We start from the raw sequence: 57,671 nt of genomic DNA, 5'->3' as shown, positions 1-57,671 counted from the left end.
CCACCTGGTTATTGCCTATGTTGCAGTCGGCCCCTCCCAGAGAACTGCACTGCAACATCACCTTGAAACGCGATGAAGCGGACAGGAAAAACGGCTGATTACGGAAGATGTCGGTCGGCCTGCGGCCGCTGTCGATCCACTGTTGCCAGCCGCCTGCCGGCTCCAGCGCAATTTTGTTTCCGCCAGGAGGCAGTTCGACTTTCAGCGTGTGCTGTACGTCCAACACGAAATCCAGAGTCAGATCGCTATCGTCCGGCACCATCGTCGTGCCCATCTGAAAATCACCATCGGGGCCCATGGTGTAGGACAACGACCCGGTGTAGAGCCCGGATGACATACCCAACGGATTGGGCGTTCTCAATTCATAGGCAAAATCGAGGGTGTCGAATGACATCGACGGAATCGTGTACGCGGCGACCTTGGTACAGGCAGCCTCTTCCGGTGCCTTCCAGAAAAACCTGTAGGTTGCCGATGTATATAACCCTACACCGCTGTATTGACACGGAGCCGGAACATAGACCCAACTTCTACTGGTCCAGAGTTGCTGATGTCCCTCCAGGGGGGTCGCCGCGCCTGTCAGTTCGGCCGCCGGATGGCTCAGGACATAGGTGGACCCGATGCCGATGATTCGCACTTCAACGGTTTCGGTTTCCTGCGTATCCCGATTGGTGACGGTCAACCGCCGCCAATTGGCCGGAACCCTCACTCCCAGACTGTCGCCAGGGGCGAAGGGCCGCGTGGACGTGAACCGCACCGGCGTTTGAATACTGAACATATTGTGCGCCGAGCACTGACCCGGATAACTCGCGCAATAGCCACTGTTGGGCGTCTTGTTGACAAAAATGTTCTTGTTTGGCTGCGAGGGGTCTGGCTGGAACAACGCCTTTATTTCATGAGTGGCTGCCTCGGCCGAAAGGCTCAACGCCGTTAGTAAACCCAGCCAGTACTTTGTCGCTTTCATGGCATCAACCCGCCTTCTGTTCGATGGATGCGAGATCGGCGAGAGTGTCGGGCGTGCAGCGCAGGTCACCGATCATCAACACATTGTTTTCGCTGCGGTGATCCTTCTCGTTGAGACGGAACTGGCACAGCAGGTTGTTATCCCGGCGCACTTCCAGCGTCGGGGAGCCAGCATTCATTTCCATCGAGAAGAACCCGTCGACTTCGGTCACTCCGCGACTGGCGTGGTTGATCACGTGATGGCCCCTGAGCGGACGCCCCTGCGCATCCACCAGACGACCGAGGACAGTGAGGGTTTTCATCACCCGGATCTGCCGGTAATCCACGCCGCCCTTGTTCAGGTGATAGCGGGTCCGGGCCGGAGCGATGGTCGCGGCGGGCACATGGTTGCCCTCGAAGTCGAAGCTCACGGAGCTGTTCTGGTACGCCGTCAGCGGAATGAAATTGCGCCCCGGCTTCAATGAAGCACCGCCGCCACTCAGGTCGTCGGCCCGCAGGACAATCCCGTCAATGTCCGATTCCACATCGACGATCATGCCGGCGCCGCGCATCTCGTATTCGCTGGTCATCAGCATTTTCTGCCCGCCCACCACCAGCGTGCTGTCGAGGTTCAGGCCGCCGGTGAACTTGTTGTTATAGGACGAACGCTGAACGAAACCGTCGCCATTGACCGTGTCGGTGCGGAAGTTGGCCAGGCTCGACAGGCCCATGCCGTAGGTATCGCTCAGCGCGGTGACCGATACGTTCTGCAGCACGTGATCCTTGAAGTCCTTGCGCCAGCCCAGAGAGGCATTGTTGTCGCGACCGCCATCACGATCGGTGCGTGAACCGATGCTGCCGGTCAACTGCTGGCCCGGCGCGCCGATGGCGAGGTTCAGGCTGAGATCGACACCCCGGCTGCGATCATTGCCGCTGCTGAAACTGCCGGGACGATCAAACAGCGACAGGCGCCAATTGGCATCGTTGCCGAACAGCACGGCACGGCGGTTCCAGCCCAGATCCACGCCGAAGCCTTCGACGTTGCCTTCACTGTGCGAAACCCGGGCGTTGAGGGAGTTGCGCTGATCGACGCGATGATTGATCGCCAGCGAAGAATTGCTGGTCTGGCCGACGAACACGTTGCGTTGGCGCACACGGGTGCCATCGGGCAGGGTTTCGTAAAGATCGGTGGTGTCCAGCCAACTGCGGGTGTGGCTGAAGATCAGGCTGCCGGAGCCATAGTTGTACAGGCTCTGCAGGTCCAGTCCGGTGCCGTAGTCCCGGGTCTGGTAGACGTTGGCATACAGGCTGAGATGGTTGGCCAGCGTCCAGTCGATGGACGTGCCGTACTGCAGTGTTTCCCGGATCTGGCGTGCCGACAGCCCGAGAATCACCCGCGGGTGCGCCAGGTAATTGATCGAAGCGCCGGCCGTGGGACTGCCGCTGGCCTGTTGATCCCAGTTGCTGAGCAGCTTGCTCTCTTCGCCGGCGAACAGGTTGTAGCGCCAGCGCTCGTCAAGGTTGCGCCAGTTGTTCGGCTTGTAGACCAGCTCCTGGGTGGTGGAGGTGATCTGACCGTCTTCGATCAGCCGCACTTCCACTTCATAGATGCCGCCGGGAAGCGGTCGGGTATCGAGGGTCTGCAATCCGGCCGGCACCGACTGCGTGTTGATCAGCAGGCCGTCGCGGTAAATCTCCACCGAGCCCTGACGGTTGGCGGTGACATAAATCGGATAAACGCTGGGCATCGCGTTGTTGATGGCCAGACTGTCGGAGCTGCCGTACATCACACCGACCGCCGTGTCGGGGCTGGTGCCGAATGTACGCGGCTGACGGGTCAGGCCTTCGGAATTGGGGGTGAAATAACCCAGACGAAAGAAGCTGCCTTGCAGCTCGCGTTGGGTGTAAAGCTCGTGCACGGCGTGGTACAGCTTGTCGTCGGGACCGCCCATGCGCGCCATTTGCATGTTGAACGTCTGGCTCCAGTTACCCAGGCTGCCACTGGCCTCCAGACCATAGCGCCCACCCAGGTCCTGATCCTGGCCACCATTGAGGTTGAGCTGATTGCGCACCATCAGGCCGCTGCTGCCTTCGAGGGGTTGATCGTGAAAACGCTTGGCCTCGAGATCGCGCTCGGCATTGCGGGTGAGGATCGAGACCAGGGAACTTTCGAGGTTGTAATGCACGGCCAGCACATCATTCGGGCACGCACCGGAGCAATCGCCCAATGGCACGCCGGGCTTGAGATAGGCCGCCCACTTTTCCCGTTCAGCCGGGCCGTAGCGGTTTTCGCTGGTATCGGTGAATTCGAGCAAGGTGATGCGGTCATCGCGTGACAGCACGACCAGAGCTTCTCCCAAAGGCTGCTGGTCAAGCTCGACCCGCACGGCCAAGGGCACGTCAAAGAAATGCTCCTCGAAATCCGCTGGCAAACCTTTGGCTTGCGCCAGCAGACTGCGGGGTGTCGAACCCGCGGAAACAGGTGCCGCCGTCGCACCGGCACAAAACAACAGTGCAAGCGCGACCGCGATGGGTGTCATCGGGAACATGAACTCTTACTCTGATTTCGAACAAGTTGAAGTCCGGCGGGACATTGGGGAATGGGTGTCCCGCCGGGAAACGCTACCGAGCGGTCAGCGCAGCTGCCCGATCAGAGCGCAGCGATCGGCGGTACAGCGTCGAAGGTCAGCGCGACAGTACCGGTGTAATCACCCGAGGGGAAAGAGCTGCCTGTGGCGCGGATTTTGATCGGTGCGCGATAGTTCACGTCGGACTCGGACTCACCCACGACCATTTGTGGAGTCAGGGTCAGTACTTTGTTGTTGAACGAAACTTCCAGCGGGATGGTTTCGCTTCCATAGATCAATTGCGGAACACTTTCCAGGCTGGCGTGAACCGAACCGTTGTTGTTGCGCACATCGAAGAAACCATTGATCTCACGCATTTTGCCGGTGCTTGGCTGATAGCTCATGTCCTGGTCTTTGTTGACCAGATCCGCATCAGTTGGCACCACGTAGAAACCATTGGTCGGCACATGGGCGATGAGGCTGATGGAGTGGCGCGCTTCACCGGCAGCAAAGGTCACGGAAGAGCTGAGGGCGAGGGCAGCGAGAGAAGCGGTGATTGCGATTTTCTTGAACATCGATCAGTACCTGTTTTCTTTTTAAGGAATCGAAACATTGAAGTTCAGCTCACAACGGCCGATAAGGCCCGAGACACTGAAGTTCAACTCCGCGGCATGATCAACGCTTGTAGATTAAATGTAAGCAGGCAACTTCCCACGCACTTGTAGTTCAACACCCTTACAACTCGAAAGAAAAAACATCCAAAATCACAAATTCAATAAAGTGACTGTAAGCAATTCCCTACCTACAGTTTCAAGTAAAAAGCATTACAGCACTTTCAACACGACCCAGTCGTACTTTCCTCAAGTTTTAGAATATAAGATCAACGATTAATAGAGTCATAGCTTTAACTTCATGGTTATTTCTGCGTGACCGGTCTTTTTGGCAAAAAAATCATTTGAAACCCTGCTCACGCGCTTCGACCGCTCGTCAGCGGCCATTCCCTTTCGAAGAAAAAGGCCTTGCCCGGCCTGAAAGATATATCTTAAGTTGTATCTAAATACGACGAGAGACGACTGAAATGAGAGACCATCATTCCCCCCACCGCGACCACGGCGACAGCCGTGACGGCTTCGAAAAACGCCACGGCCGCGAGCGCGGCGGTCGCGGCCCGCGGGTTTTCGCTCCCGGTGATCTGAAATTGCTGCTACTGGCACTGATCGCCGAACAGCCGTGCCACGGCTACGACCTGATCCGCCAGATCGAAACCATGTTCGACGGCGCCTACAGCCCCAGCCCCGGCGTGATCTACCCGACCCTGACATTCCTTGAAGAGAGCGAAATGATCACCGGCGACGCCGAGGGCGGCAAAAAGCGCTACGCCGTGACCGATGCCGGCCGGCAATCCCTCAGCGAACAAGCGGTGGCGCTGGACGGCGTGCGCATGCGCATCGACGTCAGCAAGCGCTCGCTACGCGGTCACGACCGGCCGCCGGAAATCCATGAAGCGGTACACAACCTGCGTCATGCCTTGCAGATGCACCACGGGCGCTGGAGCCCGGAAGAAATCCTGCGGGTGCGCGACCTGCTCAACGACACCGCCAAAGCCATCGTCGACGGCCCTGCCGTTCAATCTGCCCCGGAGAAAGCCGAATGACTGAAGTCCAGACCCAAGGCATCCACCGTGTGATGCATGAAATCAAACGCCGCCGGCTCGAGGTTCTGCGGGCGGTCGACCTGACCCCGCGCATGCGCCGCATCACCCTCGGCGGGCCGGAACTGGCCGGGTTCATCAGCCTGGGCACCGACGATCACGTCAAACTGTTGTTCCCGCAGAACGCCGAACAGGCCGCCGCGCTGGAAACCCTGGTGCTCGGCGCCGGCAAGAACGACGTGCCGATGCCACCGATGCGCGACTACACCCCGCGCCGCTACGACCTCGACAAGCTTGAGCTGGACATCGATTTCGTCCTGCACGGCGACGGCCCTGCCTCGACCTGGGCCGAACAGGCCAAACCGGGGCAGTTCCTGCACATTGGCGGCCCGCGTGGCTCGATGATCGTGCCGGACATCTTCGACAGCTACCTGCTGATCGGCGACGAAACCGCCCTGCCCGCCATCGCCCGCCGCCTCGAAGGCCTGGCGGCCAATCGCAAGGCGCTGGTGGTGATCGAAGTGGAGAACGGCAAGGAGCAGCAAACCCTGGAAAGCGCGGCGCAGGTCAATGTGATCTGGGTGTTGCGTGAGGGCGGCAAAGACAATCTGCTGGCCACCATCAAACAATTGCAGGTGCCCAAGGGCAATCTGTATGCGTGGGTGGCGACGGAAACAAAAGTCTCGCGGCAGATCCGCCGGGTACTGCTCGATGAGCACGGGCTGGATGAGCAGTTCGTCAAAGCCGTCGGCTACTGGCGTGCCGAAGGCTCGGAAGAAGAGTGAATACGCGCGGCGGCGCGGTTAAAGGCGCCGCCCTTGCCAGCGATCAAGCCCGATCACCAGCAACGCCATCAGCACAAAGCCCAGCAGAATCCCCCCGGCATTGACGAACACCTGTGGATAACCCAGCAGCGCCACGTCAATGAACGGATAGGCGTAAGCCCCCAGCAAATGCCCGCGCAACAGCGCATAGGCGAAGTACACCAGCGGATAGATCAGCCACAGCGGCAGGTGCTTCAGACGCAGGGTGCCCTTCGGCACACACAACCACCAATAAGCCAGAAACAGCAGCGGCATCACGTCGTGCAGCAATTCGTCAGCGATAAACTGCCAGCCCTGCGGATGCCACAGATGTCTCAGCAGAATGCTGTAGGCCAGGCCCACCACCGCAATGCTGACGGCAATCCCGCTGCTGACCCGGGGTTGCACAAACCACTGGCGCGCAGCGGATTCGCGATGGGTCACCGCGCAGGTCAGCACCACCGCCACCAGGGTGTTGGTGATCACGGTGAAGTAGCTGAAGAAACTCACCAGCCCGCCCAACAGGCTGGCGCCGACACTCAGCCGTGCGAAGAAAATCAGGTACAGCTGAATCCCCAGCCCGGCCCAGCCCAGCACCGCGGCCGAAGTGATCAGGCGTCGCCGCCATAGGGCGTTCATCTCAGAGCGGTCGCTTGGTGCGCATCAGCTTCACGTACAGACGCTCAACCTTTTCCCGCGCCCATGGCGTCTTGCGCAAAAAGGTCAGGCTCGACTTGATGGTCGGATCGCTCTTGAAGCAGCGGATGTCGATGCGCTCGGCCAGGCCCGACCATTCGTAGTGGGTTACCAGTGCATTGAGGATTTGTTCGAGGGTCACGCCGTGCAGCGGATCGGGATTGTGGTCGTTCATGCCGGGCCTTTGGGCGAAGTGAAAATGCAGAAGCCGCGCACCTTAGCCGAGGGGCAGAGCCGGTGGAAGGCCTTCCTTCAAATGTAGGTGAACCGCACAAGATCGCAGGCTCCATCATCCCGGGCAATGTGATCGATTGCCGCACTGTTACCGAATCCGAAAGGGTTCATGTCTGCAAAAGCACTTTGTGTTTTTGTAACAGGACATTATCCTGCCGCCCTTCTGCTGAATCGCTTCACTGCCTGCGTCAAATCGTAGCGGCCAGCCTATCCCCCAAAAAGATCAAGAAAGACCTATTCAATGCCCGATTTTCCGCTCTCCAGAGACAGCGCTATCTCAACCCTGCGCCTGATCGGCGGCTGCACCGCCCTTGGCCTCGCCACCTGCACCCAGGCCGCCTCGGCCTTCGACAGTGAATCACCGTGGATGCTCGGTGACTGGAACGGCACCCGCAGCGAACTCTCGGCAAAAGGCATCGACTTCAAGCTCGACTACACCGGTGAAATGGGCAGCAACCTGCACGGCGGCTACGACCACGACCGCACCGCGCGCTACAGCGACCAATGGGGCCTCGGCACTCATCTGGACCTGCAAAAACTGCTGGGCTGGGATGACGCAGAATTCCAGCTGACCGTGACCAAACGCAGCGGCAACAACATCAGCAACGACCGCATCAACGACCCGCGCGTCGGTGGCTTCACCTCGGCCCAGGAAGTCTGGGGCCGTGGCCAGACCACCCGCCTGACGCAGATGTGGTACCAGCAGAAATTCTTCGACCAGAAACTCGACATCAAGGTCGGCCGCTTCGGCGAAGGCGAAGACTTCAACAGCTTCCCGTGCGACTTCCAGAACCTGGCGTTCTGCGGCTCGCAGGTCGGCAACTGGGTCGGCGGCATCTGGTACAACTGGCCGGTCAGCCAATGGGCAATGCGCGTCAAATATCACCTGACGCCGGAGCTGTACGCGCAAGTCGGCGCCTATGAGCAGAACCCGTCGAACCTCGATCGCGGCAACGGCTTCAAACTCAGCGGCAGCGGCACCCAGGGCGCGATCCTGCCGATCGAACTGGTATGGAAACCAAAGCTCAACGGCCTGCCGGGCGAATACCGCGCCGGTTACTACTACAGCAACGCCAAGGCCACCGACGCCTATAAAGACAGCAACGGCCAGCCGGCGGCCCTGAGCGGCGAAGCCTATCGCAGCGCTTCAAGCAAACACGGTGTGTGGCTCGGCGTGCAGCAGCAGATCACCAGCGTCGCCAGCGACAACTCTCGCGGCTTAAGCGTGTTCGCCAACGGCACGATGCACGACAAGAAGACCAACGCCATCGACAACTACGTCCAGGCCGGCGTGGTCTACAAAGGCCTGTTCGACGCCCGCGCCAGGGACGACATCGGTTTCGCTCTGGCTCGGGTTCACGTCAATCCGGCCTATCGCAAGAACGCCGAAGCGACCAACCAGGCCCGCGCCGTCTACGACTACGACGATCCGTCCTACCTGCCGCCGCAGGACACCGAATACAGCGCCGAACTCTATTACGGCGTGCACGTGACGAACTGGCTGACCGTGCGCCCGAACCTGCAATACATCCGCCATCCGGGCGGCGTGGACAAGGTCGATGACGCGCTGATCGGCGGGATCAAGATCCAGTCGTCGTTCTGATCGACACCGCCTTGCACGAAATTTAGCTAGCTACACAAGTTTTACTTGAACCATGCCCACGCCAAATCGTCATCTACAGTGACTACAGCGCGGGACTACATAAACGTCACGGAGAATCACACTATGAGCACTGAAGGTGCTTCGAGTCGAAGCCGTCTTCTGCCGAACCTGCTCGGCATTCTGCTTCTACTGATGGGCCTGGCCATGCTGGCCGGGGGAATCAAGCTGAGCACGCTCGGCGGCTCGCTGTACTACCTGCTGGCCGGCATCGGCATCACGCTGACCGGCATTCTGATGTTGATGCGCCGTCGCGCAGCACTGGGCCTGTACGCCATCGTGCTGTTCGCCAGCACCGTCTGGGCGCTGTGGGAAGTCGGCCTGGACTGGTGGCAACTGGTGCCGCGCCTGGCGCTGTGGTTTGTCCTCGGCTTCGTGATGCTGCTGCCGTGGTTCCGTCGTCCGCTGTTGCTCGCAGGCCCTGCGCCGATGGGCACCGGTGGTTTGACCGTGGCCGTGATTCTGGCCGGCGTCACCGCTCTGGCCAGTCTGTTCACCCACCCGGGCGAAACCTTCGGCGAACTGGGTCGCGACACCGCCGGTACCACCAGCACCGCGCCAGCCATGCCCGACGGCGACTGGCAGGCCTATGGCCGCACCGAGTTCGGTGATCGCTACTCGCCTCTGAAGCAGATCACCCCGGCCAACGTCGGCAAGCTGCAAGAAGCCTGGCGCATCCAGACCGGCGACCTGCCGAGCGCTGATGACCCGGTCGAGCTGACCAACGAAAACACCCCGCTGAAAGCCAACGGCATGCTCTACGCCTGCACCGCCCACAGCAAAGTGCTGGCGCTGGACCCGGACACCGGCAAGGAACTGTGGCGCTTCGACCCGCAGATCAAGAGCCCGGTCGGCTTCAAGGGCTTCGCCCACATGACCTGCCGTGGCGTGTCGTACTACGACGAAGCCGCGTACGCCAAGTCGCAAAACGCTGCGTCCGCCGTCATCTCCGAGGCCGGCAAAGCCGTCGCCCAGGCCTGCCCGCGTCGCCTGTACCTGCCGACCGCCGATGCCCGCCTGATCGCACTGAACGCCGACACCGGCAAGATCTGCGAAGGCTTCGGCACCAACGGTGTGGTTGACCTGACCCAAGGCATCGGCCCGTTCACCGCCGGTGGTTACTACTCCACCTCGCCAGCCGCCATCACCCGTGATCTGGTGATCATGGGCGGCCATGTCACCGACAACGAATCGACCAACGAGCCATCGGGCGTGATCCGCGCCTTCGACGTGCGCGACGGTCACCTGGTGTGGAACTGGGACAGCGACAAGCCTGACGCCACCGAGCCTTTGGCCCCGGGCGAGACCTACAGCCGCAACTCGGCCAACATGTGGTCGCTGGCCAGCGTCGATGAAAAACTCGGCATGGTTTACCTGCCACTGGGCAACCAGACGCCAGACCAGTGGGGCGCCGACCGCACCGCGGGCGCCGAGAAATTCAGCGCCGGCGTCGTCGCCCTGGACCTGGCCACCGGCAAAGTGCGCTGGAACTACCAGTTCACCCACCACGACCTGTGGGACATGGACGTCGGCAGCCAGCCAACCCTGCTGGACATGAAAACCGCCGACGGCATCAAGCCTGCACTGATCGCCCCGACCAAACAGGGCAGCCTGTACGTCCTCGACCGTCGTGACGGCACGCCGATCATCCCGATCCGCGAGATCCCGGTTCCGCAAGGCGCCGTGAAAGGCGACCACACCGCCCCGACCCAGGCCCGTTCGGACCTGAACCTGCTGGCCCCGGAACTGACCGAAAAAGCCATGTGGGGCGCCAGCCCGTTCGACCAGATGCTGTGCCGCATCCAGTTCAAGGAACTGCGCTATGAAGGCCAATACACGCCTCCGTCGGAACAGGGCAGCCTGATTTATCCGGGTAACGTCGGCGTGTTCAACTGGGGCGGCGTATCGGTCGACCCGGTTCGCCAGATGCTGTTCACCAGCCCGAACTACATGGCCTTCGTCTCGAAAATGGTGCCGCGCGAAAAAGTCGCCGCCGGCAGCAAGCGCGAGAGCGAAACCGCTGGCGTGCAACCGAACACCGGCGCGCCATATGCGGTGATCATGCACCCGTTCATGTCGCCACTCGGCGTACCGTGCCAGGCCCCGGCCTGGGGCTACGTCGCCGGTATCGACCTGACCACCGGCAAAGTCGTCTGGAAACGCAAAAACGGTACCAGCCGCGACAGCTCGCCAATCCCGATCGGCTTCACCCTGGGCGTGCCAAGCATGGGCGGCTCGATCGTCACTGCCGGCGGCGTCGGCTTCCTCAGCGGCACCCTCGACCAGTACCTGCGCGCCTATGACGTGAACACCGGTAAGGAACTGTGGAAATCGCGTCTGCCGGCCGGCGGCCAGGCGACCCCGATGACCTACACCGGCAAGGACGGCAAGCAATACGTTCTGCTCGTTGTCGGCGGTCACGGTTCGCTGGGCACCAAGATGGGTGACTATGTGATTGCGTACAAACTGCCGGAATAAGTTTTAGCGGCGGTAAAAGCAAAGGCGACGCCCTGCCAAGGGTGTCGCCTTTTTTGTGGGCGCCAATCGCCAATCGATATAAAAGACTGTCAACTCTGACAGGCGCGGTTCTGCTCATTTGCTCCGATCATCAACCCTGAGAAGCGGTTGAATCATGGAGCCAGCGATGCCCGCCCCCCACCACTTTGGCAACCACTGGATCGAGTCTCTGGTCAACGGACAGACCCGGCTCCATCAGTTGCCCGCACACCTTGCGCCCGATGAAGCCAACCTGATACGACGCGAGGCCCTGCAACGAATCAACGGGTCGTCCCTGCAGGCGATCGGCGAATATCAGCACGACGCGCGACCGGTTCATTGCGAGAACCGCATCGGCTCCATACAGATTCCGCTGGGCGTAGCCGGACCGCTGCTTGTCAAAGGCCAGGCCATTACGGCTCAGGAACCGGTCTATGTGCCCATGGCCACCACCGAAGGCGCGCTGATCGCCAGCACCTCGCGCGGTTGCCGCGCCTTGCATGCCGCCGGCGGCGCCGTAGTGCGGGTCGAGGACGTGGGCATTACCCGCGCGCCTGTGTTTCGCACCAGCGGCATTGAACAGGCCCAAACCTTTCTCGCCTGGATCCGCGACCACTACCCGCAGATCAAGCAATGTTGCGAGCAGGACAGCCACTATCTGCAATTGCAGGAAATCGTGCCGGCAGTGGTCGGCAGAACGATTTACCTGCGTTTTCGCTTCCACAGCGCCGATGCCATGGGCATGAACATGGCAACCCTTGCCTGCGACCGAGCGATTATCCAGTTGATCAGCCCGGAAACAGGCGTGCCCTGCATCAGCATCTCGGGCAACTATTGCACCGATAAAAAAGCGGCAATGGTCAATTTCCTCAACGGACGCGGCCAGCGCATTCATGCCGAAGCCCACCTGAGCGCCGACATCCTGCGCGATATTCTCAAAACCAACTCCACCGACCTGTGCGAACTGCAATACCGCAAGAACCTGCTCGGTTCCGCCATGGCCGGCGCCATCGGCCACAACGCCCATCACGCCAATATCCTCGCCGCGTTTTTCATCGCCACCGGTCAGGATGTCGCTCAAGTGGCTGAAAGTGCGGTAGGCATTACGTGTATCGAAGCCTGTGAACACGGAGCCATTTACGCCTCGGTCCTGTTGCCGGACACGCCGTTGGGAACAGTCGGCGGCGGTACCGGGTTGTCCACCCAGCGCGAAGCCCTGGCCTTGATGGGGATCGTCCCGGGCAGTAAAAAGCCAGGCGTCGATACCCGGCGGCTGGCGGAAATTCTCGGTGCGCTGGTACTCGCGGGGGAACTGTCGATCATGGCCGCCCAAGCCTCGCATCAGCTGGTTTCAGCCCATCAGCGATTGGGGCGCTGAGCATGCCCGTGATCCATGCCAGAGCGCCCGGCAAAATCATCCTGATGGGGGAACATGCCGCGCTGCATGGATGTCCGGCCATTGCCTGTGCCGTGGGGCTTTACTGCAACGTGTGGATATCCCCGCACGAGAGCCGGCAGATCGACGTGCAACTGCCCGACCTTGCGTTCCAGCACCGCTATGACCCCGAGCAATTGGCCGACTACATCCGCCATGTTCGTCTGGCCTGGGCGCATTATCGGCGCGGCCCGAGTACCTCCAGTTTTGCGCGACTCAACGTCAGCGCCCCCGACCACCTGATCAAATGCGCCATGGGTGAAATCCTGCTGCGACTCGCGCCCGCCAACTGGCAGGGCTTTGTCCTGCGGGTGCAATCACAGATTCCGACCGGCGCCGGCTTCGGCAGCTCCGGCGCACTGGCCGTCACGCTCATGGCTGCACTGTCGCAGCTGTTCCGGCTGACAGAAGCCGATTGTCCGCTCGAACAGTTGGCCCTGGCGCTTGAACGCTATCAGCACGGCGAACCTTCGGGCATCGACCACAACACCAGCCTGCTGGGCTCGGTTGTCATAGGCCGGCATGACGCGCAGGGCCCGTTCAATCTGCTCACGCTACCCGACAGCCCTGTGCTCCTGCCGCCCGGCACGTTGCGAGTGTTCAACACCGGAACCGCCCGCGAGAGCACCGGCCAAGTCATCGCCGCCACCCGATACCGGCTCGAAGGCGCCAACAATCCATTACTGGCCAGCATGCAACGCAATACCGAGCGTTTCTGTTCGCTGCTGCAACAATCGCGACCGATGCCGGAAACGCTTCGTGCGGTGATACGCGATTACCAGGCGGATCTGGAAAAGCTGGGCGTCGTCCCCGCCGCCGTCGCCCGCTTGATTCGCTCGATAGAAAACGCAGGAGGAGCAGCCAAAATCTGCGGCGCGGGAGCCCTGACCGGTCACCAGGCCGGGGCACTGCTGGTGATGGGCGCAGAAGAGGTGCCGCAGCTTTCGCGGTATCAGCGAATCGACGCACCGCTCGCGGTGGCGGGACTCGAGATCATCCGTTCATGAATCGCACCAGCGTCTCGTCCCCGGCCAACATTGCACTGATCAAGTATTGGGGCATGCGCGACGCTCACAACACCTTGCCCAATAACGCCTCGCTTTCGATGACCCTGAGCCGCTGCGTCAGTATCTGCACGCTGGCGCCATTGCCCGGTGGCTCGGCCGATGAATTTCTGTGGAAAAACAGGCAAGGCACACTGGTACCGGCCGACCCCACCCTGCGCGCCGGGATCGAACATCACCTGCACGCCTTGCGCGAACATTTCGATCACTGGCAACCGCTACGCATCGCAACCACCAACAGTTTCCCGACCGGCGCCGGCATCGCCTCGTCGGCAGCGGGTTTCAGCGCACTTGCAGCGGCATTTGCCGTGTATCGCGGACACTCGCTGACGCATCCCACCCTCAGCGATCTGGCGCGCCTGTCCGGCTCCGGCTCGGCGGCGCGCTCGGTCTGTGGTGGTTTTGTGCAGTGGCCCGGCAATGCGCAGCTGCTTTCGGGGCCGGCCCTGCAAATCGCTCCCGCACGCCACTGGCCACTGCATGATCTGATCGCCGTGGTCGATGCCCGACACAAAACCGTCAGCTCCCGCCAGGGTCATCTGCTGGCCACCAGCAGCGAGTTTTATCCGACCCGTTTGAAGCTGCTGCCGGAGCGTCTGGAACAAGTGCACCGCGCCATTCTCGAACGCGACTTCACCCGACTGGCCGATGCCGTGGAGCGCGAAGCCATCGAACTGCACCTGATCGCCATGACTTCGCAGCCACCGGTTTTCTATTGGCATCCGGCGACACTGGCCGTGCTGGAACAGGTCCGCCAACTGCGTCGCGAAGGCCTGGACGTCTGCGCCACCCTCGACGCCGGCCCCAACGTACATGTGCTGTGCACGCCGCAACATTCCCCCCGCGTGTTTGCTGCACTGCGCAAACTGCCTGACATCCAGCGCTGGATACTCGATAGAGCGGGCGACGGGCCCCGGCGGCTGGAGCAGCATCTGTTTTGAAACTTGCGTCCTACAGACGGGGTGTTTTTTGGGGATGATTCCGACAAGTCGCGTCGGTTGTCCCTAGGAAACGGGGTGGATAGGCTTTCAGGGTCGCTGAAACATTCAGCGATGGGGCGTCGCGGCCCGATAACTGATGCATAATCGCCAACCTCACGGCACCCCGGTGCCTGTTGTTTGTGTCATGGCGGCTGTGCGCGGGATACCTTCTCTGGAGGTATGCCGATTCCTCAGTTATCGGTCCGCGAACCCGCGTACAGCTGCCACCTCAGATTGCGTCGCGGCAATCGAAGGCAGCTCCAACTTCACCAACTGAGTATTCACCATGAAAAAACCAACACCCAATCCCCCCGAATCAAACGACGCATCGCCCTACGAATCGCCAGATTCCAAAAAACTCCACGAAGCCGCCGAGCGCGCCCTCGACCATTACCTGAAACCCAACGCCACCACCCTGCGCTTCCATAAACCCAGCACCATGTTCCAGGTCGCCCCCGATCAGGACAGCGAAAGCCTGCTGGTGCACGCCTGCGAATCACTGGCACAGGCCAGCCTCATGACCAGCGACATCGCCGCACACATCGACCTCCCGCAGCGGCGGACGATTCTGGCCATTCAGCAAATCATCATGCTGGCTGAACTGGCGGTGAATCGGGTGCTGGATAATGTTGAGGTCGATCGGTATCCAACCTGATTATTGAAAATACCGCTGCGCGAAGAAGGGCTTGTGGTGCGTTCTGCCTGAGGCACCACGAGCCCTTCCGACCGTCAAATCCGTTGTTTTTTGACAATGTCCGGAGCCAGCCGGTTTTTAACTCACCTTGATCATTTGCAGATCGTGCTCAAGCATACCGATCAAGCTCTGCAGGTATTTGAATCCCTTATCTTTTTTCCCCCAGCGATCAATGAACAGCAAGCCGTGATCGTTGACCTGGATCGGTGTCTCGACGATTTCACCGGTCCTGGATTTATGCACCAGACGGAGCGCACCCGTGTCTGAACTGTCGATCATGAACATCCCGGCACCGGTCAGTTTGCTGCGGCTGACAGACTGCACCGGGACTGGTTTTTTCCCTCCGGCGACGGCCACCTCCATCAAGAAATCGCTGCGCAGGGCGCGGGTAGTGGTTCCCATCCTGCCGGCCACAACTTCCCACCCCCCGCGATGGATACCTTTGGCCAGTTCCGGAGCGGTGTCGCGCACATGGAGACTGACTGCCGAGAGGGTATCCGCCAGCCCCGGTACACCCAGGTTGTAATTGGTGTGGGCACTGCCGATCAGGGCCACCCATTTATGCGGTCCGTGTGCCAGTTGGTCGGCTTTGATCACCTGAGTGGCGAAATAGCTGAACATCTCGTTGCGAGAAATATCGGTGTCACGCAAGCCCTTGACGTGGTACGACGCCGTGCAATCGAGTGCCCTGATACGGATGTTGTACTTGGCCGCCGCCTGACAGACCTCTGTGTACGTATCGTTACCGGCATGGGTGGGCATCTGGCCACGGTCCTGAACGCGCAGATAAGCCTTCAGTCGGTCCGGCATGCGCTGTGTCCGGTAAAAAACATCCAGGTCAGCCTGATGCAGATCGGTGAACAGATGCTCCATGTACAGCGTGTCATACCCGGCTTGCTTGAGCGCCTTCATGTGTTTTTTCAGCAGCACTTTGCTCGATACGTCGCTATGGGCCTCGCCGATCAGCAGGTTCAAGCGTCCGTCAGCCAACTGCCGCAAAAAACCTTCGAATGAGGTGTCTGAGGTGATTGTCGGGAGCCTGGCAGCTGCGGGGGGAGTGTACTGAGCAAAAGTGTCCCGGGCTTTTTTCCCGAGACGCTCGCGGTTGGTGATGAACGCATCATGCGCCGGTCTTTCTTTAGGTGCGGACGGGGAATAACGTGAATCCAAGGCATGGCGTTGGTGCAACATGTTCGCGATATCGTCACGCAGGGAGGCCGGGATATCGTAGTCGCTGAAATGCTCGACAACAGAAGCAATCGGAGCGGGCCTGGAGACGGGCTGGGGAGCCTTATACGCCGTCGGCCATTGCACACGATAATCGCCCTTGGCAGCCGCATCCCCCGCGTTTGTCCCGGCCGAATCGAGGCTGATACGTGCTGACTGATCCAGGGCAACGTCTTCTACACGCACGGCGACAGCAGCATGCAGGTCAGCCAGGCCAGGGGTTTTGTCGGAGGTGCACATGCGTGATTGTTCAGTGAGAACCACCCAGCGCTCCTCGGGCGCATCGGCGATATCGGCGGCCAGCGTCTTGTGTGAATAGAAATTTCTGATGAGGTTGCTTCGAGGGGTTAATGGCGAGACATCGGCCAGGACCAGAGCCCCGTCCAGGTTGTAGCTGGTCGAAGCATCCAGCGCATGGATTTTCAGACCTTTTTCGCGAGCCGCACGCACCAGTGCCAGATACGAGTGTGGTGCGTCTTTCTCATGTCCCAGTGCACGGTCGACGGCTTCAAGATGAGTTTTGATGTGCTTCCAGGTTCCACCCTTGTTCATTTTTGCCAGCTTGACATTGAAGACATCACCCGCCAGGTATTCCACGTAAAGCCGCTTGTAGCCGTGACTGACGAGTGCGTCCAGATTATCGATCAGCAGTTGTTTGCTGGCGATCGAATCGGGCCGGGCGCCGATCACCAGATTTTTCCCTTTGACAGTATCGCTGCCGATCAACCGGGCAAATGACAGGTCGCCGGCGACTGCCGGGACTTCGGCGCGGGCTGCCAGCGGGGCAAGTCCGGCGAAATGAGCAGTGGCGTCTGCGCTGAGCTTTTCGACCTGCTTGAGGTATGCGGTGCGTGTCGAGGCAAGCTCATGGGCGGCGCCTTCCATGACGACGGCGGGCGTGATGGCTATATCGTCCTGACTGCGCAGGAGGATGTTCTGCCGGGTTTGCGGATTCATCACCGTTTCGATGCGTTCCCGGTACTTGGGCTCTACGCCATAGTCCTTATACGGTCCGGGGGGCTCTGGTACAGGCTCATACTTGGGCGCTCCACCGACCATGCCACTACGTACCAGAACGCCATCGGAATTGCGCACGGTCAGAATGCCGGTAGAAACGAGTTCGCTGGAATCCGGCTTGAACCGATAGAGCAAATAACGACCGAGTTCGTCAGGACTGTTCCTGGTATAGAACAGTTGGTTTCTGAAAGACACCACATGCATGTCTTTCAAATGAGGTTGGGGTGCCACGTCATCAATCACGGCCATGACATGTTCCAGTTGATTTCTGGCGCTGGCACTGGAGAGGCGTGGCAGCAAAAGACTGCGTGTGGGTTTGAGCGGTTTCAACATCGGACGCAGGTCGGTCAGTACCGCCCCGGCACTGTTGAACAGATAGCCGAGCCAATGCTCAAAAGCTTCACCGTGGTCACCCTGGCGATAGGCGTGCAGGGCGAGCATGCCGTCCTTGAAAGCCAACAACAGACCGCTACTCAGGCTCAGCAGCGGGAACGGCGCAGTGGCAATGGCGGTGAACAGTTCGACAGTGATCCATACCAGACCGGCGATCATTCCGGCACGGCTGGTGGTGGTCGCGTTAACGTCGTCGATCCGACGTTGCAGCTTCATGTTGTAAAGGGCAAAGCGCAGATCACTGACTGCCGCGACCGCGTGGGTCGAGTCGTAACGCGCAGGGCTGGGTGTCGTTTTATTGAGGCCTGCGGGCAGCTCCTTCCTGATATTTTCAAGGTACTTGCTTACACGGGGCCGGGCGCTGACGCTGACTCGCGAGACCAGGTATTCGAGCATGCCGGACAGCTGTTTAAGCAGGTAGTTGAACAGCCGCGCCTCGCGAAAAACCACGCCGTCGGGCGCATCGGGTGTGTAGAGCAGGACCGGGTTGTCGCCGTGGCTGAACAGCCACGTATCGATCACCCACTCGCCGTCGATCATCAGACGGTGAAGCGCATAATTGGTGCGCGTGGCACCTGAAGTCTCACCCATACTGTCAATACTGCGCTCCAGCCATTGCAGGTCATGACTGGCAATATGGCCTTGCAGCTGGCACTCCAGCGCGGCGTTTTTCATCTGGAGCCGGGTAATCGCCAGGGTCGCATTACGCCTGAAGTCATAGCCTTCGCTTGTCGAACTTTGCAGCTCGGCCTTGACTTTGTCGATGTAGCGTTGGCCGATCCATACACCGGTGACCGAACGCGCGACATTCTCTGCGGTCAGGTTGCTGATATCGATCCCCTGCGGACCTCTGAAGCGCGCCGAGCGGGAAAATTTTTCATCGAGAAAACCGACGCCGTCGGCGTAACCGTCGCGATAAAGCTCCGTGTACGTCAAAGGTGTCGGTGTCCACGAGGGCATGATGGAGGTCGGCGAGAATGCCCAGACGGTATCCGGGTCGACATCGTTGGCCGTGCGTTTGAGCAAGCGATTCAAGCTTATTTTTGCTTGCTCGTGCACATAGTCATCAAAGGTCGGAAAGCGACTGCCCGACAAGGCGTGGCTAATGAACGCACGCAAGACTCCGTCGGCGCCTTCGCCATGGGTCGTCAGTTTCCGGCGGTTGACGGAGGTGGTCGAGCGATACCACAACGGTGTACTGAAATCGTAGTCGTCGGTCCGTGTAGCGAGCATGTGCCTGGCCATCGCACCAAGGCAATCAAGATGACTGCCGTGAGCGAACGTGACCTTGTGATGCTCGTGCGCCTCTGGCTTGAAACTCAGTCCGGACAACACCTGGCGCACCTTCTGGCGAAAACGCATGGGCGCGCGACGGATCAGATAGCCGGCCATGCTGTCGGCGACACTTTGCCGGGCCCAGCCAAGCAAGTGAGTCTGGCATTCGAGCTCACTGTCGAAAGCCTGGAATTGCTGCTCTCGCGGCGCCTCTGGCGTACACAGCAACAACCGTTTGATCGCGCCGCCGTCATCGTTCTGGCACAGCACCCACAAGTCCTGTAACTGTGCGCCGTGCAGCGACACGGTGGCGGCGCGCAGGCGGGAATCGCGGCCGTCACGCAGGCGCTGGATCAGTTGCAGGTCACTGTCGAGCAGATGCCCTTGCAGCACTGCCGTGTGAGCGAGGGCGACGATACGGTGATCGAGCATCTGCTCGATGGCGGACTTGATCGCAGGCCTGGCCTGTAGCGCTTTTTGCAAGTCATAGAAATCAGTTCGAGGCTGCAGTTCCAGGGCTTGCTTGATCAGCCACGCTGGTGTCACGTCAGCGTAGGCTGGTGGCAAAGGCTCGTCATTGTAAGTGAGGGTGGTGTGCTTCAAAAACGCCGAGTCCGGTAATTCATCGCCGGTGTGCGGGCCGCGCAAGGTCAGCTCAAGCAAACTGCTTTGTTGCACATAATTACCGTATCCCGGTACTTGACGAACGGTGGATAGGCTTAATTTTTCGGGCTCGATATCGTCGATTTCCAGATCTTCGCTCAGGCGCTCCAGCCATTGCTGGCGGGCCAGGGCCGTCAGGCTGCCTGCCGGTCCCATCAGGTCGAGCAGGTGTTGCCGCCTCTGCTGGTAGTTGCGCAGGTGCTGCGTCAGTGCGTTTTTTTGCGCAGTGCTGGCGCTCCGATACCAGTGCGGTGCGCTATCGCGCAGATGGCGTTCGAACAAGGATTGCGCGCGCAATTCCATACGCGACGTGAGATCCGGCAATGCGGCGGCAATTGCGCGCTCCAGGGCCGCGAGCAATAGCGTGGGGTCTTGCAGCGGGTTATCGGAGAAGCTCAAGGCGCGCTCGATATCCTGCGTACGTTTTTCGATCAGCGCATCGTAGATGTGTTCGAACAAGGGCTTGCTGTCGATCGGTACGAGCGACAGCGGCCAGATACCTGCTGCGCCCACAGCGTGATAGCGCGTCGGCAGCATGTGCATGAATTCTTGGCTTGCACTGGCCTGGTTCAGTGACGCGCGCAACTGGTTGTCGAGATCAGCCAGGGAATTGAAGAATTCGATGCCCCTTGCGGGGGTGAACAGCAACGCGTAACCCATGCCTTGGTCTGTCTGCAGATCCTTGACCTGGCGGGTGTTTTTTTCCGTGACGAGGAAGGCGCCGGCCAGCTCGACGATGGTGTCCTGGTAGCTGAACTGCAGCGCGTAAGTGGCTGGACGCAGCATAGGTACCCTATTGAGTTTTTGGAGAAGCTCGCCGGCTTGCGGGTGCAGCAGGCGGTCGCTGACGGCTTGCCTTGCTTCGTTGCCGATGGCGGTGAAGCCCGCGTCATATACGAGGAAGCTTTTTGCCGGTTTGCCGTCGATGCGGTCGCGCATGTCCATGCCGGCCAGTTGGCTAGCCAGTCCGTTTTTCAGCGTTGCGATCAACTTTTTGCCGTCGGCGCTTTTCAGATCGCTGTTTTCCACCACCTGATACAGCGCGCGACTGCGTTGCAGGTAGCTTGTACGGTAGGTTTTCAGTTGCTCATCGAGGCGTTTCAGGAAGGCCTGTTCGCTGGTCGGTTTCTGTTCGGGAAGCAATGGGGTTTGGGTATTGAACAAATAATGGGCGATCACGTTGAGATCGTTTTTGATCTCTTCGGGGGTGGTGATACTCATTGGCACACGTCCATGTTGAGAATGAGGGCGCAGCATGGCGAAGGGCAGTCCTGACAAGGTGGTACACATACACTTCCAGACGAGGTCCTAAACCTGTCAAAGCCCTGAACACACAACCAGAAACACCCACCCCATTGAAACCACCAAAACCCTGCCCCATCTAACAGCCATACCCCATTGCGCAGGTGCCCCATGAGCGACCAGCAAGAATTCCCCGAGAACCCCGACGACATCACCGAAACCGACGCCGAACACATCGAACACCACGTCCCTGGCAAAGGTCTGGCCCTGCCCGGCCAGAACCTGCCGGACAAGGTGTATATCATGCCGATCCACAACCGCCCGTTCTTCCCGGCTCAGGTCCTGCCGGTCATCGTCAACGAAGAACCCTGGGCTGAAACCCTCGAACTGGTCAGCAAATCCGAACACCACTCCCTGGCCCTGTTCTTCATGGACACGCCCCAGGAAGACCCGCGCCACTTCGACACCAAGGCACTGCCGCAATACGGCACCCTGGTCAAGGTGCACCACGCCAGCCGCGAAAACGGCAAACTGCAATTCGTCGCCCAGGGCCTGAGCCGCGTCCGCATCAAGACCTGGCTCAAACACCACCGCCCGCCGTATCTGGTGGAAGTCGAATACCCGCACCAGCCCACCGAGCCGACCGACGAGGTCAAGGCCTACGGCATGGCGCTGATCAACGCGATCAAGGAACTGCTGCCGCTCAACCCGCTGTACAGCGAAGAGCTGAAGAACTACCTCAACCGCTTCAGCCCCAACGATCCGTCGCCGCTGACCGACTTCGCCGCCGCCCTTACCTCGGCGACCGGCAATGAGCTGCAGCAAGTGCTCGACTGCGTGCCGATGCTCAAGCGCATGGAAAAAGTCCTGCCGATGCTGCGCAAGGAAGTCGAAGTTGCGCGCCTGCAGAAAGAAATCTCCGCCGAAGTGAACCGCAAGATCGGCGAGCATCAGCGCGAGTTCTTCCTCAAGGAACAGCTCAAGGTCATCCAGCAGGAACTCGGCCTGACCAAGGACGACCGCAGCGCCGACCTCGAACAGTTCGAGCAGCGCCTGGAAGGCAAAGTCCTGCCGACCCAGGTGCAGAAGCGTCTCGAAGAAGAGATGAACAAGCTGTCGATCCTCGAAACCGGATCGCCGGAATACGCGGTCACCCGCAACTACCTCGACTGGGCGACCTCGGTGCCGTGGGGCGTGTACGGCGAGGACAAGATCGACCTCAAGCACGCGCGCAAGGTGCTGGACAAACACCACGCCGGCCTCGACGACATCAAGGACCGGATCCTCGAATTCCTCGCGGTCGGTGCCTACAAAGGTGAAATCAGCGGCTCCATCGTGCTGCTGGTCGGCCCGCCGGGCGTGGGTAAAACCAGTGTCGGCAAATCGATCGCCGAATCGCTCGGCCGGCCGTTCTACCGTTTCAGCGTCGGCGGCATGCGTGACGAGGCCGAAATCAAGGGCCACCGCCGCACTTACATTGGTGCGCAGCCGGGCAAACTGGTGCAGGCGTTGAAAGACGTCGAAGTGATGAACCCGGTGATCATGCTCGACGAGATCGACAAGATGGGCCAGAGCTACCAGGGCGATCCAGCCTCGGCGCTGCTGGAAACCCTCGATCCGGAACAGAACGTCGAATTCCTCGACCACTATCTGGACCTGCGGATGGACCTGTCGAAAGTCCTGTTCGTCTGCACCGCCAACACTCTGGATTCGATTCCCGGCCCGTTGCTGGACCGGATGGAAGTGATTCGCCTGTCGGGTTATATCACCGAAGAAAAAGTCGCCATCGCCAAGCGTCACCTGTGGCCGAAACTGCTGGAAAAGGCCGGCGTGTCCAAGGGCAGCCTGAGCATCAGCGACACGGCGCTCAAGGCCTTGATCGACGGTTACGCCCGTGAAGCCGGCGTGCGTCAGCTGGAAAAACAGATGGGCAAACTGGTGCGCAAAGCGGTGATGAAGCTGATCGACGACCCGAAAGCGGTGATCAAGATCGGCCCGAAAGATCTCGAAGCGTCCCTCGGCCATCCGGTGTTCCGCAACGAACAGGTGCTGTCCGGCACCGGCGTGATCACCGGCCTGGCGTGGACCAGCATGGGCGGCGCGACTCTGCCGATCGAAGCCACGCGCATTCACACGTTAAATCGTGGTTTCAAACTCACCGGGCAACTGGGCGATGTGATGAAGGAATCGGCCGAGATCGCCTACAGCTACGTCAGCTCGCACCTCAAATCCTTCGGTGGCGATACGAAATTCTTCGATGAAGCTTTCGTCCACCTGCACGTGCCGGAAGGTGCAACACCGAAAGACGGCCCGAGCGCCGGCGTGACCATGGCCAGTGCCTTGCTCTCCCTCGCTCGTAACCAGCCGCCGAAAAAAGGCGTGGCGATGACCGGTGAATTGACACTGACCGGGCATGTACTGCCGATTGGCGGGGTGCGCGAGAAGGTGATTGCGGCGCGGCGGCAGAAGATTTTCGAGTTGATTCTGCCGGAGGCGAATCGCGGCAACTTCGAGGAACTGCCGGATTACCTGAAAGAAGGCATCACCGTGCATTTCGCCAAGAAGTTTGCGGATGTGGCGAAGGTGCTTTTCTAACCCTCCCCTGCTGATCATTCCCACGCTCCGCGTGGGAATGCATCCTTTGACGCTCTGCGTCACGCTTGCAAAGGACGCAGAGCGTCCCGGGCGGCATTCCCACGCGGACGGTTCGACGCCTCGACGTGGGAACGATCACGCCAAGCCTGGCGTTGTCACACTTTGTCTCATCTTCAGTTATGCTCGCCGTTCGTCGCCAACGCCGGAGCCTCTGAATCCATGTCCCCCCTTCGCCTGTTTGTCCCCCTGTCTCTCGCCCTGCTGGCCGCCTGCGCCACGCAACCGAAAACCAACGTGACCGTGGAAAAACAGAGCGAATGCCCGGTGCAACTCACCAATGGGCAAAACCTGATCGTCATGCTCCCGAGCAACCCCACCACCGGCTACCGCTGGGCTATCCAGGATTCCGCCGGCGGGGTATTGCGCGCCCTCAGCCCCGAGGTCTATAGCAATCCGGAAGATGCTGGCGTGGTCGGCGCGGCCGGTCTCTCGACCTGGCGCTTCCAGGCTTTCGCCACCGGCACCGGTCGTCTGCGTCTGACTTCACAGCAACCATGGGCACCGGAAGTGTTGCCGGTGGAAACCTTTGACTGCGCCATTTCGGTGAACTGATCGTGGGCTGGCTGATCCTCGCGCTGATGGGCGCCGTGACTTTTCTCTACGGCGTCAGTACCCACGCGGCGTTGCTTTGCCTGCTGGTCAAACCGCTGCCGGTGCTGGCATTGCTCGGCTGGTTGCACGATGCGCCGCCGAGCGAATATCGCCGCTGGATCAGCCTCGGACTGATTTTCTCGTTGATCGGCGATGTGCTGCTGGCGTGGCCGGGGGATTTGTTCGTCTTCGGCCTGGGTGCGTTTCTGGTCGCGCATCTTGCGTATCTCAAGGCTTATCTCAGTGATTGCCGGCGCCTGGCATTGCTGCCGCTGATCCTGGCGCTCAGCGTCGGCGCCGTGCTGTTGGGCATTCTGATTTCCAGTGGACTGGGTCCGTTGACCGTGCCGGTGATCGTTTACGGCACCGCCATCAGCGCCATGCTCTGGCGCGCCCTGGCCCGGCTCGGCAGCGGCGTGCCGCAGCGCTCGGCATTGCTGGCGGCGGGTGGTGCAGTGGCGTTCGTGTTTTCTGACAGCGTGATCGGCATCGATCGTTTTGTCGCACCGTTCCACGCTGCTCCGTATGTGATCATCCTCAGTTACTGGCTGGGGCAGTGGGGCATCGCCGCCTCGGCATTTTCCCAGAGCAAACGTCCGGCCCTTTGACCCGGCGGTTTATCAGACAACCCGCGCATCTGCGCGCCAGTTTGGCTAAAATGCCGGCCTTTTCATCGACACCGCCGGAACCGCCGTGAGCAAAGAACCCGATCGCATTTTCGCCCAGCCGATGGCCCAGGTGCCTGACTTCGCCTTCAACGAAGACGTGGTGCGGGTGTTCCCGGACATGATCAAGCGTTCGGTGCCGGGTTACCCGACCATCGTCGAAAACCTCGGCGTGCTCGCCGCGCAGTTCGCCCGGCCGAACAGCGTGCTCTACGACCTCGGCGCCTCCCTCGGTGCGGTAACCCAGGCCCTGCGCCGGCACGTGCGCACCGACGGTTGCCGGGTGATCGCGGTGGATAACTCGGCGGCGATGGTCGAGCGCTGCCGCGAATACCTCAACGGTCAGGATTCGATGTTTCAGGAGTTGCTGCCAGTGGAGGTGATCGAAGGCGACATCCTCGCCCTCGATTTCAAACCGGCCTCGGTGGTGGCGCTGAACTTCACTCTGCAATTCATCGCCCCGGATCAGCGCACCGCGTTGCTGTCGCGCATTCGCCAATCGTTGCTGCCGGGTGGCGCGCTGATTCTGTCGGAGAAGCTGCGCTTCAACGATGCCGAAGAACACGCGCTGCTCACCGATCTGCACGTCGCATTCAAACGCGCCAACGGCTACAGCGAACTGGAAATCGCCCAGAAGCGCAGCGCCATCGAAAACGTCATGAAGCCCGACAGCCTCGAAGAACACCGCGAGCGCCTGCTGGCGGCCGGGTTCTCGAAAGTCGTGCCGTGGTTCCAGTGTCTTAACTTTGCCTCGTTGATTGCCTTGCCATGATTGATCTGTCTCCCCTCGCCCGCCGTCTGGCCGGTACGCCGCTGGCCGAATGGGCCAACACCCTGCAAGTGCAGCTCGACAAGAAAATGGAGAAAGGCCACGGCGATCTGGAACGCTGGCAAAGTGCGCTGGACGCTTTGCCGAAGCTCCAGCCGACCGAAGTCGACCTGCTCGACGGCCTGAAGCTGGACACCGATTGCGACGACGCAACCCGCGCACAGATGCGCACCGCACTGATGGGCCTGTCGCCGTGGCGCAAGGGGCCGTTCGATCTGTTCGGCGTGCATGTCGACACCGAATGGCGCTCGGACTGGAAGTGGTCGCGGGTTTCTCCGCATCTGGACCTGAAGGGCAAGCGCATCCTCGATGTCGGTTGCGGCAACGGCTACTACATGTGGCGCATGCTCGGCGCCGGTGCCGACAGCGTGATCGGCGTCGATCCGAACTGGCTGTTCTTCTGCCAGTTCCAGGCGGTGCAACGTTATCTGTCAGAGCCGAATGCCTGGCACCTGCCGTTCCCGTTCGAAGACCTGCCGCCGAACCTGGAAGGCTTCGACACGGTGTTTTCCATGGGCGTGTTCTACCACCGTCGTTCGCCGATCGAGCATTTGCTGGCGCTGAAGGATTGCCTGGTGAAGGGTGGCGAACTGGTGCTGGAGACATTGGTGGTCGAAGGCGACAAGCATCAAGTGCTGGTGCCGGAAGACCGTTATGCGCAGATGCGCAATGTGTGGTTTTTGCCATCGGTGCCGGCGCTGGAACTGTGGCTGCGGCGCGCGGGTTTCACCGATGTGAAATGTGTGGATGTGAGCACCACCACCGTCGAAGAGCAGCGCGGGACCGAGTGGATGAAGTATCAGTCGTTGAGCGACTTCCTCGATCCGCAAGATCACAGCAAGACGATCGAAGGGCTGCCGGCGCCGATGCGCGCCGTCATCGTCGCGAAGAAGTAACGACCCCTTCCAGACACTGCAAAAAATTGTGGGAGCTGGCTGGCCAGCTCCCACAGGGTTTGATGTTGTGCTTCAGTCTGCGGGTTTCGCCCGCCGCGCCCTGAAGAACTCGGTCAACACCGCCCCGCACTCCTGCGCCAACACCCCACCTTCATACAGCACTCGATGGTTGAGAAAGCCCTGAGTGAAGAACTGCGCCTGACTCTGCACAATCCCGGCCTTGGGCTCCAGCGCGCCGTACACCACCCGCGCAATCCGCGAATGCACGATCAGCCCGGCGCACATGCTGCACGGTTCCAGCGTCACGTAGAGCGTACTGCCCGGCAGGCGATAGTTGCTCACAGCCTGAGCAGCGGCGCGGATCGCGACCATTTCCGCATGAGCACTCGGGTCACTGGCGCTGATCGGGCAATTGAAGCCGCGACCGATAATCTCGCCATCCTGCACCAGCACCGCGCCCACCGGCACTTCGCCGAGGGCTGCGCCTTGGGCCGCCAACGCCAGGGCTTCGCGCATGAAGTCGCGGTCACGGCTGCGGTCGATGATCGCCGCGGGGCGAATCTGGCGCATCACTTCACCTCGATGGCGGCCATCAGGCCGGTTTCCATGTGGTCGATCACGTGGCAGTGGAACATCCACACGCCAGGGTTATCCGCCACCAACGCCACTTGCGCGCGCTCGTTTTTGCCCAGCAGATAAGTGTCGGTGAAGTACGGCACGATCTTGTGCCGGTTCGACGCAATCACCTTGAAGCTCATGCCGTGCAGGTGGATCGGGTGCTGGTACTGGGTCATGTTCTTCAGTTCGAAAATATAGCTCTGACCCAGTTTCAGGCTGGCGATCGGCCGGTCGGCGCAGGTCTTGTCCGTGATGTCCCAGGCCTTGCCGTTGATCTGCCACAGGCTCGGCGGCTTGCCGTTATCAACATTCACCGACACAGAACCGACCCATTCGAAATTGAAGTTGAGTTTCTCGGCATTGGCCAGGTCCGGCTCGGCCACCGGGTTGGCCGGCAGTGCGTTCGGCCAGTCGGTCGGCGCGTCATTGTTGGCTACCGAACGCAGAGTGCCCAGGCGAACCGGGCCATTGCGCAGCGACAGTTCTTCACCGGCCGGCGGCGCCTTGATCGCCAGACAGATGCGCATGCCCGGGCCGAGCCAGTATTCCTTGCCCAGCGGGCGCGGCTCGACCGGGTTGCCGTCCAGCGCATAAATCTGCGCTTCGACGCCGGGAATATTGATGCGATAGGTCAGGGTATTGTCGAGGTTGAGCAGGCGCACGCGGGTGATCTGCCCCGCCGGCAACTCGATCACCGGCGAAGGCACGCCGTTGATGGTCGACAGCCTTCCTGCCGTACCGCCACGGGCTGCTTCGCGCGGAATGCTGAACTCGACGAAGTTGCCCTCGTCGTCGATGTGCCAGTTCTTCAGGCTCAGGGTCTTTTCGTACTTGAACCCGGTCGGCTCGCGCTCCTCGACAATCAACGGCCCGACCAGCCCGCGACCGAGTTCTTCGCTGCTGCTGACGTGCGGGTGATACCAATAGCTGCCGGCGTCCGGCACACGGAATTTGTAATCGAAGTATTCGCCCGGCAGCACCGGCAATTGCGACACATACGGCACACCGTCCATTTCCAGCGGCAGGCGGATGCCGTGCCAGTGAATGGTGGTCGCGACCGGCAGATGATTGATGAAGCGAACCCGCAACCACTCGCCCTGACGCACGCGCAATTCGGTGCCCGGCGCCGACGGACCGAACGCCCACGCCTCGGTCTTGTGCCCCGGCACCAACTCGACATCCAGTGGCGCGGCGATCAGCTCGTAGTCATGCCCCGCATCGGCATCGGCCATCTTGCCCAGCCAGTAACGCGACGCGCCCCCCGCTCCCACGCCAACGACAACAAGACCGGCCAGGCCACCGAGGATTTGGCGACGGGTAAAGGACATGAACTCAACTACCTCACGTATCTGCGGCGGGCCCGCAGGCCCGTAAAGGGCGAATACGATACACCTGCAATTGAGAAAGAAACAGCAACGCGGCCGTGACCACAGGCCGCAGGGGCATGAATCCAGTGGACGACACAAATGCAACAAGCCGTGTGAACTCACGTTCACACGGCTTTTTCATCCAGCATTCAAACCATTACGGCCTGCGTGGGATCACTCCCACTCAATGGTCGCCGGCGGCTTGCTCGACACGTCGTAAGTCACGCGCGAAATACCTTCGATTTCATTGATGATGCGGCCGCTGACAGTTTCCAGCAGTTCGTAAGGCAGGTGTGCCCAACGCGCGGTCATGAAGTCGATGGTTTCCACGGCACGCAGGGCCACGACCCAGGCGTAACGACGGCCATCGCCGACCACGCCAACCGATTTCACCGGCTGGAACACGACGAAGGCCTGGCTGACCTTGTGGTACCAGTCGGCCTTGCGCAGTTCTTCGATGAAGATGTGGTCGGCGCGACGCAGCAGGTCGGCGTATTCCTTCTTCACTTCACCGAGGATCCGCACGCCCAGGCCCGGGCCCGGGAACGGGTGGCGGTAGACCATGTCGTACGGCAGGCCCAGTTCCAGGCCCAGACGACGGACTTCGTCCTTGAACAGTTCGCGCAGTGGCTCGACCAGTTTCAGGTTCATTTCTTCCGGCAGGCCGCCCACGTTGTGGTGCGACTTGATCACGTGGGCCTTGCCGCTTTTCGCGCCAGCCGACTCGATCACGTCCGGGTAGATGGTGCCCTGGGCCAGGTACTTGATGTTTTCCAGCTTGCAGGATTCGGCATCGAACACGTCGATGAAGGTGCGGCCGATGATCTTGCGCTTCTTCTCCGGATCGGCTTCGCCGGCCAGGTTGTTCAGGAACTGCTCTTCAGCGTTGGCGCGGATCACCTTGACGCCCATGTTCTCGGCGAACATGGCCATCACTTGCTCGCCTTCGTGCAGACGCAGCAGGCCGTTATCGACGAAGACGCAGGTCAGTTGATCGCCGATGGCCTTGTGCAGCAGCGCCGCAACTACCGAGGAATCCACACCGCCGGACAGGCCCAGCAGCACGTTGTCGGTACCGACCTGTGCGCGGATGTTGGCGATGGCGTCTTCGGCGATCTTCGACGGAGTCCACAGGGCTTCACAGCCGCAGATGTCGAGAACGAAACGCGACAGGATGCGACCGCCCTGCTTGGTGTGGGTCACTTCCGGGTGGAATTGCACGCCATAGTAAGCACGCTCGTCGTTGAACATGCCGGCGATCGGGCAGCTCGGGGTGCTGGCCAGAATGTGGAAATCGCCTGGCATTTTGGTGACCTTGTCACCGTGGCTCATCCACACGTCGAGGCCGAACAGGCCGTCGGCGTCGATGTGGTCTTCGATGCCGTCGAGCAGGCGGCTCTTGCCGACCACGTCAACGCGGGCATAACCGAACTCACGCAGTTCGGAGCCTTCAACCTTGCCGCCCAGCTGCTCGGCCATGGTCTGCATGCCGTAGCAGATACCGAAAACCGGTACGCCCAGATCGAACACCGCTTGCGGGCAGCGCGGGCTGTTGGCTTCGTGCACGGACTCGGGACCGCCGGCGAGGATCACGCCTTTTGGCGCGAATTCGCGGATCGCATCCTCGTCCATGTCGAACGGGTGCAGTTCGCAGTACACACCGATCTCGCGCACGCGGCGTGCGATCAGTTGGGTGTATTGCGAACCGAAGTCGAGGATCAGGATGCGGTGAGCGTGAATGTCGAGGGCCATGATTCAGTCTCGTCTAAGTAATTCAGAAACAGTCTTGATTCAGAAACAACTCGGGGCTGAATAAAACAGCCCCGGTCATTTGACGTTTTGCTTGAAGCCTCAACCTACGCGGTAGTTTGGCGCTTCCTTGGTGATCTGCACGTCGTGGACGTGGGATTCGGCCATACCTGCACCGGTGATCCGCACGAACTCAGGCTTGGTGCGCATCTCTTCGATGTTGGCGCTGCCGGTGTAACCCATCGAGGAACGCAGACCGCCCATCAACTGGTGAATGATCGCGCTCAGGGTGCCCTTGTAAGGAACACGGCCTTCGATGCCTTCCGGAACGAGTTTCTCGGCGCCTGCCGAGGAGTCCTGGAAGTAACGGTCGGAGGAGCCTTGAGCCTGGGACATGGCGCCCAGCGAACCCATGCCGCGATAAGCCTTGTAAGAACGGCCCTGGAACAGTTCGATCTCGCCCGGCGCTTCTTCGGTACCGGCGAACATCGAGCCCATCATCACGCAGGACGCACCGGCCACGATGGCCTTGGACAGGTCACCGGAGAAACGGATGCCGCCGTCGGCGATCAACGGAACGCCAGTGCCTTCAAGGGCTGCGGCGACGTTGGCGATGGCACTGATTTGCGGAACGCCGACACCGGCGACGATACGGGTGGTGCAGATCGAGCCAGGGCCGATACCGACCTTGACCGCGTCGGCGCCAGCTTCGGCCAGAGCCTTGGCGGCTGCGCCGGTGGCGATGTTGCCGCCGATCACCTGCACTTCAGGGAAGTTCTCCTTGACCCAGCGAACGCGGTCGATCACGCCTTTGGAGTGACCGTGAGCGGTGTCGACCACCACCACGTCCACACCGGCATTGACCAGGGCAGCAACGCGGTCACCGGTGTCTTTACCGGTACCGACCGCAGCGCCGACGCGCAGACGACCCTGGTCGTCCTTGCTGGCCAGTGGGTAAGCCTTGGCTTTTTCGATGTCTTTGACGGTCATCATGCCTTTGAGGGCAAACTTGTCGTCGACGATCAGGACTTTTTCCAGACGGTGCTTGTGCAGCAGCTCGCGGACTTCGTTCTTGTCGGCGCCTTCGCGAACAGTGACCAGACGCTCTTTGGGCGTCATCACTTCGCGAACGGTGGCGTCCAGACGGGTTTCGAAACGCACGTCACGGGAAGTGACGATGCCGACCAGGTCGCCATCGTGCAGAACCGGAACGCCGGAAATGTTGTGCATGCGGGTCAGTTCGAACAGATCACGAACCGTGGCGTCAGCCTCGATGGTGATTGGGTCCTTGACCACACCGGCTTCGAACTTCTTGACCTTGCGAACTTCGGCAGCTTGCTGCTCGATGGTCATGTTCTTGTGGATAATGCCGATGCCACCTTCCTGAGCCATGGCGATTGCCAGACGGGCTTCGGTAACGGTGTCCATGGCGGCAGAAACCAGAGGAATGTTCAGCTCGATGCCACGGGTAAGGCGGGTCTTCAGACTGACTTCGTTAGGAAGCACCTCGGAATAACCGGGCACTAGGAGAATGTCATCGAAGGTCAGAGCTTCTTGGCTGATACGCAGCATCGCGGGGGCTCCCGAGCGGGAAAATGGAAGCGCGCCATTATAGTCAGACACCCCCTCGGGTTCAATGTAAAACTTGTCTTATATCAATGTTGCTGATGTACGGAAAAAGCGGCCTCTAAAGCTCGACCTTGACCCAGCTCACCGGCTGATCCAGCCAGTCGGCGAATTCGTCTATGAAGCTCTGCTTGAACCCCGCCTCCAGCCAGTTGTTGAAGATGAACCCGAGGTTGGAAAAACCGCACTCCTGCAAATACAGAAAGCCGTTGATGTCGTCTTCATGCCCGCACTCAGGGCAGGTGAAGTTGTCAGTGCGGCCCGGCATCCAGTCTTCCAGGCTTTCGAACAATGCTTCGCCGATTTCCTGACGGCACTCGGCACAACCAGCCTCCTCGAGAAAACCCTTGGCTGGCGTGTAGATACAGCGCTTGGTGATGACTTCCAGCCCATTGATCGGCTCACCGAACGGCAGCGCCTCGGGGTATAGCACCACCGCGCGGGCGCCATCGGCGATGGCGTAGGCCATGCGATTGCCGGTGCGTCCACAGGTGCTCAGCTCTTCCTTGACGATGTTCTTGCGCACCAGCCAGCGCAGGATCGCCCGGGCCCGGGGCTCGTGCACCGGCAGGTTGGAGATTTTCGGGACGATGATGCTTTGGGAATTCATGGTGCAAGCCTGCTGCGTCAAAGGATGTTCTGCGACGAACGCGGCCGGCAGCTTAATCCCTGACAAAATCCGGTCAAGTGCTTAAATAGCGGCCGATCAGCGCAATCCCGCTTGCCAGCACCAGCCAGGTCACCAGCCGCACGAAGGCCTCGCGGGACAGACGCATGGTCAAGCGCCGCCCGCCCCACAAGCCCAGCGCCATGGCTGGCAACAGGCACAGCGCAAGCATCAACAAGGGTAGCTCGGCATACACACCGGCAATGGCGAACAGGCTCAAACGCACCACCGTGCTGCAACTGATCAGCGCACTTTGCGTGGCCCGGGCTGCGTCCTTGGGCAGTCGGCTGTTGAGGTAGATCGCATAAAGAAAGCCACCACTGCCGAACAAAGCCCCGAACAGCCCGCCCACCGTGCCCATCGGCAATGCCCACCCGGCGGACAACTGCGTCGGCCGTGCCTTGATCCACAAGCTGTAGATCGCATAGGCACTGATGAACAGCCCCATCAACAGCAGCAAAAGATCGGATTTGAGGTTCAGCAGAAAAATCACCCCCAGCGTGCAACCCACCGCCATGCACGGCAGCAGCCGCAGCAATTCCGGTTTCGCCACATCCCGCCGCGAAGGCAGCAAATTGCCGAACGCCGCGACGAAATCCAGCAACACCAGCAACGGCACGATTTTCGACAGCGGCATGAACAGAATCAGAATTGGCCCCGCCACCAGCGCCGTACCGAAACCGGCAATCCCGAAGACGATGTAGGCCAGCGCGATGGCCAGTCCGATCACCACCCAGCCCTGCGCGCCCCACGACCATTCGCTCAACAAACCCGCCACGCTCATCCATTCGCTTCCTTTATAGACCTGCGATGACTTTAGCCAGCGCCGAGGGTTGCGACTAATATCATCGAATTCGCCAAGCCATCTCGAAAAGGCATGCCTCGTGCTTTCAACCCGTCAATTGCGCTACTTCGTGGAAATCGCCGAAAGCGGCAGCTTCAGCGCCGCAGCCGAACGGCTGTTCATCGCTCAATCGGCGTTGAGCCGGCAGATCAAGGACATGGAAACCCGCCTGCAAACACCGCTGTTCGAACGCACCGCGCGTCAGCCCCGGCTCACCGCTGCTGGCGAAGCGTTCCTGCCCCGGGCGAGAAACCTGCTCAATGAACTGAACAAGGCCAGCACCCTGGCCACGGAGATCGGCCAGGGCCAACGCGGCACTTTGCGCGTGTGTCACTCCAGCACCGTCCCGATCAGTGGCCGGCTGCTGAGCGACATGAGCGCATATCTTGAGCAACAACCCGGCGTTTCGCTGGACATCGGCACGCTCTCCTCGGAAACACAACTTGAAGAACTGGCCGAGGGCCGGCTCGACATCGGCCTTCTGCGTCTGCCAGTACTGCGCCAGCGTGAAGGCGTTCAGGTTGTGCCGCTCTATACCGAGCGCCTGCTGCTTGCCGTGCCGACGAATCATCGACTGGCGTTGGTGGAGGCAGTCGACTTGGCGCAATTGAGGGACGAAGCGTTTATCTCCATCCCGCATCCGCAGCGCGGCGGGCTGAGTTATTTGTGCGCCGACCTGTGCATGCGTCACGGTTTCTTCCCTCAGGCTGCGCGGGTGATGTCGCGCAAGACCACGCAACTGCAGTTGATCCAGGCCGGATTCGGCATCGCGCTACTGCCGGAATCGATGCAGGATATCGCGCCCGCCGGTGTGAGATTTGTCCCGCTGACCGGCGATTGCCAGAGCACCGTCGCCCTCGCCTCTCGGCAAAATCCCACAGCTCTGGTGCAACACTTCCTCCAGACATTCACCGGCGAATGCCTTTAAACTGCGCCCCATGATTAAAGATCCCTTTGCAAGACTCGGCCTGGACCGCGAAGTCCTGACCGTCAGCCAGCTCAACGGCCGCGCGCGGGTGTTGCTTGAAGACGTGTTCAGCAACATCTGGGTTGAAGGCGAAATCTCCAACCTCGCCCGCCCGGCGTCCGGCCACGTGTATTTCACGCTCAAGGACAGCGGCGCGCAGGTGCGTTGCGCACTGTTCCGCCAGAATGCCGCGCGGGTGCGTCAGGCGCTGAAGGATGGCCTGGCGGTCAAGGTGCGCGGCAAGGTCTCGCTGTTCGAAGGGCGTGGCGACTATCAGCTGATCCTCGACACCGTGGAGCCTGCCGGTGACGGCGCCCTGCGCCTGGCCTTCGATGCGCTGAAGGAAAAGCTCAGCGCCGAGGGCCTGTTCAGTGCCGAACGCAAGGTGCCGCTTCCGGCGCATCCGCAACGCATCGGCATCATCAGTTCACCGACCGGCGCGGTGATTCGCGACATCATCAGCGTGTTTCGCCGTCGCGCGCCGCAAGTGCAACTGACGCTGATCCCGACTGCCGTTCAGGGCCGTGAAGCCACCGCGCAGATCGTCCGCGCTTTGAAAATGGCGGATGCCCGTGGCTTCGACGCGCTGATCCTGGCCCGTGGCGGCGGCTCGCTGGAAGACCTCTGGTGCTTTAACGAAGAGGCCGTGGCCCGGGCAGTGGATGCCTGCGTCACGCCGATCGTCAGCGCAGTCGGCCATGAAACCGATGTGTCGATCAGCGACTTCGTGGCCGACGTGCGCGCCCCCACGCCGTCCGCTGCTGCTGAACTGCTTGCACCGGACTCCAGTCACCTGATCCGTCAGGTCGAAAGCCTGCATCGCCGACTGGTGATGCGCATGCGTGATCGCCTGATGCGCGATCGCCTGCGGCTCGAGGGCGTGACCCGCCGCTTGCGCCATCCCGGCGAACGTCTGCGCCAGCAGGCACAGCGTCTGGATGACCTCGACATGCGCATGCGCCGTGCCTTCGAGCGTCAGCTCAATACCCGCCGCGAACGCCTGATCCGCCTGGAAACCCGCCTCGCCGGGCAACACCCGGGACGCCAACTGGCCCTGTTGCGCCAACGCCTCGACAGCCTCGCCGAACGCCTGCCACGCGCCATGAACGAAGGCCTGAAACGTCGCCGCCTGCAGCTGCAAAGCCAGATGCAGACGTTGCACGTGGTCAGCCCGTTGGCGACGCTCGGCCGTGGCTACAGCATTCTGCTGGATGAGCGCGGCAATGCGATCCGCAACGCCGCGCAGACCCACACCGGCCAGCGCCTCAAAGCCAGACTGGGCGAAGGCGAGCTGCAAGTGCGCGTCGAGGACAACCACCTGACGCCCGTCACTCTCTCTTTACTGGACTGATCCATGCCGCGTTTTCTCGCTCCGCTGCTGTTGCTGTGCCTGACCTTCAACGCCCACGCCGACAGTTACATCACCCGCCTGCTGAACAAACCGGTGCCGGGCGGCGTGGCAGTCGTCAATCTGGGCAGCGCCGCGCAAGCGCCGAAAGCCACGTACCAGGGCAAACCGGTGCTGGTCGTCAAGGAACAGAACAACTGGCTGGCGATTGTCGGCGTTCCGCTGACCGTCAAACCCGGTATTCAACAGATCAGCAGTGGCGGCCGTAACCTCAACTTCAATGTCGGCAACAAGAAATACCCGGAACAGCACATCACCCTGAAGAACACTCAGCAGGTCAATCCGAACCCGGCCAATCTCAAGCGCATCGAGAGCGAACTGGCCGAGCAGATCAAGGCCTATCGCAGTTTCAGCCCGAACACCCCAAGCAACCTGCTGCTGGACAAACCGGTCAACGGGCCGCTGTCGAGCAAGTTCGGCGTGCGCCGTTTCTTCAACGGTGAAGAGCGCAATCCACACGCAGGTCTGGACTTCGCGGTGCCGGCGGGCACGCCGATCAAGACCCCGGCGGCGGGCAAGGTGATCCTGATCGGCAACTACTTCTTCAATGGCAACACGGTGTTCGTCGACCACGGCCAGGGCTTCATCAGTATGTTCTGTCATATGTCGAAGATTGATGTGCAGAACGGCCAGCAACTGGCGCGTGGTGCGGTGGTTGGCAAGGTGGGCGCCACAGGTCGGGCGACCGGACCGCATATGCACTGGAACGTCAGCCTGAACGATGCGCGAGTCGATCCGGCGATTTTCATCGGGGCTTTCCAGCCTTGATTTGCGGATGAGGCGACGGCCCTCATCGCGAGCAAGCTCGCTCCCACAGCGATTGCGCACGACGAACGGACTGCGCAATCTCTGCAAACAATCAATCTGATTCAGAGAATAAAATCTCGGAAAAAACCGCTTTCCGAGTATTCCTCTCAATTTTTTTCGACTGCTTGCCATCCTCATCCCCCGCGGTTAGGGTTGAGGGCATGAAAACCTCTCACACCCTCATTCAGCTTCGCCAGCACCGCAGCCTGTGCCTCGTCAGCGCACGACTGCCGGGCTGAATCGCTGCGCCTCGTCCCACGCTTTTCCAAGAACGTTCGTTCCACCGGCAGGCCGCCTCTTTTCGGCCCAGACAATAAGGAATTTCCCGATGAGCATGCTCAAAGACCCGTCTTCGAAATACCGCGCGTTTCCTGTGATCAACCTGCCGGACCGTACCTGGCCATCGAAAACCATCGATGCCGCGCCGATCTGGTGCAGCTCCGACCTGCGTGACGGCAACCAGTCGTTGATCGAGCCAATGGACGCGGTGAAAAAGCTGCGCTTCTGGAAAACCCTGGTGCAGGTGGGCGTGAAGGAAATCGAAGCCTCGTTCCCGGCCGCTTCGCAAACCGACTTCGACTTCGTGCGCACCCTGATCGAAGACGGCCACATCCCGGACGACACCACCATCCAGGTGCTGACCCAGGGCCGTGAAGACCTGATCGAGCGCACTTTCGAATCCCTGCGCGGGGCGAAGAAAGCCATCGTTCACCTGTACAACGCCACCTCCCCTTCTTTCCGTCGCATCGTGTTCAACCAGGACAAGGACGGGATCAAGGCCATCGCCGTCAACGCCGCCAAGCTGTTCGTCAAATACGCAGCCATGCAGCCGGACACCGAGTGGACATTCGAATACTCGCCGGAAACCTTTAGCGCCACCGAGCTGGAATTCGCCAAGGAAGTCTGTGATGCGGTGATCGAGGTCTGGAACCCGACGCCTGAGCACAAGATCATCCTCAACCTGCCGGCCACCGTTGAATGCGCGACCCCGAACGTCTACGCCGACCAGATCGAGTGGTTCCACCGCAACATCAACCGTCGTGACAGCGTGATCATCAGCCTGCACACCCACAACGACCGTGGCACTGGCGTGGCCGCCACCGAACTGGGCCTGATGGCCGGTGCCGACCGCGTCGAAGGCTGCCTGTTCGGCAACGGCGAGCGTACCGGCAACGTCGACCTCGTGACCGTGGCACTGAACATGTACACCCAGGGCCTTGACCCGCAACTGGACTTCTCCGACATCGACGGCGTGCGCAAAGTCGTTGAAGAGTGCAACCAGATTCAGGTTCACCCGCGTCACCCATACGTCGGCGACCTGGTGCACACCGCATTCTCCGGCTCCCACCAGGACGCAATCCGCAAGGGCTTCGCCCAGCAGAAATCCGACGCACTGTGGGAAGTACCGTACTTGCCGATCGACCCGGCCGACATCGGTCGCAGCTACGAGGCGGTGATCCGCGTCAACAGCCAGTCGGGCAAGGGCGGCATCGCTTACCTGCTGGAACAGGAATACGGCATCAGCCTGCCGCGTCGCATGCAGATCGAATTCAGCCAGGTCGTGCAGCGTGAAACCGATCGCCTGGGCCTGGAGATGACTGCGCAGCAGATCCACGCGCTGCTGCACAGCGAATACCTGCAAGCCAATACCCCGTACGCGCTGGTCAGCCATCGCTTGCAGGAAGAAAACGGCAATAGCGCCGTCGAAGTGGAAGTGGCGAGCAAAGGTCAGGGCGAAACCAACCTGCACTGGCGCGGCAAGGGCAACGGCGCGCTGGAAGCGCTGGTGGCCGGTCTGCCGATTCCGGTGGAAATCATGGACTACAACGAACACGCCATCGGCGCAGGCACCAACGCCAAGGCGGCGGCCTACATCGAACTGCGTGTGAACGGCGAGCGTGCGGTGCACGGTGTGGGTATCGATGAAAACATCACCACCGCCAGCTTCAAGGCCCTGTTCAGCGCGCTGAACCGCTCGCTGAGCCAGCCGGAAGCGAAAGCGGCGTAACTGATCGCTGCAATGCAAAAGGCCCCGGAGTTCGCACTCCGGGGCCTTTTTATTTTCTATCTGATCGTTCCCACGCGGAGCGTGGGAACGATCTAGGTGATCTGGGCTATCAGGTGAACTCGAAGGTGTCCGCATCCAGATTCGCCGGAAACCGCTCGCGGTAAGCCGCCAGCGAAGCCGCTTCCAGAACCACCTTGAACACCCCGTCAGCCTCTCCGGCCGCGAGCAACGTCTCGCCCTGGAAGTCCAGCACCTGACTGTCGCCTGTATACGCAAAGCCTTTGCCATCGGTGCCAACCCGGTTGACCGCCGCTACATAACAAAGGTTTTCAATGGCCCGGGCCGGTAGCAGCCGGTTCCAGTGCTGACGCCGCGCGCCCGGCCAGTTGGCGGTGTACAACAACAGATCGGTGTCCTGCGCGTCGCGGCTCCACACCGGGAAGCGCAAGTCGTAGCAGATCAGCGGACGCACCCGCCAGCCCTTGAGTTCGAACTGCACCTGGCGCTCGCCGGGGGTGTAGTGGTTGTGCTCGCCGGCCATGCGAAACAGGTGACGCTTGTCGTAATACAGCACTTCGCCGTCCGGGCGAGCCCACAGCAAGCGGTTGCGGTGGCTGCCGTCGGCGGCCTGGATGATCACGCTGCCGGTGACGACCGCGTTCAGCTTCGCAGCCTGGGCCCGCAGCCATTTGCTGGTCGGGCCGTTTTCGGCTTCGGCCAAGGTTTCGGATTCCATGGAGAATCCGGTGGTGAACATTTCCGGCAGGATAATCAGATCCGCACCGCGCGCCTGCTCCAGCAAAACGTCGAAATGCTCGAGATTGGCCTGACGGTCATGCCAGGCCAGGCTGGTCTGGATCAGCGCCAGATTGAGATCGGGCAACGCACTCAGATCACGCATAGTTTGGCCGCCGCTTCCCGCAGCGTCTCCTCACGTTTGGCAAAGCACAGGCGCACCAGGCGCTGGCCTTCAGGTGGACTCTGGTAGAACACCGACACCGGAATACTCGCCACGCCGTGCTCGCGGGTCATCCACATTGCCATTTCGACATCGTTCAGGTCGGGGCGAATCTGCGAGTAATCGACCAACTGGAAATAGGTGCCGGTGACCCGGGTGAAACTGAATCGCGACGGCGCGAGCAAATCACAGAACAGATCGCGCTTGGCCTGATAGAACCCCGGCAGTTCTTCGACGTGCTCCGGATGCTCGGCCATGTAATCGGCCAGCGCATACTGCAGCGGCGTCACGCCACAGAAACTGACGTATTGATGCACCTTGCGCAGCTCGGCGGTCAGCGCTGGCGGCGCCACGACGTAACCGGTTTTCCAGCCGGTGACGTGATAGGTCTTGCCGAACGAGCTGACCACGAAGGCGCGCTGATACAACTCTTCGTGGGCCAGCACGCTGACATGCGGAACGCCGTCGTACACCAGGTGTTCGTAGACTTCGTCGCTGATCACATAAATGTCGCGATCGCGGATCAGCGCCGCCAGCTGGTCCAGCTCTGCGCGACTGATCAGGGCGCCGCTGGGGTTGTGCGGGGTGTTGAGGATGATCATCCGCGTGCGCGGACTCAGCGCTGCACTGAGCTTGTCGAAGTCGATGGAGAAATCATCCAGACCGAGTTGCACATGCACACAGCGCCCACCGGCCAGTTCCACCGACGGCTCGTAGCTGTCATAGGCGGGGTCGAACACGATGACTTCGTCGCCGCTGTGGATAACCGCCTGGATGGCGCAGAAGATCGCCTGGGTCGCGCCCGGGGTCACGGTCACCTCGGTGTCGGCATCGACGTTGACGTTATAACTGCGGGCGATTTTCGCCGCGATCTGCTGGCGCAGCGCCGGCAGGCCGGTCATGGGCGAATACTGGTTATGGCCGCTGGCGATGTGTCGACCGACCGCGTCGCGCAGTGCCTGCGGGCCGTCGAAATCGGGAAAACCCTGGGAAAGGTTGATCGCTCCGGTCTGCGCCGCGAGCTGAGACATCTGCGTGAAAATCGTGATGCCGACATTCGGCAGCTTGCTGGTGATCATCGGGGTTCCCTGCTCTGCCCCGGCTCTGACGACGGCGCGGGAGAGCCCGAGGATAGCCCATCCGGCGCCCATAAAAAAAGGGCGCCAGACGGCGCCCTTCTCTCTTGATGACCGGGATCAGCGCTTGTCGCGGCGCTTCTTGCTGGCTTTCTTGTTGTGCGACATCAAGCGACGCTTCTTGTTGACCTGGCGGTCGGTCAGCGTGTTCTTGTTGCCTTCGTACGGGTTCTCACCGCCCTTGAACTCGATACGGATCGGCGTACCGACCAGTTTGAGCACACGGCGATAAGTGTTTTCCAGATAGCGCACGTACGAGTTCGGCACTTTTTCGATCTGGTTGCCGTGGATCACAATCAGCGGCGGGTTGGCGCCACCAAGGTGGGCATAGCGCAGCTTGATCCGGCGGCCGTTGACCATCGGTGGCTGATGCTCGCTGACCGCGTCTTCGAGGATCTGGGTCAGACGGCTGGTCGGCCAGCGGGTGACCGCCGACTTGAAGGAGTTCTGCACCGAAGCGTAGAGGTTCCCCACGCCAGTACCGTGCAGGGCCGAGATGAAGTGGATGTCGGCGAAGTCAACGAAGAACAACCGGCGTTCCAGCTCGGTCTTCACGTAGTCACGCTCGCCCGGCGTCATGCCATCCCACTTGTTCAGCGCGATGACCAATGCACGGCCAGACTCCAGTGCAAAACCGAGCAGGTTGAGGTCGTGATCGACCACACCTTCGCGGGCGTCCATCACGAAGATCACCACGTTGGCGTCTTTGATGGCCTGCAGGGTTTTCACCACGGAGAACTTTTCGACTTCTTCGTGGATCTTGCCGCGCTTGCGCACACCGGCAGTGTCGATCAGCGTGTACTTCTCGTCGTTACGCTCGAACGGGATGTAGATACTGTCGCGAGTGGTGCCCGGCTGGTCGTAGACGATCACCCGCTCTTCACCGAGCATGCGGTTGACCAGCGTCGACTTGCCGACGTTCGGTCGGCCGATGATGGCGATCTTGATGCCGTCCTTTTCGCTCGGGCCAGGAATACGCTTGGCTTCCTCGCCTTCGGCGACTTCCTCCTGCTCTTCGCCTTCCTGCGGCTCGTCCTCATCTTTCGGGAATTCGCTCAGGGCGATTTCCAGCAATTGAGTGATGCCGCGACCATGCGCGCCGGCGATCGGGATCGCATCGCCCATGCCCATCGGCGCGAATTCTGCGCGAGCCATTTCCGGATCGATGTTGTCGACCTTGTTGGCGACCACGTAGGAACGCTTGTTACGCTTGCGCAGGTGTTCGCCGATCATCTGGTCGGCGGCGGTGAAACCGGCCTTGGCATCTACCAGGAACAGAACGACATCTGCTTCTTCGATGGCCAGCAGCGACTGCTCGGCCATTTTTTCGTCCATACCATGCTCGTCACCGGAGATACCGCCGGTGTCGATCAGAATGTAGGAACGCCCTTGCCACTTGGCCTCACCGTACTGGCGATCACGGGTCAGACCGGACAAGTCGCCGACGATGGCGTCGCGAGTCCTGGTCAGGCGGTTGAACAAGGTGGACTTGCCGACGTTCGGTCGGCCCACCAGGGCGATTACGGGAACCATGCGGCTCTCCACTTCGTTATTTCAGAAAATACAAAAGCCGCTGCGAGGCAGCGGCTGGTGCTCGGGGCAACGCCCATGGGTGTTGCAAACCCTGCCGGAGCAGGGCCGCTTGGGGATCAACCCCAAGCATAGTCAAACCATTACTTGATGGTCAGGGCTTCCAGTTTGCCGCTGTTGCCATACACATAAATCGTGTCACCCACCACCAGCGGACGGGCGCGCAGGCCGTCGCTGTCGATGCGCTCGCGGCCGACGAAACGACCGTCCACCTGACTCAGCAGGTGCAGGTAACCTTCCAGGTCACCAACTGCAACGTAGCTGGAGAACACTTCCGGCGCCGACAGTTGACGACGGGCCAGGGAGTCGTTGCTCCACAGTGCTGTGGTGGAACGCTCGTCGACGCCTTCAACGGTGCCCGACGACAGGCTTACGTAAACGTTGCCGAAACCCTGTGCAACACCGGCGTAGCTCGACGCGTCGCGCTGCCAGAGTTGACGGCCGCTTTCCAGATCCAGCGCCGCAACGCGACCCTGATAGCTGGCTACGTACAAGGTGCCGCCGGACAGCAGCAGACCGCCGTCGATGTCGACCACGCGCTCCAGCTCCGAACGACCTTGTGGAATCGCGATCCGCTGTTCCCAGACCGGCACGCCGTTGGAAATGTCGAGAGCGACCACTTTACCGGTCGACAGGCCAGCCACCGCGAGGCGGTTGGTGACGATCGGTGCGCTGGTGCCGCGCAGGGTCAGTACGGCCGGCGTGCTGTCATACACCCAGCGCTGGTTGCCGGTGGACGCGTCCAGACCGATCAGACGATCGTCCTGGGTCTGTACCACCACCACGTCACCGTTGCTGGCCGGTGGCGCGAGGACTTCGCTGTTGACGCGCGAGCGCCACTTCTCTTCGCCGTTGATGGCATCGAGGGCAACGACTTCACCGCGCAGGGTGCCGACCATGACCAGACCGTAACCCACGCCAACGGCGCCGGACACAGGCAGTTCAAGGTCTTTCTTCCATTTCACGTCGCCATTGCTGCGATCCAGGCCCATCACGATACCGGTCACGTCGGCCGCGTAGATGGTGTCACCGTCGATCGCCGGCACCAGCATGTTGTACGTTTCGCCCTGACCGTCACCGATCGAACGGCTCCACTGCTTGTGCAGGACCACTTCTTCTTTGAAGTCGGTCAGCTCGGCCGGTGGCAGTTCTTTTTTGCTGTTGCTGCTGCAACCCGCGGCCAGAATGGCCAGAGCCAGCACTGCTGCATGCTTCCAACCGATCACGTCACGCATCCCCTTTGGCCAGGTCGTCCAGCTTGATTTGAAGGCCACCGACCGCCGCTTCATCCGACAGTGCCGCCTTGGCTTTTTGATACGCCGCGTTCGCTTCGTCGGTACGGCCCAGCTGTACCAGCAGGTCGCCCTTGAGTTCTTCGCGAGTGGCCAGGAACGACTTGTCGGCATCGCCTTCGAGCAGTTTCAGGGCTTCATCGGCCTTGTTCTGTGCACCCAGTACCTGCGCCAGACGCTGACGGGCGATTTCGCCCAGCGCCGGGTTGGCCGGTTTGGCCACGATGGCCTTGAGTTCGGTCGCAGCATCGTCCAGCTTGCCGCTGTCGACCGCTACCTTGGCCACGAACAGGCTGCCGTACTGCGCGTAGGCAGAACCGCCGAATTCGCTGTTGAGCTTGCCGGCCAGATCCGCAACGCGCGCGGCGTCAGGCTTGCCGTCCGGGGTCAGCGTGGTTTCCAGCAATTGCTGATAGAGCACCGAGGCGCCTTGCGACTGGTTGCTCTGATACTTGTGATAAGCCTGCCAGCCGAACACGATGACCAGCGCCAACAGGCCGCCGGTGACCAGAGGTTTGCCGTTGCGTGTCCACCAGTCCTTCAAATCCGCCAACTGTTCGTCTTCGGTACTCGACACCCCAATACTCCTTAATCGCTAAATCGGCTGTTTGGACAGCTTCAACCCTGCACGACGCAGGTGGCCAGGTGTGCAGCGAGCGCATCCCAGGCAATGCTTTGTTGTTCGCCCTGGCCACGCAGGGGTTTGAAACCTACCACTTGCTGGGCCATTTCGTCGTCACCGAGGATCAGTGCGTACAACGCACCGCTCTTGTCGGCTTTCTTGAACTGGCTCTTGAAGCTTCCGGCGCCGGCATTGACTTGCAGACGCAGGTTGGGCAGTTGGTCGCGTACACGCTCGGCCAGGGCCAGACCGGCCAGCTCTGCTTCTTCGCCGAAGGCGCAGAGATAGACGTCGACCTGACGGGAGATTTCTTCCGGAATCTGCTCCAGGGTTTCCAGCAGCAGCACCAGACGTTCGATGCCCATGGCGAAACCGACGCCCGGAGTCGGCTTGCCGCCCATCTGCTCGACCAGGCCGTCATAGCGCCCACCCGCGCAGACGGTGCCCTGGGCGCCGAGCTTGTCGGTGACCCATTCGAATACGGTCTTGCTGTAGTAATCCAGACCACGCACCAGCTTCGGGTTCAGCACGTAAGGAATGCCGACGGCATCCAGACGGGCCTTCAGGCCTTCGAAGTGGGCACGGGATTCGTCATCCAGGTAGTCGGCCATTTTCGGCGCATTGACCAGCACGGCCTGGGTGTCGGCATTTTTGGTGTCGAGCACGCGCAGCGGGTTGGTTTTCAGGCGACGCTGGCTGTCTTCGTCCAGTTTGTCGTGGTGCGCCGAGAGATACTCGACCAGCGCTTCACGATAACGACCGCGGGACTCGCTGGTGCCGAGGCTGTTGAGCTCGAGCTTGACCGCATCACGGATGCCCAGCTCGCCCCACAGGCGCCAGGTCAGCACGATCAGTTCGGCGTCGATGTCCGGACCGTCGAGGTTGAACACCTCCAGACCGATCTGGTGAAACTGGCGATAACGGCCTTTTTGCGGGCGCTCGTGACGGAACATCGGGCCGATGTACCAGAGTTTCTGTACCTGGCCACCGCCGGTGATGCCGTGCTCGAGCACCGCACGCACGCAAGCGGCCGTGCCTTCCGGACGCAGGGTCAGGGAGTCGCCGTTGCGATCGTCAAAGGTGTACATCTCTTTTTCGACGATGTCGGTCACTTCACCGATCGAGCGCTTGAACAGCTCGGTGAACTCGACGATCGGCATGCGGATCTGCTTGTAACCGTAGTTATCCAGCAAACGCGAAACAGTGCCTTCGAAGTAGCGCCATACCGGAGTCTGTTCCGGCAGGATGTCGTTCATGCCACGAATGGCTTGCAGGGACTTGCTCACAGAAATTCCTTAATTCGTTCGATCAGCCGCGCGCGATAACCGCTGCGTCAGCTTCGACCTTCTCGGCCGCTTTCTCGCGGATCAGCTTTTCCAGCTCGTCCACCAGATTGTCATTCGTCAGCTTCTGCGACGGCTTGCCGTCGATGTAAATCAGGTTTGGCGTGCCGCCGGTCAGGCCGATATGGGCTTCCTTGGCTTCGCCGGGGCCGTTGACCACACAACCGATCACCGCGACATCCAGCGGCACCAGCAGGTCTTCAAGGCGCCCTTCCAGCTCGTTCATGGTCTTGACCACATCGAAGTTCTGCCGCGAGCAGCTCGGGCAGGCGATGAAGTTGATGCCACGGGAACGCAGATGCAAAGACTTGAGAATGTCGTAACCGACCTTCACTTCCTCGACCGGGTCGGCCGCCAGGGAGATGCGGATGGTATCGCCAATCCCCTCGGCGAGCAGCATACCTAGGCCCACGGCGGATTTCACTGTACCGGAACGCAATCCACCGGCTTCGGTGATGCCCAGGTGCAGCGGCTGGACGATTTCCTTGGCCAGCAGACGGTAGGCTTCAACGGCCATGAACACGTCGGAAGCCTTCACGCTGACCTTGAAGTCCTGGAAATTCAGGCGTTCAAGGTGTTCGACGTGACGCAGGGCGGATTCGACCAACGCGGCCGGCGTCGGCTCGCCGTATTTCTTTTGCAGGTCTTTTTCCAGGGAACCGGCGTTGACGCCGATACGGATCGGGATACCGCGGTCACGGGCGGCATCGACCACCGCACGCACTCGGTCTTCGCGACCGATGTTGCCCGGGTTGATGCGCAGGCAATCCACACCCAGTTCGGCCACGCGCAAAGCGATCTTGTAGTCGAAATGGATGTCGGCAACCAACGGCACCTTGACCAGTTGCTTGATCTTGCCGAACGCCTCGGCGGCGTCCATGTCCGGCACCGAAACGCGGACGATGTCGACGCCGGCGGCTTCCAGACGGTTGATCTGCGCGACGGTGGCAGCGACGTCATTGGTGTCGCTGTTGGTCATGCTCTGCACAGCGATAGGGGCATCGCCGCCCACGGGCACGTTACCGACCCAGATCTTGCGCGATTCGCGACGTTTGATTGGAGATTCGCCGTGCATGACTTATTGACCCAACTTCAGGCGAGCGGTCTCGCCACTGGTGAACGGAGCAACATCGACCGGCTGGCCGTTGTAGCTGACCTGGGCGCCACGGGCTACGCCCAGACGCACGGCAAACGGAGGCTTGCCGACGACAGACAGGCTGTCGCCCTTACGCTTGAGGCCGCTGTACAGCACTTTGCCGCTGCCATCGGTCACTTGAGTCCAGCAATCGGCGATGAACTGCACCTGAACCTGGCCTTGACCTGCAGCCGGAGCAACTGGCGCTGTCGGCGCGGGTGCAGCGACGACCGGAGCTGCCGGGGCGGTGACGGTCGGCGCCGGCGTGGTCGGAGCGGCAGGTGCCGGATTCGCTGGAGCAGTAACCACAGGCGCTGGCGTATGGGCCGGGGCAGCCGGAGTGGCGGCTGGCGCAGCGGGTGCCGGAGCAACCGGTGCGGTCGCTGGGGCTGCAGTCTCGGCACCGGTCGATTCAGCCGTGGTTTCCGACTGTGGCAGCGCCAGAGAGGTGGAGCCCTCGGCCTCGCCTTCCGCGACGGCCTGGTCTTCCGGCTCGTCCAGCGGATGAATCTGGGTGGTGCCGTCGGCGCCTTCGACTTCGACGTGTTCCGGGGTCAGGCCGATCAGGTCCTTGGTACGCAGCGAAGTCTGATCCTGCCACCAGACGAAACCGCCGCCGATGACCGCAATCAGCAGCAACAGGCTGACGATACGCAAAATGGTGTGGGAAACCCGCACCGGCTCTTCGATACGGCCCAGGGCGTGGACGTTGCTGCCCTGGGAATCGGTGCCGGTGGACTGGTCGAATTGCTGGACCAGAACGGTCTGGTCCATGCCAAGCAATTTGGCGTACGCGCGAATGTAGCCGCGAGCAAAGGTATGCCCGGGCAACTTGTCGAATGCGCCGGCTTCAAGATTGCTCAGGGAAGTCACGGTGAGGTTGAGCTTGAGGGCCACTTCGGCCAGCGACCAGCCATTGCTTTCGCGGGCCTGGCGCAGGGTCTCACCGGGATTAACGCGATTCGCTGCTACAACTTCGGGATGCGCCGCTTTCATCATTGCTCCGACAGGTATTGCTGATATTCCGGCGTACCGGGATAGAGTCGTTTTAATTGCAGGCCCGCACTGGCGGCCTTGTCGCGATCTTCAAATACTTTTGCCAACCGAACGGCGAGCAACAGACTACGTGCATTTTGCTCGGAGAGCTGGCTGAAACGGTCGTAATAGTCACGCGCGGGCACATAATGCCTGTCTTCGAATGACAACTCAGCCATTTCCAGCAATGCCCTTGGCTGCTGGCGGTTCAAACGCAGCGCTTTTTCCAGCTGCTGCTGCGCCAGATCACGCTTCCCGAGCTTCGCCGCCGTCATGCCGAGGTTTTCGAATACCCGCGAACGCTCAGGATACAGGGTATCGGCGGCTGCCTGTTCAAATCGCTCGTAGGCTTCCTTGTAACGCTGTTCTTCGTAGAGAAAACTGCCGTAGTTGTTGAGGATGCGTGCATCGGCGGGACGGGAGGACAAGGCTTTGCGGAAGTGTTCGTCAGCCAGTTTCGGTTCCATTTCAGCCTGGAATACCAGCCCCAGCGCGGCATTGGCGTCGGGATCCGAACCGTCCAGCTCCAGGGCCTTCTTCAGTGGAACCTTGGCCCGCTCGGTCATGCCCTGCTGCAAGTATCCCAGCCCCAGTTGCACGTAGGCAGCACGCGCTTCGTCACGGCCCTTGCTGGTCTTCATCGGGTTGTAATCGCCCGACAGGACACAACCAGCACACAGGCTGGTCAACAGCAACAGCAGCGCAAAGCGCAGGGACATAGAGATCCTCTCTTAGTTAGTGTTCGCGGCGTTCTGTGCCAGATCGCTGTCGGCGCTCAATTCACGCACGGCGATGTAACGTTCGCTGCGACGGGTGCGATCCAGCACCTGCCCTACCAATTGACCACAAGCCGCGTCGATGTCTTCACCACGAGTGGTGCGCACAGTGACGTTGAAACCGGCCTGGTGAAGCTGATCCTGGAACCGGCGGATGGCGTTGTTGCTCGGCCGCTCGTACCCGGAATGCGGGAACGGGTTGAACGGAATCAGGTTGATCTTGCACGGAATGTCTTTCAGCAACTCGATCATTTCCACGGCGTGCTCAAGCTTGTCGTTGACGTCCTTGAGCAAGGTGTACTCGATGGTCAGCACGCGCTTCTCGCCCAGTTCGGACATGTAGCGCTGGCACGACTCGAGCAGCATCTTAAGCGGATATTTCTTGTTGATCGGCACCAATTGGTTACGCAATGCGTCATTCGGTGCGTGCAGGGACAACGCCAGGGATACGTCGATATGCTTGGCCAGCTCATCGATCATCGGCACCACACCCGACGTGGACAGGGTCACGCGGCGCTTGGAGATCCCGTAGCCCAGGTCATCCATCATCAGATGCATGGCGGCCACGACGTTATCGAAGTTCAGCAGCGGTTCGCCCATGCCCATCATCACCACGTTGGTGATGGCGCGGTCGATGGTAGCCGGAACACTGCCGAAGGATTTGTTGGCAATCCACACCTGGCCGATGACTTCGGCGGCGGTGAGGTTGCTGTTGAAGCCTTGCTTGCCGGTGGAGCAGAAACTGCAGTCCAGGGCACAGCCTGCCTGGGACGAAACGCACAGAGTGCCGCGTTTGCCCTGGGGGATGTAAACGGTCTCGACACAGCTGCCGGACGCCACGCGCACCACCCACTTGCGGGTGCCGTCGCTGGAAATGTCCTCGCTGACCACTTCGGGACCACGGACCTCGGCAACAGCCTTGAGCTTTTCGCGCAAGGCCTTGCTGACGTTCGTCATGGCGTCGAAATCATCGACGCCAAAGTGGTGAATCCATTTCATTACCTGACCGGCACGGAAACGCTTCTCCCCGATTGAGTCGAAGAATTTTTCCATTTCCGGCTGGGTCAGCCCCAGCAGGTTGGTTTTAACAGTCGATGTAGTCATGGATTCACCTTCACTCTCAAGCCAATGCTTAGCGAGTGGTTACTTCGGTAGCTGCGAAGAAGTACGAGATTTCGCGAGCGGCAGCGGCTTCGGAGTCCGAACCGTGAACGGCGTTGGCGTCGATCGATTCAGCGAAGTCGGCACGGATGGTGCCTGGAGCAGCTTCTTTAGGGTTGGTAGCGCCCATCAGCTCACGGTTGCGAGCGATGGCGTTTTCGCCTTCCAGAACCTGAACAACCACTGGACCGGAGATCATGAAAGCAACCAGGTCACCGAAGAAACCGCGCTCTTTGTGCTCAGCGTAGAAGCCTTCAGCTTCGGCTTTGGACAGTTGCTTCATTTTCGAAGCAACCACTTTCAGACCAGCCTTTTCGAAACGGGTAACGATTTCGCCGGCAGCGCCTTTTGCAACGGCGTCAGGCTTGATGATGGAGAAAGTACGTTGAACAGCCATGGTGTAACTCCAGAAACGGTAATTTGCGAAAAATTAAACCCGCGAATTATACGCGGGTTCTTGGGTATTGCCTAACCTGCGAGACGATCAGTCCAATTCATTGGCCCAGAGCTCCTGAACCGCTTCCAGAACCTTCTCGCCAACGCGGCCAGAAGTCTTATCGAAGTCAGGCAGTTCCTCGATCATATGCTGCAGACGGACAAAACCTACAGAATACGGATCGAGCCCCTCATGGGCCTCGGCCAGCTCTTCTGCAATACGTTGAACATCATTCCAACCGTAGCTCATGACAGTCTTACCAGTCAGTGCGGCGCTTCGGCCGCATGGTTAAGCGAATATTTCGGGATTTCGACGGTGATGTCTTCTTCACCGACGATCGCCTGACAGGCCAGGCGCGATTGCGCTTCCAGACCCCAGGCGCGATCAAGGAAGTCTTCTTCCAGCTCGTCAGCCTCTTCCAGCGAGTCGAAACCCTCGCGGATGATGCAGTGGCAAGTGGTGCAGGCACAGACACCGCCGCAGGCGCTTTCCATCTCGATATGGTGTTCGTGGGCCAGCTCGAGAATCGAAGTGCCGGGCTCAGCCTCGACCACCATGCCTTCAGGGCAGAACTTCTCGTGGGGCAGAAAAATGACCTGCGGCATCAGATATCCTCGATTTCATTCAGATTGCGCCCCGACAGAGCGGCTTTCACCGTCTGATCCATACGACGGGCTGCAAAAGCATCGGTCACTTGCGACAGACGCTTGGTCTGCTGCTCGATGGCATAGCCATCAGTGCCTTTCATCAGTTCGGTCAGTTCCTGCACCTGCAGATCGATGACCATGCGCTCTTCGGCGTCGAGCAAACGCTCGCCATCCGCCTCCAGAGCCCCCTGCACCGCTTCGATCAGGCGCTGGGCATCGACTTGCTGCTCGCGAAGCACGCGAGCGACCTTGTCGTCATTGGCGTGCTGGAACGAATCTTTCAGCATCTTGGCGATTTCGCCGTCGGTCAGCCCGTAGGACGGCTTGACCTGGATGCTCGCCTCAACGCCCGAGCCCAGTTCACGGGCCGAGACGCTGAGCAGACCGTCGGCATCAACCTGGAAGGTCACACGAATTTTCGCCGCGCCGGCCACCATCGCCGGAATACCGCGCAATTCGAAGCGAGCCAGTGAGCGGCAATCGCTGATCAACTCACGCTCGCCCTGCAACACATGGATCGCCATGGCCGACTGGCCATCTTTATAGGTGGTGAAGTCCTGTGCGCGTGCGACGGGGATGGTGGTGTTGCGCGGAATCACCTTCTCCATCAGGCCGCCCATGGTTTCCAGACCCAGGGACAACGGAATCACGTCGAGCAGCAGCAATTCGCCGCCATCACGCTTGTTGCCGGCCAGCGTATCGGCCTGGATCGCAGCACCAATGGCCACCACTTGATCCGGGTCGATTTCGGTCAGCGGCTGACGACCGAACGCTTCGGCGACAGCTTCGCGAACACGCGGAACGCGGGTCGAACCACCGACCATGACCACGGCGTGCACGTCTTCCAGCTCGACGCCGGAATCACGCACGGCACGGCGGCAGGCTTTAAGACTGCGGGCGACCATCGGTTCGATCAACGCATCGAAGGCTTCGCGGGTCAGCTGTGCTTTCCAGTCGCCGTAGGCAACTTCAACAGTGTCAGAGTCCGTCAGGGCTTCTTTGGCAGCGCAAGCGGCTTGCAGCAAGCTGCGCTGTGCACCCGGATCGAGGTCGGCGGACAAACCGGCACTTTGGATGATCCAGCCGGCAATCGCATGATCGAAATCGTCACCGCCCAGGGCACTGTCGCCACCGGTGGCCAGGACTTCGAACACGCCGCCGGTCAGACGCAGAATCGAAATATCGAATGTGCCGCCACCCAGGTCGTAAATGGCGACCAGGCCTTCGGCATGCTGATCCAGACCGTATGCCACCGCTGCTGCGGTCGGTTCATTGAGCAGACGCAGCACGTTCAGACCGGCGAGTTTCGCCGCATCCTTCGTAGCCTGGCGCTGGGCATCGTCGAAATACGCCGGAACGGTGATCACCGCGCCCACCAGCTCGCCGCCGAGGGTGGCTTCAGCGCGCTGACGCAATACTTTCAGGATATCGGCGGAAACCTCGACCGGGCTTTTCGGGCCCTGCACGGTGTCGATGAACGGCATGTGCGATTCGCCGCCGACAAAGCGGTACGGCAGCTGATCGCCCAATTGCTTGACGTCGGACAGACCACGCCCCATCAGGCGCTTGACCGACAGCACGGTATTCAGGGGGTCGGAGGACGCAGCCAGCTTGGCCGACTCGCCGACTTCGACGCGATCGGCGTGATAACGCACGGCGGAAGGCAGGATGACCCGTCCTTCGGCATCGGCCAGCGGCTCGGAAAGACCACTGCGCAATGCAGCGACCAGCGAATTGGTAGTACCCAAGTCGATCCCCACAGCCAGACGACGCTGGTGCGGTTGAGGACTTTGGCCGGGTTCGGCGATCTGCAGTAGGGCCATCGTGATCAGGACTTATCTGTATATCAGGCGTGCGACCGGAGCGGCACTGGGTTAATCGTCGAGGCGCTCTTCTAACTGGCGCACTTCGTAGGTGAGCTTGTCGAGGAACTGCATGCGCCGCATCAGGCGTTCGGCCTGTTCGCGTTGCGCTGCATCATCCCAACAGGCTGCGAAGCTTTCGTTGAGCTCTTCCTGCGCGGTTTTCAGGCGACGCTTGAAAGCCGCGACACCGTCCAGGTCGGCACTGTCCTGCAGATCTTCGAGCTCTTCGCGCCATTGCATCTGCTGCAAAAGAAACTCGGGATCGTGGACGGTGACTTCCATCGGCACTTCATGCCCGCTGATGGTCAGCAGGTAGCGTGCACGCCGGGCCGGACTCTTGAGTGTCTGGTAGGCATCGTTGAGCCGCGCAGACTGCTCGAGCGCCGACCGCTGCTCGCGCTCGGAAGCATCGGCAAAGCGGTCAGGATGAACGCCGCGCGCCAACTCGCGATAGCGCGTGGCCAACTGCTCGAGATCCAGGCGAAAGCCCGGTTGCAGCTCGAATAAAGCGAAATGACAAGGAGTACCCACGACAAGCCTCAGATGTTGAAGCTTTCGCCGCAGCCACATTCACCGCGTACGTTGGGGTTGTTGAACTTGAAGCCTTCGTTCAACCCTTCCTTGACGAAGTCAAGCTCGGTGCCGTCGAGGTAGGCCAGGCTTTTCGGGTCGATGATCACTTTCTCGCCGTGACTCTCGAACACCTGATCTTCTGCAACCACCTCGTCGACAAACTCCAGCACGTAGGCAAGGCCGGAACAGCCCGTGGTGCGAACACCCAGACGAATCCCCTCACCCTTGCCGCGCCCGTCAAGGGAGCGCCGCACGTGTCGAGCAGCCGCTTCTGTCATGCTGATAGCCATCGTTGACTCCTTACTCGTCGCCAAATCTTGAAAGTCAGATCAAGCCTTTCTTCTGCTTGTAATCGCGAACGGCGGCCTTGATGGCGTCTTCAGCGAGAACCGAGCAGTGGATTTTCACTGGCGGCAGGGCCAGTTCTTCAGCCAGCTGAGTGTTCTTGATGGTTTCAGCTTCGTCCAGGGTCTTGCCTTTCATCCACTCGGTAGCGAGGGAGCTGGAGGCGATAGCCGAACCGCAGCCGTAGGTCTTGAACTTGGCGTCTTCGATAACGCCCTGATCGTTGACCTTGATTTGCAGACGCATCACGTCGCCGCACGCCGGAGCGCCGACCATGCCGGTGCCAACGTCCGGATCTTCGGCGTTCATCTTGCCGACGTTACGCGGGTTTTCGTAGTGGTCGATGACCTTTTCGCTGTAAGCCATGATTCTCAATCCTCACTCATCAGGGCCGCTCTTGAGACCCTGCAACTGCGCTGCGTAAACCGCCGCGTCGCTACAGGATCCGTATCCGGCGGCTTCTATATTTAGTGTGCCGCCCACTCGATCTTCGAGATATCGACGCCGTCTTTGTACATGTCCCACAGCGGCGACAGAGCGCGCAGCTTGGTAACGGCCTCGCAGACTTTCTGCGCGGCGTAGTCGATTTCTTCCTCGGTGGTGAAACGGCCGAAGGTAAAACGGATCGAGCTGTGTGCCAGTTCGTCGTTGCGGCCCAGGGCGCGCAGTACGTACGAAGGCTCCAGCGACGCCGAGGTGCAGGCCGAACCGGACGAAACCGCCAGATCCTTGAGCGCCATGATCAGCGACTCGCCTTCAACGTAGTTGAAGCTCAGGTTCAGGTTGTGCGGAACGCGCGCGGTGAGGCTGCCGTTGACGTACAGCTCCTCCAGATGCTCGACCTGCTTGTAGAAGCGATCGCTCAATGCCTTGATGCGAACGTTTTCGGCAGCCATGTCTTCCTTGGCCACACGGAACGCTTCGCCCATGCCGACGATCTGGTGAGTCGCCAGGGTGCCGGAACGCATGCCGCGCTCATGACCGCCGCCGTGCATGGTCGCTTCGATGCGCACACGCGGCTTGCGGCTGACGTACAACGCGCCGATGCCTTTAGGGCCGTAAGTCTTGTGAGCGGAGAACGACATCATGTCGACTTTCAGTTTCTGCAGGTCGATTTCGACCTTGCCGGTGGACTGAGCGGCGTCGACGTGGAACAGGATGCCTTTGGAACGGGTCAGCTCGCCGATGGCGGCAATGTCGTTGACGGTGCCGATTTCGTTGTTCACGTGCATCACCGACACCAGGATGGTGTCTTCGCGCAGCGCGGCTTCGATCATGGCCGGGGTGATCAGGCCGTCTTCGGTCGGATCGAGGTAGGTGACTTCGAAACCTTCACGCTCCAGCTGGCGCATGGTGTCGAGGACAGCCTTGTGTTCGATCTTGGAGGTGATCAGGTGCTTGCCCTTGGAGGCGTAGAAATGTGCCGCACCCTTGATTGCCAGGTTGTCGGACTCGGTGGCACCGGAGGTCCAGACGATTTCACGCGGGTCGGCGTTGACCAGGTCGGCCACCTGACGACGGGCGTTTTCGACGGACTCTTCGGCCTTCCAGCCGAACACGTGGGAACGGGACGCCGGGTTGCCGAAGTTTCCGTCGACCAGCAGGCATTCACTCATTTTTTGCGCAACGCGCGGATCGACCGGGGTGGTCGCAGAGTAATCAAGGTAAATCGGCAATTTCATGGACTATCTCCTAAATCAGGCTGGCTGGCGTGCCGCTAGCTCTCTGGCTGTCATTCGACGGCGGACGCTTCAATCTTGTCCAGGCGCGGCGCCTTGCCATTGCAACGACGCTGATCCTGACGCTGGGCCACTTCCTGCACCTCACGGCGAGTTACGAGGTCGGCCAAGCTGATACCGCTGAGAAATTCGTGAATCTGCAGGCTCAGATCGCACCACAGGTGGTGGGTCAGGCAAGTGTCACCGGAGTGGCAGTCGCCCTGGCCCTGGCATTTTGTTGCATCGACCGATTCGTTCACCGCATCGATCACCTGCGCCACCTGGATGCCCTGCATGTCGCGGGACAACTGGTAGCCACCGCCCGGACCGCGAACACTGGAAACCAGGTTGCTGCGGCGCAGCTTGGCGAAAAGCTGTTCGAGATAGGACAGGGAGATGCCTTGGCGCTCGGAGATATCGGCCAGGGACACGGGCCCGTGTTGCGCGTGCAACGCCAGGTCAAGCATGGCGGTCACGGCGTATCGGCCTTTTGTAGTCAGTCGCATGGACAATTACCACGGAGTTCGGAATGGGCGGGAGTATGCAATTCCCGAGCATTTAAGTCAACTATAAGACCTAGTGCTTTAGTCGGGTTTACCCGCAAAAGAGCGCGCGAATGATAGCAGGGTCTGCGGCCTAATGGCACACCGGTCGGCAGCAGCCCTGCAAGCGCGTCAATGGAGCTTGGATTCGTCCTTGCCCTTGACGCAGGCGAAGTCTTCTTCACGCAGCTCGGGCAGATCTTTCGCACAGTAGTTGCTGCCCAGATCCTTCAGCGCGCCGCACATTCCCTCCAGACGCCCGTCCACCGCTTGCAGGTGATCGAGCAACTGGCCAATGGCGCGCGCCACCGGATCGGGCATGTCTTCGCTGACGCCGTAGGCATCGAAACCGATCTTTTCGGCCATCGCCTTGCGCTTGGCGTCGACCTCATCATCAGACTTGACGATGATCCGCCCCGGAATCCCCACAACAGTGGCGCCCGGAGGCACTTCCTTGGTGACCACGGCGTTGGAACCGACCTTGGCGCCAGCGCCTACGGTGAACGGACCAAGCACCTTTGCACCCGCGCCCACCACAACGCCGTCGCCGAGCGTCGGGTGACGCTTGCCCTTGTTCCAGCTGGTGCCACCCAGAGTCACACCCTGATAGATCGTCACGTCATCGCCGATTTCAGCGGTTTCGCCGATCACGATGCCCATGCCATGGTCAATGAAGAAGCGTCGACCGACCTTGGCGCCCGGATGGATCTCGATCCCGGTCAGCCAGCGAGCGAAGTTCGACACCAGCCGCGCCAGCCATTTCAAATCGTTGCGCCAGAGCATGCCGGCCAGTCGATGAATCCAGATTGCATGCATGCCGGGGTAGCAGGTCAGGACTTCAAAAGCGTTACGCGCCGCCGGGTCTCGGTGGAATACGCTCTGGATATCTTCACGCAAACGCTCGAACATCATTAATCCTTCCGCTTAAGGAGCTCGCCACGGGCCGCTTTCTGGGTTTCCGTGAGGATGCCACGCAAAATATTCATTTCCGCCCGGCTGACCGAGCTGCGTCCGTACAACCGGCGCAGGCGCGCCATCAAGTGCCGCGGTTTTTCCGGATCGAGGAATTCGATGGCCACCAGGGTTTGCTCAAGGTGTTCATAGAACCGCTCCAGCTCATCCATGGTCGCAAGCTCTGCGCTTTTCACGGAGGCCACTTCTTCCTTCTCAATCTTGGTCGGCTGGCCTTGTGCAGCCAGCCACGCCATGCGCACTTCATAGCTCAACACCTGCACCGCCGCCCCGAGGTTCAGCGAGCTGAACCCAGGATCGGAGGGGATGTGCACGTGATAGTGACATCGCTGCAGCTCGTCATTGGTCAGGCCAGAATCTTCACGACCGAACACCAGCGCGATTTCCGCGCCCTGCCCTGCCTCCTCGACCACTTTGGTCCCGCACTCGCGCGGATCCAGCAATGGCCAGGGAATACGCCGGTCACGGGCACTGGTGCCGAGAACCAGATTGCAACCGACCAGGGCGTCTTCCAAGGTGGCGACGACTTGCGCGTTTTCAAGGATGTCGCCGGCACCCGAAGCGCGGGCATCGGCTTCGTGATGCGGAAAGACACGCGGATCAACCAGCACCAGACGCGACAGGCCCATGTTTTTCATGGCGCGCGCGGTCCCGCCGATGTTTCCCGGATGGCTGGTATTGACCAGGACGACACGAATATTTTGCAGCACGGCGGGCGCTCTCGGACTCGGCAAAGGGGTGCAAATCTTACAGAACAGCCTACCGTTAAGCTATGAAAGCGAACAGCGACCT

The 57,671-nt window shown here is 60.6% G+C and carries 50 protein-coding genes (1 of these 50 only partly in view); 17 read left to right on the top strand and 33 right to left on the bottom strand.

Features of this window, described 5'->3' with window-relative positions; translation table 11 throughout:
• The 3 genes from MKZ87_RS12490 to MKZ87_RS12480 all read right to left on the bottom strand — a co-directional run.
• Positions 1 to 961, bottom strand: the 5' portion of a protein-coding gene (locus MKZ87_RS12490; protein ID WP_266200992.1) for a hypothetical protein. It extends 248 nt beyond the left edge of the window; only the first 961 of its 1,209 coding nucleotides appear in the window; its start codon is at positions 959 to 961; its stop codon lies beyond the left edge, outside the window.
• Positions 962 to 965: 4 nt separating this feature from the next.
• Entirely contained in the window at positions 966 to 3,488 is a 2,523-nt protein-coding gene (locus MKZ87_RS12485) for a TcfC E-set like domain-containing protein (protein WP_085701741.1), read from the bottom strand.
• 101 nt (positions 3,489 to 3,589) lie between these two features.
• Positions 3,590 to 4,081, bottom strand: coding sequence for a CS1 type fimbrial major subunit (locus tag MKZ87_RS12480; protein ID WP_085701742.1), 492 nt, complete (start codon positions 4,079 to 4,081; stop codon positions 3,590 to 3,592).
• A gap of 503 nt (positions 4,082 to 4,584) precedes the next feature.
• Here MKZ87_RS12480 and MKZ87_RS12475 point away from each other — a divergent pair.
• Together MKZ87_RS12475 and MKZ87_RS12470 are read left to right on the top strand one after the other, a co-directional pair.
• Complete coding sequence (locus tag MKZ87_RS12475; protein ID WP_011335784.1) at positions 4,585 to 5,160, top strand: PadR family transcriptional regulator; 576 nt, start codon at positions 4,585 to 4,587, stop codon at positions 5,158 to 5,160.
• Positions 5,157 to 5,942: a siderophore-interacting protein gene (locus MKZ87_RS12470; RefSeq protein WP_085701743.1), complete on the top strand. Its 786-nt coding sequence runs from the start codon at positions 5,157 to 5,159 to the stop codon at positions 5,940 to 5,942. Before MKZ87_RS12475 ends, MKZ87_RS12470 begins: the two co-directional genes overlap by 4 nt.
• 18 nt (positions 5,943 to 5,960) lie before the next feature.
• On the opposite strand, the gene MKZ87_RS12465 is transcribed toward MKZ87_RS12470, so the two are convergent.
• A complete protein-coding gene (locus tag MKZ87_RS12465) occupies positions 5,961 to 6,599 on the bottom strand; it encodes a Pr6Pr family membrane protein (protein WP_085699775.1) in 639 nt (212 codons plus the stop codon).
• Between the two features lies 1 nt (position 6,600).
• Positions 6,601 to 6,831: a VF530 family DNA-binding protein gene (locus MKZ87_RS12460; protein WP_007956650.1), complete on the bottom strand. Its 231-nt coding sequence runs from the start codon at positions 6,829 to 6,831 to the stop codon at positions 6,601 to 6,603.
• Positions 6,832 to 7,131: 300 nt separating this feature from the next.
• Here MKZ87_RS12460 and MKZ87_RS12455 point away from each other — a divergent pair, with 300 nt between their 5' ends.
• The 6 genes from MKZ87_RS12455 (at position 7,132) to MKZ87_RS12430 (ending at position 15,180) form a co-directional block, all read left to right on the top strand.
• The gene (locus MKZ87_RS12455; protein WP_234205925.1) at positions 7,132 to 8,493 is read left to right on the top strand and encodes a carbohydrate porin; all 1,362 of its coding nucleotides are present in this window, start codon (positions 7,132 to 7,134) and stop codon (positions 8,491 to 8,493) included.
• A 123-nt stretch (positions 8,494 to 8,616) separates the two neighbouring features.
• Positions 8,617 to 11,028, top strand: coding sequence for a glucose/quinate/shikimate family membrane-bound PQQ-dependent dehydrogenase (locus MKZ87_RS12450; protein ID WP_085701746.1), 2,412 nt, complete (start codon positions 8,617 to 8,619; stop codon positions 11,026 to 11,028).
• Between the two features lie 166 nt (positions 11,029 to 11,194).
• Positions 11,195 to 12,424 carry a hydroxymethylglutaryl-CoA reductase gene (locus MKZ87_RS12445; RefSeq protein WP_227233445.1) on the top strand — a complete coding sequence of 410 codons (1,230 nt, stop codon included), beginning with the start codon at positions 11,195 to 11,197 and terminating at the stop codon, positions 12,422 to 12,424.
• A 2-nt stretch (positions 12,425 to 12,426) separates the two neighbouring features.
• The gene (locus MKZ87_RS12440; RefSeq protein WP_266200989.1) at positions 12,427 to 13,488 is read left to right on the top strand and encodes a mevalonate kinase; all 1,062 of its coding nucleotides are present in this window, start codon (positions 12,427 to 12,429) and stop codon (positions 13,486 to 13,488) included.
• Positions 13,485 to 14,486, top strand: coding sequence for a diphosphomevalonate decarboxylase (gene mvaD, locus MKZ87_RS12435; RefSeq protein WP_266200988.1), 1,002 nt, complete (start codon positions 13,485 to 13,487; stop codon positions 14,484 to 14,486). Before MKZ87_RS12440 ends, mvaD begins: the two co-directional genes overlap by 4 nt.
• 325 nt (positions 14,487 to 14,811) lie before the next feature.
• On the top strand, positions 14,812 to 15,180 hold the full coding sequence (locus MKZ87_RS12430) for a DUF6124 family protein (protein WP_085701750.1): 369 nt from the start codon (positions 14,812 to 14,814) through the stop codon (positions 15,178 to 15,180).
• 117 nt (positions 15,181 to 15,297) lie between these two features.
• Here MKZ87_RS12430 and MKZ87_RS12425 read toward each other — a convergent pair whose 3' ends face one another.
• Positions 15,298 to 21,015 (bottom strand): membrane-targeted effector domain-containing toxin, encoded by a 5,718-nt coding sequence (locus tag MKZ87_RS12425; protein ID WP_266200987.1) that lies wholly within the window; start codon positions 21,013 to 21,015, stop codon positions 15,298 to 15,300.
• A 192-nt stretch (positions 21,016 to 21,207) separates the two neighbouring features.
• Between MKZ87_RS12425 and lon the strand changes: the two genes are divergently transcribed.
• The 5 genes from lon to cmoB all read left to right on the top strand — a co-directional run bounded on the left by lon (position 21,208) and on the right by cmoB (position 26,672).
• Positions 21,208 to 23,631: an endopeptidase La gene (gene lon, locus MKZ87_RS12420; RefSeq protein ID WP_085699790.1), complete on the top strand. Its 2,424-nt coding sequence runs from the start codon at positions 21,208 to 21,210 to the stop codon at positions 23,629 to 23,631.
• 219 nt (positions 23,632 to 23,850) lie between these two features.
• Positions 23,851 to 24,243, top strand: a complete 393-nt coding sequence (locus tag MKZ87_RS12415; protein WP_085699792.1) for a protease inhibitor I42 family protein — start codon at positions 23,851 to 23,853, stop codon at positions 24,241 to 24,243.
• A gap of 2 nt (positions 24,244 to 24,245) precedes the next feature.
• Positions 24,246 to 24,890 (top strand): lysoplasmalogenase, encoded by a 645-nt coding sequence (locus tag MKZ87_RS12410; protein WP_176247694.1) that lies wholly within the window; start codon positions 24,246 to 24,248, stop codon positions 24,888 to 24,890.
• Positions 24,891 to 25,011: 121 nt separating this feature from the next.
• A complete protein-coding gene (gene cmoA, locus MKZ87_RS12405) occupies positions 25,012 to 25,719 on the top strand; it encodes a carboxy-S-adenosyl-L-methionine synthase CmoA (protein WP_234206556.1) in 708 nt (235 codons plus the stop codon).
• Positions 25,716 to 26,672, top strand: coding sequence for a tRNA 5-methoxyuridine(34)/uridine 5-oxyacetic acid(34) synthase CmoB (gene cmoB, locus MKZ87_RS12400; protein ID WP_085699798.1), 957 nt, complete (start codon positions 25,716 to 25,718; stop codon positions 26,670 to 26,672). The genes cmoA and cmoB overlap by 4 nt, the downstream gene beginning before the upstream one ends.
• A gap of 72 nt (positions 26,673 to 26,744) precedes the next feature.
• On the opposite strand, the gene tadA is transcribed toward cmoB, so the two are convergent.
• The 6 genes from tadA to MKZ87_RS12370 all read right to left on the bottom strand — a co-directional run bounded on the left by tadA (position 26,745) and on the right by MKZ87_RS12370 (position 33,483).
• Positions 26,745 to 27,242, bottom strand: a complete 498-nt coding sequence (gene tadA / locus MKZ87_RS12395) for a tRNA adenosine(34) deaminase TadA (protein ID WP_266200985.1) — start codon at positions 27,240 to 27,242, stop codon at positions 26,745 to 26,747.
• Positions 27,242 to 28,618: a multicopper oxidase family protein gene (locus MKZ87_RS12390; RefSeq protein ID WP_266200983.1), complete on the bottom strand. Its 1,377-nt coding sequence runs from the start codon at positions 28,616 to 28,618 to the stop codon at positions 27,242 to 27,244. The genes tadA and MKZ87_RS12390 overlap by 1 nt, the downstream gene beginning before the upstream one ends.
• Positions 28,619 to 28,831: 213 nt before the next feature.
• Positions 28,832 to 30,409 carry a glutamine-hydrolyzing GMP synthase gene (guaA, locus tag MKZ87_RS12385; RefSeq protein WP_085699807.1) on the bottom strand — a complete coding sequence of 526 codons (1,578 nt, stop codon included), beginning with the start codon at positions 30,407 to 30,409 and terminating at the stop codon, positions 28,832 to 28,834.
• A 99-nt stretch (positions 30,410 to 30,508) separates the two neighbouring features.
• The gene (guaB, locus tag MKZ87_RS12380; protein WP_011335798.1) at positions 30,509 to 31,978 is read right to left on the bottom strand and encodes an IMP dehydrogenase; all 1,470 of its coding nucleotides are present in this window, start codon (positions 31,976 to 31,978) and stop codon (positions 30,509 to 30,511) included.
• A 115-nt stretch (positions 31,979 to 32,093) separates the two neighbouring features.
• Entirely contained in the window at positions 32,094 to 32,642 is a 549-nt protein-coding gene (locus MKZ87_RS12375; protein WP_085610914.1) for a sugar ABC transporter ATPase, read from the bottom strand.
• A gap of 73 nt (positions 32,643 to 32,715) precedes the next feature.
• A complete protein-coding gene (locus MKZ87_RS12370; protein ID WP_085699809.1) occupies positions 32,716 to 33,483 on the bottom strand; it encodes a sulfite exporter TauE/SafE family protein in 768 nt (255 codons plus the stop codon).
• A gap of 100 nt (positions 33,484 to 33,583) precedes the next feature.
• Here MKZ87_RS12370 and MKZ87_RS12365 point away from each other — a divergent pair, with 100 nt between their 5' ends.
• The 4 genes from MKZ87_RS12365 to leuA all read left to right on the top strand — a co-directional run bounded on the left by MKZ87_RS12365 (position 33,584) and on the right by leuA (position 38,733).
• Positions 33,584 to 34,471 (top strand): LysR family transcriptional regulator, encoded by an 888-nt coding sequence (locus MKZ87_RS12365; RefSeq protein ID WP_234205940.1) that lies wholly within the window; start codon positions 33,584 to 33,586, stop codon positions 34,469 to 34,471.
• Between the two features lie 10 nt (positions 34,472 to 34,481).
• Entirely contained in the window at positions 34,482 to 35,861 is a 1,380-nt protein-coding gene (gene xseA / locus MKZ87_RS12360) for an exodeoxyribonuclease VII large subunit (RefSeq protein ID WP_085699813.1), read from the top strand.
• Positions 35,862 to 35,864: 3 nt separating this feature from the next.
• Positions 35,865 to 36,686: a peptidoglycan DD-metalloendopeptidase family protein gene (locus MKZ87_RS12355; RefSeq protein WP_085701755.1), complete on the top strand. Its 822-nt coding sequence runs from the start codon at positions 35,865 to 35,867 to the stop codon at positions 36,684 to 36,686.
• A 367-nt stretch (positions 36,687 to 37,053) separates the two neighbouring features.
• Complete coding sequence (gene leuA / locus MKZ87_RS12350) at positions 37,054 to 38,733, top strand: 2-isopropylmalate synthase (protein WP_007956672.1); 1,680 nt, start codon at positions 37,054 to 37,056, stop codon at positions 38,731 to 38,733.
• 109 nt (positions 38,734 to 38,842) lie between these two features.
• On the opposite strand, the gene MKZ87_RS12345 is transcribed toward leuA, so the two are convergent.
• From MKZ87_RS12345 to trmJ, 21 genes are all read right to left on the bottom strand, one after another.
• A complete protein-coding gene (locus tag MKZ87_RS12345; protein ID WP_085699819.1) occupies positions 38,843 to 39,634 on the bottom strand; it encodes an amidohydrolase in 792 nt (263 codons plus the stop codon).
• Complete coding sequence (locus tag MKZ87_RS12340) at positions 39,622 to 40,770, bottom strand: pyridoxal phosphate-dependent aminotransferase (protein WP_227233465.1); 1,149 nt, start codon at positions 40,768 to 40,770, stop codon at positions 39,622 to 39,624. The genes MKZ87_RS12345 and MKZ87_RS12340 overlap by 13 nt, the downstream gene beginning before the upstream one ends.
• 117 nt (positions 40,771 to 40,887) lie before the next feature.
• Entirely contained in the window at positions 40,888 to 42,360 is a 1,473-nt protein-coding gene (gene der / locus MKZ87_RS12335) for a ribosome biogenesis GTPase Der (RefSeq protein ID WP_085699823.1), read from the bottom strand.
• Between the two features lie 140 nt (positions 42,361 to 42,500).
• Positions 42,501 to 43,652 (bottom strand): outer membrane protein assembly factor BamB, encoded by a 1,152-nt coding sequence (bamB, locus tag MKZ87_RS12330; protein WP_227233466.1) that lies wholly within the window; start codon positions 43,650 to 43,652, stop codon positions 42,501 to 42,503.
• Positions 43,645 to 44,286: a tetratricopeptide repeat protein gene (locus MKZ87_RS12325; protein WP_011335807.1), complete on the bottom strand. Its 642-nt coding sequence runs from the start codon at positions 44,284 to 44,286 to the stop codon at positions 43,645 to 43,647. Before MKZ87_RS12325 ends, bamB begins: the two co-directional genes overlap by 8 nt.
• A 41-nt stretch (positions 44,287 to 44,327) precedes the next feature.
• Positions 44,328 to 45,617 (bottom strand): histidine--tRNA ligase, encoded by a 1,290-nt coding sequence (hisS, locus tag MKZ87_RS12320; protein ID WP_085699827.1) that lies wholly within the window; start codon positions 45,615 to 45,617, stop codon positions 44,328 to 44,330.
• 22 nt (positions 45,618 to 45,639) lie between these two features.
• Entirely contained in the window at positions 45,640 to 46,749 is a 1,110-nt protein-coding gene (ispG, locus tag MKZ87_RS12315) for a flavodoxin-dependent (E)-4-hydroxy-3-methylbut-2-enyl-diphosphate synthase (protein ID WP_007956680.1), read from the bottom strand.
• Between the two features lie 3 nt (positions 46,750 to 46,752).
• On the bottom strand, positions 46,753 to 47,805 hold the full coding sequence (locus tag MKZ87_RS12310) for a RodZ domain-containing protein (RefSeq protein ID WP_085699829.1): 1,053 nt from the start codon (positions 47,803 to 47,805) through the stop codon (positions 46,753 to 46,755).
• The gene (pilW, locus tag MKZ87_RS12305; protein WP_085701757.1) at positions 47,805 to 48,563 is read right to left on the bottom strand and encodes a type IV pilus biogenesis/stability protein PilW; all 759 of its coding nucleotides are present in this window, start codon (positions 48,561 to 48,563) and stop codon (positions 47,805 to 47,807) included. The genes MKZ87_RS12310 and pilW overlap by 1 nt, the downstream gene beginning before the upstream one ends.
• Before the next feature lie 12 nt (positions 48,564 to 48,575).
• Positions 48,576 to 49,724: a 23S rRNA (adenine(2503)-C(2))-methyltransferase RlmN gene (gene rlmN / locus MKZ87_RS12300; RefSeq protein ID WP_085684616.1), complete on the bottom strand. Its 1,149-nt coding sequence runs from the start codon at positions 49,722 to 49,724 to the stop codon at positions 48,576 to 48,578.
• A gap of 28 nt (positions 49,725 to 49,752) precedes the next feature.
• Entirely contained in the window at positions 49,753 to 50,178 is a 426-nt protein-coding gene (gene ndk / locus MKZ87_RS12295) for a nucleoside-diphosphate kinase (protein WP_065257687.1), read from the bottom strand.
• Between the two features lie 87 nt (positions 50,179 to 50,265).
• On the bottom strand, positions 50,266 to 50,466 hold the full coding sequence (gene iscX / locus MKZ87_RS12290) for a Fe-S cluster assembly protein IscX (protein ID WP_085699835.1): 201 nt from the start codon (positions 50,464 to 50,466) through the stop codon (positions 50,266 to 50,268).
• Positions 50,467 to 50,480: 14 nt separating this feature from the next.
• Positions 50,481 to 50,822: an ISC system 2Fe-2S type ferredoxin gene (gene fdx, locus MKZ87_RS12285; protein ID WP_007964424.1), complete on the bottom strand. Its 342-nt coding sequence runs from the start codon at positions 50,820 to 50,822 to the stop codon at positions 50,481 to 50,483.
• Positions 50,822 to 52,687 carry a Fe-S protein assembly chaperone HscA gene (gene hscA / locus MKZ87_RS12280; protein WP_085699837.1) on the bottom strand — a complete coding sequence of 622 codons (1,866 nt, stop codon included), beginning with the start codon at positions 52,685 to 52,687 and terminating at the stop codon, positions 50,822 to 50,824. Before hscA ends, fdx begins: the two co-directional genes overlap by 1 nt.
• 51 nt (positions 52,688 to 52,738) lie before the next feature.
• Positions 52,739 to 53,260: a co-chaperone HscB gene (gene hscB, locus MKZ87_RS12275; RefSeq protein ID WP_085699840.1), complete on the bottom strand. Its 522-nt coding sequence runs from the start codon at positions 53,258 to 53,260 to the stop codon at positions 52,739 to 52,741.
• Positions 53,261 to 53,268: 8 nt separating this feature from the next.
• Positions 53,269 to 53,592, bottom strand: coding sequence for an iron-sulfur cluster assembly protein IscA (iscA, locus tag MKZ87_RS12270; protein ID WP_003227904.1), 324 nt, complete (start codon positions 53,590 to 53,592; stop codon positions 53,269 to 53,271).
• A gap of 34 nt (positions 53,593 to 53,626) precedes the next feature.
• Complete coding sequence (gene iscU / locus MKZ87_RS12265; RefSeq protein ID WP_003227907.1) at positions 53,627 to 54,013, bottom strand: Fe-S cluster assembly scaffold IscU; 387 nt, start codon at positions 54,011 to 54,013, stop codon at positions 53,627 to 53,629.
• Positions 54,014 to 54,114: 101 nt separating this feature from the next.
• Entirely contained in the window at positions 54,115 to 55,329 is a 1,215-nt protein-coding gene (locus MKZ87_RS12260) for an IscS subfamily cysteine desulfurase (protein ID WP_064599246.1), read from the bottom strand.
• Positions 55,330 to 55,379: 50 nt separating this feature from the next.
• A complete protein-coding gene (iscR, locus tag MKZ87_RS12255; protein WP_007956690.1) occupies positions 55,380 to 55,871 on the bottom strand; it encodes a Fe-S cluster assembly transcriptional regulator IscR in 492 nt (163 codons plus the stop codon).
• A 168-nt stretch (positions 55,872 to 56,039) separates the two neighbouring features.
• Positions 56,040 to 56,816 (bottom strand): serine O-acetyltransferase, encoded by a 777-nt coding sequence (gene cysE, locus MKZ87_RS12250; RefSeq protein WP_085701758.1) that lies wholly within the window; start codon positions 56,814 to 56,816, stop codon positions 56,040 to 56,042.
• Between the two features lie 2 nt (positions 56,817 to 56,818).
• Complete coding sequence (gene trmJ, locus MKZ87_RS12245) at positions 56,819 to 57,589, bottom strand: tRNA (cytosine(32)/uridine(32)-2'-O)-methyltransferase TrmJ (protein ID WP_085699844.1); 771 nt, start codon at positions 57,587 to 57,589, stop codon at positions 56,819 to 56,821.
• Between the last annotated feature and the right edge of the window lie 82 nt (positions 57,590 to 57,671).

Origin of the sequence: Pseudomonas sp. MCal1 (assembly GCF_026341415.1) — a bacterium.
Taxonomy (GTDB): Bacteria; Pseudomonadota; Gammaproteobacteria; order Pseudomonadales; family Pseudomonadaceae; genus Aquipseudomonas.
The sequence above is the reverse complement of the archived record's forward strand: the minus strand, read 5'-3'. Positions and strand labels throughout refer to the sequence as shown.

What these genes read in the sequence shown, in the direction of transcription:
- MKZ87_RS12485 (WP_085701741.1), bottom strand. Translation starts at nt 3,488, where the DNA reads ATGTTCCCGATGACACCCATCGCGGTCGCGCTTGCACTGTTGTTTTGT.
- MKZ87_RS12480 (WP_085701742.1), bottom strand. Translation starts at nt 4,081, where the DNA reads ATGTTCAAGAAAATCGCAATCACCGCTTCTCTCGCTGCCCTCGCCCTC.
- MKZ87_RS12475 (WP_011335784.1), top strand. Translation starts at nt 4,585, where the DNA reads ATGAGAGACCATCATTCCCCCCACCGCGACCACGGCGACAGCCGTGAC.
- MKZ87_RS12470 (WP_085701743.1), top strand. Translation starts at nt 5,157, where the DNA reads ATGACTGAAGTCCAGACCCAAGGCATCCACCGTGTGATGCATGAAATC.
- MKZ87_RS12465 (WP_085699775.1), bottom strand. Translation starts at nt 6,599, where the DNA reads ATGAACGCCCTATGGCGGCGACGCCTGATCACTTCGGCCGCGGTGCTG.
- MKZ87_RS12460 (WP_007956650.1), bottom strand. Translation starts at nt 6,831, where the DNA reads ATGAACGACCACAATCCCGATCCGCTGCACGGCGTGACCCTCGAACAA.
- MKZ87_RS12455 (WP_234205925.1), top strand. Translation starts at nt 7,132, where the DNA reads ATGCCCGATTTTCCGCTCTCCAGAGACAGCGCTATCTCAACCCTGCGC.
- MKZ87_RS12450 (WP_085701746.1), top strand. Translation starts at nt 8,617, where the DNA reads ATGAGCACTGAAGGTGCTTCGAGTCGAAGCCGTCTTCTGCCGAACCTG.
- MKZ87_RS12445 (WP_227233445.1), top strand. Translation starts at nt 11,195, where the DNA reads ATGCCCGCCCCCCACCACTTTGGCAACCACTGGATCGAGTCTCTGGTC.
- MKZ87_RS12440 (WP_266200989.1), top strand. Translation starts at nt 12,427, where the DNA reads ATGCCCGTGATCCATGCCAGAGCGCCCGGCAAAATCATCCTGATGGGG.
- mvaD (WP_266200988.1), top strand. Translation starts at nt 13,485, where the DNA reads ATGAATCGCACCAGCGTCTCGTCCCCGGCCAACATTGCACTGATCAAG.
- MKZ87_RS12430 (WP_085701750.1), top strand. Translation starts at nt 14,812, where the DNA reads ATGAAAAAACCAACACCCAATCCCCCCGAATCAAACGACGCATCGCCC.
- MKZ87_RS12425 (WP_266200987.1), bottom strand. Translation starts at nt 21,015, where the DNA reads ATGAGTATCACCACCCCCGAAGAGATCAAAAACGATCTCAACGTGATC.
- lon (WP_085699790.1), top strand. Translation starts at nt 21,208, where the DNA reads ATGAGCGACCAGCAAGAATTCCCCGAGAACCCCGACGACATCACCGAA.
- MKZ87_RS12415 (WP_085699792.1), top strand. Translation starts at nt 23,851, where the DNA reads ATGTCCCCCCTTCGCCTGTTTGTCCCCCTGTCTCTCGCCCTGCTGGCC.
- cmoA (WP_234206556.1), top strand. Translation starts at nt 25,012, where the DNA reads ATGGCCCAGGTGCCTGACTTCGCCTTCAACGAAGACGTGGTGCGGGTG.
- cmoB (WP_085699798.1), top strand. Translation starts at nt 25,716, where the DNA reads ATGATTGATCTGTCTCCCCTCGCCCGCCGTCTGGCCGGTACGCCGCTG.
- tadA (WP_266200985.1), bottom strand. Translation starts at nt 27,242, where the DNA reads ATGCGCCAGATTCGCCCCGCGGCGATCATCGACCGCAGCCGTGACCGC.
- MKZ87_RS12390 (WP_266200983.1), bottom strand. Translation starts at nt 28,618, where the DNA reads ATGTCCTTTACCCGTCGCCAAATCCTCGGTGGCCTGGCCGGTCTTGTT.
- guaA (WP_085699807.1), bottom strand. Translation starts at nt 30,409, where the DNA reads ATGGCCCTCGACATTCACGCTCACCGCATCCTGATCCTCGACTTCGGT.
- guaB (WP_011335798.1), bottom strand. Translation starts at nt 31,978, where the DNA reads ATGCTGCGTATCAGCCAAGAAGCTCTGACCTTCGATGACATTCTCCTA.
- MKZ87_RS12375 (WP_085610914.1), bottom strand. Translation starts at nt 32,642, where the DNA reads ATGAATTCCCAAAGCATCATCGTCCCGAAAATCTCCAACCTGCCGGTG.
- MKZ87_RS12370 (WP_085699809.1), bottom strand. Translation starts at nt 33,483, where the DNA reads ATGAGCGTGGCGGGTTTGTTGAGCGAATGGTCGTGGGGCGCGCAGGGC.
- xseA (WP_085699813.1), top strand. Translation starts at nt 34,482, where the DNA reads ATGATTAAAGATCCCTTTGCAAGACTCGGCCTGGACCGCGAAGTCCTG.
- MKZ87_RS12355 (WP_085701755.1), top strand. Translation starts at nt 35,865, where the DNA reads ATGCCGCGTTTTCTCGCTCCGCTGCTGTTGCTGTGCCTGACCTTCAAC.
- leuA (WP_007956672.1), top strand. Translation starts at nt 37,054, where the DNA reads ATGAGCATGCTCAAAGACCCGTCTTCGAAATACCGCGCGTTTCCTGTG.
- MKZ87_RS12345 (WP_085699819.1), bottom strand. Translation starts at nt 39,634, where the DNA reads ATGCGTGATCTGAGTGCGTTGCCCGATCTCAATCTGGCGCTGATCCAG.
- MKZ87_RS12340 (WP_227233465.1), bottom strand. Translation starts at nt 40,770, where the DNA reads ATGATCACCAGCAAGCTGCCGAATGTCGGCATCACGATTTTCACGCAG.
- der (WP_085699823.1), bottom strand. Translation starts at nt 42,360, where the DNA reads ATGGTTCCCGTAATCGCCCTGGTGGGCCGACCGAACGTCGGCAAGTCC.
- bamB (WP_227233466.1), bottom strand. Translation starts at nt 43,652, where the DNA reads ATGCGTGACGTGATCGGTTGGAAGCATGCAGCAGTGCTGGCTCTGGCC.
- ispG (WP_007956680.1), bottom strand. Translation starts at nt 46,749, where the DNA reads ATGCACGGCGAATCTCCAATCAAACGTCGCGAATCGCGCAAGATCTGG.
- MKZ87_RS12310 (WP_085699829.1), bottom strand. Translation starts at nt 47,805, where the DNA reads ATGAAAGCGGCGCATCCCGAAGTTGTAGCAGCGAATCGCGTTAATCCC.
- pilW (WP_085701757.1), bottom strand. Translation starts at nt 48,563, where the DNA reads ATGTCCCTGCGCTTTGCGCTGCTGTTGCTGTTGACCAGCCTGTGTGCT.
- rlmN (WP_085684616.1), bottom strand. Translation starts at nt 49,724, where the DNA reads ATGACTACATCGACTGTTAAAACCAACCTGCTGGGGCTGACCCAGCCG.
- ndk (WP_065257687.1), bottom strand. Translation starts at nt 50,178, where the DNA reads ATGGCTGTTCAACGTACTTTCTCCATCATCAAGCCTGACGCCGTTGCA.
- iscX (WP_085699835.1), bottom strand. Translation starts at nt 50,466, where the DNA reads ATGAGCTACGGTTGGAATGATGTTCAACGTATTGCAGAAGAGCTGGCC.
- fdx (WP_007964424.1), bottom strand. Translation starts at nt 50,822, where the DNA reads ATGCCGCAGGTCATTTTTCTGCCCCACGAGAAGTTCTGCCCTGAAGGC.
- hscA (WP_085699837.1), bottom strand. Translation starts at nt 52,687, where the DNA reads ATGGCCCTACTGCAGATCGCCGAACCCGGCCAAAGTCCTCAACCGCAC.
- iscA (WP_003227904.1), bottom strand. Translation starts at nt 53,592, where the DNA reads ATGGCTATCAGCATGACAGAAGCGGCTGCTCGACACGTGCGGCGCTCC.
- iscU (WP_003227907.1), bottom strand. Translation starts at nt 54,013, where the DNA reads ATGGCTTACAGCGAAAAGGTCATCGACCACTACGAAAACCCGCGTAAC.
- MKZ87_RS12260 (WP_064599246.1), bottom strand. Translation starts at nt 55,329, where the DNA reads ATGAAATTGCCGATTTACCTTGATTACTCTGCGACCACCCCGGTCGAT.
- iscR (WP_007956690.1), bottom strand. Translation starts at nt 55,871, where the DNA reads ATGCGACTGACTACAAAAGGCCGATACGCCGTGACCGCCATGCTTGAC.
- cysE (WP_085701758.1), bottom strand. Translation starts at nt 56,816, where the DNA reads ATGTTCGAGCGTTTGCGTGAAGATATCCAGAGCGTATTCCACCGAGAC.